Source organism: Mobiluncus porci (genome assembly GCF_009695935.1).
GTDB lineage: Bacteria > Actinomycetota > Actinomycetes > Actinomycetales > Actinomycetaceae > Mobiluncus > Mobiluncus porci.
Genome location: NZ_VUMY01000001.1, coordinates 57,672 through 115,342, shown reverse-complemented (window position 1 = coordinate 115,342; position 57,671 = coordinate 57,672). Strand labels below are relative to the sequence as shown.

The window sequence follows — 57,671 nt, the reverse complement described above, 5'->3', positions numbered from 1 at the left end:
CAACTCCTTCCGGAGCCCCCAGTGACCTGCCTAGCGATTTTCCCACCGAGTTACCTACCGACTTTCCCACGAGCCCGTCTGACCAACTCTAGATGACGCTGATTCAGGGACCCTCTAATAACACTCACGGATTGTTAGCGGTAGAGCATCTTCTCGAGGATTTCTCGGGTCTCTTTGGAGGTGCGAGCCTCTCCCCCCGGAACCACCGGCCAAGTCTCAGGCGGCTGGTCAGACCAGAGTTTCAAATCCCAGCCCGTTTCTGGGGATCCTTCCGCCACGGTCATAGAACCATTTTGACAGGGGAATTGCGCAATCAAATCCAGGGTCAAACCGCGCAGTCGCTGCGCGCCCCAGACTCTCATAATCGCCCCGTGAATAACGGCCACCGCCACGTCGTTCTCCCCCAAGCCCTTGGTGAGACGCTCGATACCGCGGTCAAAACGTTCGAGAGTCTCCCGGCCGTTCTCCCCGCCCGGCATCCGCAAATCAAAGTCGGAGCCGGTCGCCCAGGCAATCGCGGTGTTGAGATAAACCTGGGTGTCTTCTCGCGAGGTTTTCATCTCCAAGTCCCCCGCCAGAATCTCGCGCAAGTCCTCATCGGTTTGGACCTCGAGTCCGAAAGTTGCGGCTAAGGGAGCCGCCGTTTGCTGGGCTCGCAAAATGAAAGAAGCGTGGATTCTCGTCGGTTCCGCTCCGACCAGGCGAGAGAATTTTTTCGGCAATGCCTCGGCCTGGGCTTGGCCCGTTTCGTTCAAAGGACGACCGGGAAAGGCCGTGTCCAAGGCTCCGCTCAAGTTGGAATCGGTTTGTCCATGTCGAATCAAAACTAGCTTCACGTGCTCATTGTTTCACACTCTGTCCGAAAGTGAGTTTTTGCTCGCAGACAAAGACTCGCCTTACTCGTAGAAAACTCGTTCCACTACGGCGCGAGCCAAACGGGCAGTGCGCATCCAATCCTCCAATAGATCTTGGTGCGAGCCTTCGGAATAACCCAGCAACGCCGCAGTCGAAATCAGGAGGCGATCGGTCGCCACCATGTCAAGCCTTTTCCCTTTGGTTCGCCCCGAACCCAAAACATTTGCTGCGCGAATCCGCGTGGCCAACATCCACGCCTCGTCTAAGGCTCGGGCTGCAGCCGGATCGAGCAACCCCGCCGACCAGGCCGCCTGCAGGCCCTGGCGGGTGGAGGTCGTCCGAAGGGAGGGAGTCGACTCCGCAAAACGCAACTGCAACAGTTGCACACACCACTCCACATCGGAAAGCCCCCCGGGTCCCAGTTTCACGTGCCGGTTGGTTTGAGAACCGGAACCCCTACCGGCCCCCAAACCCCCGAGAGTTGAGGCACCGAGCCGCTCCGTCTCCATCCGCGCCTTGAGCCGACGTATCTCTTTGATTTCTTTATCTGTGGGCGGTCTGCTGTAGCGGATGGGATCGACAATCTCAAGGAATCGTTTGCGGATCTCCGGGGTTCCTACAATCGGATTGGCTCGAAGCAGCGCTTGACGTTCCCACGCGGCAGCCCAGCGGTCAAAGTATTCCGCGAGCGTGCCAAGGTCTTTCGCGGCCGGTCCGGACTTTCCTTCCGGACGCAAGTCGGTGTCAACCTCCCAAGCCCCCGCATCGGTTCCCCCAAGAATCTTGCGAACTTTAGCGACGAGATTACGGGCTTCACTTGCTGCTTGACGAGAACCCTCCTCGGAAGGGTCTAGCGGCACATAGTAAAACACCACGTCTGCATCGGTGGCATATCCGCTTTCGTCTCCCCCGAACCGTCCCATGGCAACGATGAGGTGGTCGGCGTGGGGGCCGGTGGTCAGTAAACGGTCTGCGTTTCCGGTAGCGTTAGAACCGCCTCTTACGGGAGTGCCGGAGTCTGAGGCCAGTGCGCGAATTGCGAGGTCGAGTGCTCCGGCCAAAACGGCCTGCCCTACAGCCCCTAGCGTTGTCGCTCCGCGCATCGGGTCGATTCCTTGGAGAACATCCACCATCGCGCAACGCAGCAGCTCGCGACCCCGCACGGCCCGAAGCCTTTGGGCGCGCCGATTCAGATCTGGTTGGCGTTCAAAGGACGCTAGAATCTCCGTCTCCAGCTCTTCGCGACTCCGCGGAGCCAAGTCGGCATCGTCATCAAGCCACGCCACGGCGTCGGGGTTTCCCGGCAGCAACTGGGCAATCAGCGGCGAGGAGGACAGCAAAGTCGTGAGCCTTTGCGCAGCGGTGCCCGAATCCCGCAGGAGGCGCAAATACCAGTGGGTATCTCCTAAAGCCTCGGAGACCTGCCGGAAAGCCAGCAGACCTTCGTCCGGGTTCACCCCGCCCGCAAACCATCCCAGCAACACCGGCAGGAGTTGCCGTTGAATCGCGGCCCGCCTAGACACGCCGGAAGTCAAGGCTTCGATGTGGTCCAAAGCTCGTTTCGGGTCGCGGTAGCCAATGACTTGGAGCCGAGAGGCCGCGTCCTCGCGATTCAGGCTGGCTTCTCCGGCGGTGAGTTTCGCCATTGCCGGCAGCAAAGGCCGGTAATAGATTTCTTCGTGAAGTGCGCGAACTCGCGAGCGAATCGTCTCCCAGGCTTCCTCGAGATCACTGCCACTTTGATAAACCAGCGGGTCTATCGATTTCGCGACCCGCCTCAGTTCGGCGCCTTGCGGAAAGAGGTGCGTCCGGCGCATCCGTCCGAGTTGACTGCGGTGCTCAATCACCCGCAGGAAACGGTAATGATCTGCCAGTTCTTCGCCCTGATCGCGGCCGATATAGCCACCGGCCACCAGCGCATTCAAGCCGTCGAGGGTGGATCTGACGCGAAGGCTTTCATCAACCCGCCCGTGGACAAGTTGCAGCAGTTGCACCGTGAACTCGACATCCCGCAAGCCCCCGATGCCGAGCTTGATTTCGCGACCCGCTTTTTTCGGATCCAACAGTTGTTCCACCCGCCGACGCATGGCGCGAGTTTCATCCACGAAACCCTCATGTTCCACAGCCTTCCACACAAAAGGCTGGATTTTTTGGAGATAGTTCTCTCCCAGTTCGCGGTCTCCCGCAGCCGGCCTCGCCTTCAACAGCGCTTGAAACTCCCAGGCTTTCGCCCAGCGTTCGTAATACTCCAGATGGGACTCGAGTTGGCGCACCAGCGCCCCATCCTTCCCCTCCGGTCTAAGTGCCGTGTCCAAGACCCACAGCGCTGGTTCTTCGCGGCTTGCCGAACAGTAAGCTCCCAGGGCAATAGCCATTTCAGTGGCTCGTTCGAGCGCCTCTTGGGCATCCAGGGTTGGCGGTAACTGGGAGGAAGTTCGCGGCCCCGCCACATAGATGACATCCACATCGGAGATGTAGTTGAGTTCTTGGGCGCCGGTTTTCCCCATGGCGATGACGGTGAAAGCCACCTCACCTTGCGGGTCAAGGTCGCGGCGCACCAAAGCCAAAGCCGCCTCCAAGGCGGCATCCACCAGCCACGAGATGGCGCTGGAAGTGGATTCGAACTGCGCCTTTGCTGACTCCACCCCAACATGGGACAAATCTGTGGCGGCAATCTGGGCTAGCTGGGTGTAATAGGCGCGGCGCAAAGCAAGCACGTCGGCATTCTCTCCCGCGACCCAACAGGGGTTGGCTTCATCCGCAAGGTTGGAGGCGTCCACCGATTCCAAGAGGCGCTTCGCGAACGCTGACGGTTCCGGGTCGTCTTCTAGCACTTCCAGAATCTCGGGGTGAGTGGCGAGGTAGTTGCCGAAAAACTCGGAATACCCCAGTAAACGTAGTGTGCGCCCTCCAACTTGGCGGGACTGCAGCAGTTCGCGAGCGCCGCGGGGAGTCCGCGATTCCTGGTTCAAGATTCGTTCCAAGGACAGCAAGGCCAAATCGGGATCCGCCACCTCTCCGAGGCCGTCGACGAGAGCCTCAGAGTCAATAGCGGGGGCAAGTTGAATAATGGCGGTGAGGAGTTTTTTGGCGTGCTCCACTTCTTCGATGCCGGCAGTCAACAAGGCTGTCGTCAGCGAATATTCACGAGCCATGATTCCTCCTAACTAGAGCTTAGGCGCCTAAGTGGCGACTTGATGACTGAGTTAGACAACAGCCCTCTTGAAGATGAGTCGAGAAAACATGACTTTATTGGAGCCGAAGCAGTTGTCGTTTTTCCTGAGCCGTGACTTGGCGCCGGTAATCGGTCCATTCCGCCAAGCGCGTGCGGAGAACGAAGTCGAAGGCTTCTTCCCCGAGAACCGCCGGCACCAGGGAAGACTCCTCGAGATAGCGAATCGCGTCTTCCAAGGAGCGCGGCAGCGCGGAAATCCCGACGGCCTTGCGCTCCGCGTCGCTCATCTCCCACACATTGTCTTCGGCTTCTTCGGTTAGTTCCATCCGCTGTTCAATCCCTTGCAGTCCCGCCTCGATAATCAGAGCGAAAGCCAGATAGGGGTTCAATGCCGGATCCGGGGCGCGGTATTCCACCCGTGTCGAAGTGTGGATTCCCGGCTTATGGTCCGCCACCCGAATCAGCGCGCTGCGGTTGTGGTGACCCCAGCAGACAAAAGCGGGGGCCTCATCTCCGCCCCACAGTCGCTTGTATGAATTCACATGCTGATTGACAATCGCGGAAATATCTTTCGCGTAATGGAGCAAACCGGCGGTGAACTGTCGCCCGACGATGGAAAGGTGATAGTCCGCTCCCGGGTCGTAGAAAGCATTTTGATCCCCCTCGTGTAAAGAGAAATGTAGGTGCAGCCCGTTTCCGGGGAAATCTATCACCGGCTTCGGCATGAAAGTGGCCATGAGCCCTTGCGACAAAGCGATTTCTTCTACAACACCGCGAGTGGTAACGAAATTATCGGCACACGACAGGGCATCTACCGAACGCAAATCGATTTCGTTTTGTCCCGGTCCGCCTTCGTGGTGGGAGTATTCCACCGAAATCCCAAGTTCTTCCAAGGCGCGCACCGCGTCCCGACGGAATTCATTTCCGAGCCCACCGGAAACGTGGTCAAAGTAGCCGCCGCGGTCAATCGGGATGAGTTCGTCCTCAAGAGACGCCGGCATTTTGAATAGATAGAACTCAATCTCGGGGTGAACGTAGGGAACGAAGCCCAACTTGTTGGCTCGCTCCATGGTGCGCTCCAGCACGTAGCGCGGGTCGGAGTGGGAACGGGTGCCGTCCGGATTGAAAACATCACAGAACATGCGCCCCACCGGATCGGTCGTCGCGCTTCCGAGAGAGGGCACAATCTGGAAGGTGGAGGCGTCGGGAACCAGCAACATGTCTGATTCACTAATGCGGGTGAAGCCCTCCACCGAAGATCCGTCGAAAGCGACTCCCTCGGTGAAGGCGCGCTCTAACTCCATCGGGGAGATAGTGATGGACTTCAACAAGCCCAAGACGTCGACAAACATGAGCCGCACGTATTTCACGTCGCGCTCCCCGACCTGTCGGATTACGTGTTCCTGCTGAGTATCCATCTTGTTCCTTTCACGAAACCATGCGAGCGCTAAATCGTCCTTCCAAGTGAGACACGTGGAGCGGCAACCCATACATTTCGCTCAAAATTTCACTGGTGAGAACCATCTCCACCGGTCCGGCGGCGAACACTTTCCCCTCTTTCATTGCCAAAGCGTGAGTGAATCCCGGCGGAATCTCCTCCAGGTGGTGCGTCACCATCACCATCACCGGAGATTTCGGGTCTCGAGCCAGTTCGGAAAGGCCCCCGAGGAGAAGCTCCCTTCCTCCGAGGTCAAGAGCCGCCGCCGGTTCGTCCAACACGAGCATTTCCGGGTCAATCATCAAGGCGCGCGCCACCAAAACGCGTTGTTTTTCCCCTTGGGACAGGGTATAGAACTCGCGTTCTTTCAGGTGCGAGACCTCAAACATTTCCATCAAGGAGTTCGCCCGCGCGAGGTCGATGTCCTCGTATTGCTCCCGCCACGAAGCGGTCATCCCCCAGACTGCCGAAAGCACGGCGCGCTCCACACGTTCCTCGCCTGGAATCTGGGCGGAAAGAACCGGCGAAGAATAGCCCACGCGCTGGCGGATTTCCGCTATCTCCACGCGCCCTAGGGTTTCATCCAAAACCCGCACGCTGCCTTGGGAAGGATAAATCCGTCCCGCCAGCATGTCCACGAGAGAGGTCTTCCCCGCCCCATTAGGCCCCAAAACCACCCAATGCTGACCGAGAGAAACCGTCCAGTTGATGTTGTCGAGGATTCGGGTTTGTCCGCGCCACAGGTTGACGTGTTCGCATCTGGCAATTTGTGGCATCAGCGGCGCCCTGCCAAGATTTCTTCATACATAGCCACGGTCTTGTCACCAATGGCCTCCCAGGTAAAGTGTTCCTCGGCTCGTTTCTTGCCGGCGACTCCGAAAGCGGCCGCTTTCGCGGGGTCGGCCAAGAGCGCGTTAATCCGCTCGGCCATGTCGTGTTCAAACTGTTCGGGGTGGAGGGGTTTTCCGGTGCCGTCATTGACCTGCTCGAGAGGAACCAGGTAGCCGGTTTCTCCATCCACCACGACATCGGGAATCCCGCCTGTGTCGGAAGCGACCACCGGCAGGCCCACCGCCATGGCCTCGAGATTCACAATCCCCAAGGGCTCATAAATCGAGGGGGTCACAAAAAGCGTGGCCCCGCTCAAAAGTGCAATCATGGTCGGGCGATCCAGCATGTCGGAAATCCAGACCACCCCGGGGCGTTCTACCTGGAGTTCCTTTACAAGCGACTCCACCTCGGCCATAATCTCGGGAGTATCCGGGGCTCCAGCGCACAGGATGACCTGGGCGTCTTTGGGGATTTCTCGAAGGGCTCGCAGGAGGTAGGGCACGCCTTTTTGGCACGTAATCCGGCCCACAAAAGCCACGGTGGGCTGACCTTCCTTCAGACCGTAGGATTTCCAGACTTCGCTTCTAAATTCGGGGGTGATATTCGAAACCGCCCAGGAATCCAGGTCAATCCCGTTGTGGATGACGTGAACCCTCTCGGGGGAAATCGCGGGATAGCAGCGGAGAATATCGTCCTTCATGGCCCGAGATACTGCCACAATCCCGTCGGCAGCCTCATAGGCGGTTTTTTCACACCAAGATGACAGCCGGTATCCGCCCCCGAGCTGTTCGGCCTTCCACGGCCTCAGCGGCTCCAAAGAATGAGCCGTGATCACCAGCGGGATGTCATACATGAGCTGGCTCCACCGTCCCGCCATATTCGTGTACCAGGTGTGGGAATGAACCATGTCAGCGCCTTCAGCCCCTTGCACAAAAGTGAGGTCTACCCCCAGGGTTCGAATCGTGGCGTTGGCGTCTTCCAACTCGCTCAAGTAGTCATAGCCGGTAACCCCAGATTCTCCGCCTTCTTCTCCGGACACGCGTGGGCCTTCGAAGCAGTGAACCCGTACTTCAACCCGTTCGCGAAGCACTTTGGCAAGTTCAGTAACGTGAACCCCTGCCCCGCCGTAAACCTTCGGGGGATATTCCCGAGTCATCAAATCAACACGCATCTTCGCCTCACTCTTGCTTAATCGCCAGTGGCAACTTGCCACCACAGCTCTCACTAACCTATCTTAAATTGCCTGAAAATAGGCCTCGAAAAAGCCCCGAAACTGGGAAATTTCTTTTAGGCTGGAAGCGTGTCTAATCCAAAAGTTCTCGCAATTATTCTAGCCGGTGGCGAAGGCAAGCGCCTGATGCCCCTTACTGAGGATCGCGCTAAACCCGCCGTTCCCTTCGGCGGCCACTACCGCCTGATAGATTTTGCTCTCTCGAACGTGGTGAATTCGGGATATAACCGAGTAATTGTTCTGACCCAATATAAGTCCCACTCCCTGGACCGACACATTGCTACCGCCTGGCACATGTCCAATATCCTCGGAAACTATGTTGCTCCGGTGCCGGCCCAGCAGCGCACCGGAAAGCACTGGTACATGGGTTCCGCAGATGCCATCTATCAGTCTTTGAACATCATCAATGATGAAGACCCCGATTATGTCTTGATTATCGGCGCGGACAATATCTACCGCATGGATTTCTCCCAGATGATTGATACCCATATCGCCTCAGGGTTTCCGGCGACAGTGGCGGGAATCCGCCAACCCTTGTCCCTATCCTCTTCTTTCGGCGTTATTGAAGCCGACGAGAGCGGGAAGATTACCGCTTTCCGCGAGAAGCCGACCGATGCAGTGGGACTGCCCGATGCCCCCGACCAGATTCTTGCCTCCATGGGGAACTATGTTTTCACCACGGATGCCCTGCTCGACGCAATGGCGCAGGACGCCAAGAATGAGGAGTCCAACCACGACATGGGCGGGGATATTGTGCCGTTCTTTGTTGAACGCGGCGAGGCCGGATGCTACGACTTTATTAAGAACGAGATTCCCGGTTCTACCCCACGAGACCGCGACTACTGGCGTGACGTGGGTACGATTGACGCCTATTTCGAAGCCTCCATGGATTTGATTGCGGTCCACCCGATTTTCAATTTGTATAACCCGGGATGGCCGATTATGACGACAACCGATGGACGGATGCCACCGGCAAAATTCGTTTATGGCGATGATTCCCGCATGGGCCACGCCATCGACTCTTTCGTCTCCAACGGGGTCATCATTTCCGGAGCGCGCTGTGTGCATTCGATTCTTTCCCCGGGCGTGAGGTTGAATTCCTGGTCGCATGTGTCGGATTCCGTGTTGATGAACGGGGTGGTTTTGGCTCGTCGCGCGCGGGTAGACCGCGCGATTCTCGACAAGAATGTCTACGTCGGAGAAGGCGTTTCTATCGGGGTTGACCTCGAAGAGGACCGGCGTCGCGGCTTCACCGTCAGCCCCGGCGGAATCACCGTAGTCCCCAAAGGCTGGCGAGTCGAAAACTAGCAAAGCCGGCTGGTCAGACCTCTCAGTGTGTAATTTGCTTCGCAAATTACACACCGCTTCCTTGGCATCGGAAATGCTCGCGCAAGCGCGGCACTTCACTCGACCTTCGTCGCGGTGGCGTAATGAACGAAGTGAATGGAGCCAGAAGGGTCTGACCCCAAACGGCACAGCCGCTAAACTATTCCCATGACCAATTCCTCCCCCCTCCGTTTCACCTGTGTCTGGGAAGACCACCTTGCTGGGCCCACCCCCCAAGACTGGATGAGCACGGTTGCGCACGCCAACGGTTTGGGCGCCGACCAGCTCCAGCTCAACTCTTCCGCGGGCTTTGCGGGGCTTCGCCACCATTCTTTGCTGATTCCTTCCGCGCGTTCCACGACCCGGGACGAACGCGCCGACTGGGTTCGCGCTATCGAGGCAGATCTCGGGCTGGACTATCTAGCCGTTGTCGCAACCACCGGAGAGATGGCTTTACAAGGGCCGGCCCTGGTTGTGATGGATGCGGATTCAACCTTGTTTACTGGCGAAGGCATCGACATGATTGCCGAGAAGGCTGGAACCCAGGACGAGGTAGCCGCGATTACCGCGTCCGCGATGCGCGGGGAACTCGACTTCGCCGAATCCCTGCGAGCCCGGATGGGGACTCTGGCAGGGCTCTCCGTTTCGGTTTTAGACGAGGTTCGCGAAGTCTATGATTTCTCCCCCGGAGCGGCTGACATGGTAGAGGCCTTCCACCGTTACGGCATCAAAATCGGGGTTGTGAGCGGGGGCTTCATGGAGATAGTCGAGCCGAAAGCGAAGTCAATCGGGATTGATTACGTGTTGGCGAACCGCTTCGAGATTGAAGACGGGCGCTTGACGGGTCGCCCGCTTGGTGAGATTGTGACCGGCGAGTCCAAGGAAGCTGCGCTGGTACGCTGGGCCGACGAGCTCGGGGTTTCCACGGATCTTTGCGTAGCGATGGGCGACGGAGCAAATGACATCAAGATGATTCGCCGCGCTGGCATCGGGATCGCCTATATGGCCAAACCCGCCTTGCGGGAGGCCGCCGATGCGCGAATTCCCTTCCCAAACTTGGCCGCGGGAGCCGACCTCACCGGCCCCACCTCGACCCTCATCAACCGTTAATCAGGAATCGGCGTAGTCAGCGGGTCGATATGTGACTTAACTTAGGAAAATTCGGCCTCAAACCTACACCTATTGGGTGGGTTAGGGCTCAGCGTTCATGGATTCCTCGGTGGCGGCGATGACTTTCCCGAAACCTGTCAGCGCCGCATACGGGGAGAATTGCCCCGCCCTATCGTGGGTCGACATTTGCGGACGGGTGGCAGACTGGTGGTGGGGCAGGTCAATAATGTCGCCGTATTTCGTGCTCGCGCCGTCGGCGGAGCCTACGGGTCGGACCTCTCCGGAGTAGTGCCCGCAGGGAACGGAGCCGGAAGGGTCTGACCCCGTCGGCGTAGCGCCACGAACAAATTCCTCACTCATAACCGGTGCCCTCCCGAGGTCCGATTCCGGTCCAAAGCCGTCGCTCCTTCCGTGAGGTTCATTCCGCGGAAAATCGCGTTCTTCCCGAATTTTTCTTTAATCTCCAAAATGGCCTCCTGCCCGCGGCGCTCCAGCTCCAAATCCGCTTCTTCTTCCTCTGCCTGCGCCTCCAAGGTCTCGTAGTCCGTAAACAAATCCAGCTGTTTTCCCCCGTGCTCACCGACAGGATCACCGCTCGAATCTAACAACTTTTCCGACTGAATATGATTGGCATAAACATACATGCGCCGCACGCTAAGCGCTGGATCCACAATCCGCTCAAAAAGCCGCGTCACCGCTTCAAGCAGGAGCCGCGTGGAAGACGTGGCCCGATCCAAGTTTTCTGTCCCGTGGGCATCTTTCGGAATCCTCCGCCCATAGTTATCCAGTTTTGTTTCGCCCCGATACCCCGCCGCTCGCTGCGCAGTGGCCAAGTTTTCCACGTCGTATCCCACGGTGAGAACAATCTGATCAGTAGTGAAGCCTTTTTTGACAAGATCCAGGGACAGCCCGTCAGTCATCTCCCGCACCACAAGCCGCGCCTCATCAAAGTGATATGGTCGCGGCAGAACCTGACCCGAACTCACGGATTTGGTCTGCGGTTTATAAGCCTTGATGTCCGCAATCGTGGTCGGCTCCCAGCCCCAAGCATGGTCAATCAAAAGCTCGGCATTCACCCCGAAAGTCTCATAAAGACTCTCCTCATTTAGCCGGTCATAGCGCTCCCCCAGCGAAGCCCTCGCCACGTCCCCCATCGTAAGCAGTCCCATGGCCTCCAGCTTCCGCGCAGTAGCCGGCCCGACGCGCCAAAAATCCGTCAGGGGCCGATGCGTCCACAACTGCTCCCGGTAAGTTTTCTCACTAAGTTCAGCCAACCTCACCCCGTGCGAATCCCCTGGAGCGTGTTTTGCCAAAATATCCATGGCAACCTTCGCCAAGTAAAGGTTCTCTCCAATCCCCGCGGTGGCGGTAATCCCGGTGCGCTCATAAACATCGTGGAGCATTGCGGTAGCCAACTCCCGGGCGGTGAGCCGGTAGTACTCAAGGTAGCGGGTCGCGTCAATAAAGACTTCATCAATGGAATAAACATGCACATCCTCGGCGGAAACCCAGTAGAGATAGCGGCGCAAGATATCCCCGCTGACCTGCATATAGAGCTTCATCCGCGGCGGAGCAATCAAATAGTCCACCGCCAAGCCAGGATTCGCTTCGAGCTCGGGCGTAAAAATCGATTTGCCGTTGAGCCTCCCGCCGGGAGCGCGGCGGGCCCGCTGGCGATTGACCTCTCTCACCCGCTGGTTCACTTCAAACAAACGCGGTCGCCCCGGGACCCCAAAGGTTTTCAAAGCCGGCGTCACTGCGAGGCAAATCGTCTTCTCGGTCCGGGACTCGTCGGCCACGACGAGATTTGCGGTCAAAGGCTCGAGTCCGCGTTCCTGGGCTTCCACGGAGGCATAAAAGGATTTCAAATCAATCGCAATATAGGTCCGCTGCTCTTGATCCGTTGCTTCCATGTAGAAAATTTTACATGCTTGGTGGTACCAATCCACCGAGTTTCCAGGTATGTAGCTCTTTCCATGGCACATCTAGCGTTCCCCAAGCAAAGGTAGCGGTGGATAAACCGCGGGTCAGGATTTGCGCACCATCTTCGGGTTCACAAAGGCGTAACGCGAGTTCAGAAACGGCCGGTTCATGCATAACCACAAGCAAAGTGTCGGCTTCTTCGTCGACCTCGCGGATAAGATCCAGGGTGGCACTGGCGTTATTGTTAGCGTAGAGACTGCGTTCGTATTGGAATGCCTCTATCTCCAGGCCGCCATAATGGAGGTATTCGGTGGTTTGTCGCGTTCTGGTAGCGGCTGAGACCAAAGCCAGATCGATTTTTCCCACGGTGCGCGCCATAACTGAGCCTTGCAAACGCGCGGTTTCTCGTCCGTGTTCGGTGAGGGGTCTTTCGAAGTCTGTGGCCGCGTGGCCGGCTTTACTGTGTCGGAGCAGGACAAGGGTGTGGGTATTATTCATAGTCTGATTGTAGTCGAAGGCATCAGCGCTTTAATCGTTGTTTTGTCTATTTTACTATAAGCCTGCTCTTTCAATATTCCCGATTCTAACAACGGTGTGAATTAGAGCCATGTTTTTATCACTAAACCCGGAAAGGGAATAAGTTTGTTTTGGATTATATGGACGCTCTCTATATTATGAATCTATTACGAGACAGTACGGTTGAATATGATGCTGTCTGGCCAGCTTCTACCAGGTGGCTTTCGATGGGAGATGAAAACCACATTCTCAAACACACCGAAGCAACTTCGAACGCCCCAGTTATCTTCGGTATCAAACAATCACTGGCGGAAAACTTGGATGCGTAAGCCGAGATGACGTCATCATGAATTGAATCGGGGCTGCTATCGATTCAGGAGAACTCAAGTTCGCTATGACTTCTGCTATCCAGTCAAACTCGGGAACCTCTCCCTATCTCGCATTTCTTACGGGTTTTGCTAATACCCCCAACGGCCTCACAAACACGATCTCACTAAGCCAGAGTTAAAATCGAAAATCACTTCTGTACTTTCGGGTGTGAATCTTTCTTCCGGTTCCTCGGATTGGCTGGTTGATTTGGTCCTCTCCGGAGACTCCAGCCAAAATCAACTCAAAATACCGGTAAATGTAATGCCTTCAATGCTATAAGCAAGCATAATATAAAGGTAGTCCGTGAAGACTGGGCAATCCAACCGAATAAGATTCTCTCCCCCATCAGATTCATCTTCGCGGATGTCATTAATGAGGCTCTAACCCTATACGAGACTTACTTCAAAAAAACCATCCCGGACGGTTTACCTACCTGACTATTCCGGTTCCATGGAGGGTAGCGGCAATGAGAAAATGCTCCAAGCCCTGGAACGAATCTGGAATCAGGAACGCGCCAAGATATATTTCCTCTAAAACACAGAACAAGACATTTCTGTGTTTCTGCCTTTTGCCGCGGAGTTGGGTAACTCTAGGAAGATTACCGGCACCAAGACCTCCGCGCTTTTGAATAAGGCGAAGGGGTATCCGGTTGGTTGAGGAACCGCCATGTACGAGGCGATATCCGCTTCCCTAGGGCAGTATAGCGAAGTAAACAACCTTCAGGAGTGGACTCCCGCCATCGTGGTTTTACCGATGGAGCGGCTAACGGAGCCATGACTTTTGACCGCTTCCAGAGGCAATATCGCTGGGTTAACTTAGATATTGCCAATTTTCCATCACGTTCGGCGATGCTTCTCCCGAACAGCTAGACCAATCCGCTAAGCTAACTAAATGAAGAGTCTTTGACAGAACCAAAGACCTGAACAACGCTTTCAAGACAGTGAGGTGTTACAATTAATGGCTATCCTATTTGCTCTACTCTCCGTCGGCGTTTTTCTCGGCCTCACCTTGGGGGCGCACGTAAACTTTTTTGCTTCTGCGGGAATCGCGGTGGCTCTGTTCACTGTGTTAGTGCTCTTGAACCATCGCCACAAGAAGTTTGGGAACCTGGTGATTGATGATGAGGCGTTATCTCAACGACTCGAAACAATTGATCTCTCCGCCAGAAAATCGCTTTTAGAAATCCAAAAAACAGCTTCTAGAATGCGCAACTACCGCAAAGAGACAAATCACCTAGTGAAACTCGGCAAGCAGATTCTTAGCTACGTGGAAAGCGACCCCACCGCGATGTCCAAGTCTGAGCACTTCTTGGAATACTATTTCCCCATGCTGCAAAAAATTTTGCAAAACTACGTCTCGCTTTCCGGAGTCATGTTGGAACCTACTAAGCGGGAACAAATTGAAGCTATCACGCAAGAATCTTTGGAATACCTTGACACAATTTTTCAAAAACAACTTGATGGTTACCACAACAATAAGATTCTCGAAATCGAAGCCCAATCAGACCTCCTGGAAAAGACCGCGAAACTGGGAGGTGATTTGTGAAAGGACAAGTTTTACGCATTATCGGCCTCATCATTGTTATCGCAGTTATCAACGCTACCACTTTGTTCATTTTCTTCCGACCTCAACCGACCACTGCTATTAACGGCCTCTTCGGAGGAGGAAAGATCTCTCTTTTCGAAGACCCATCTTTCCCAAAACAGATCCAGAAATCCGACGCCTTGGTGAGGACTACCGATCCGAGCGCCTCGAACTCCGGCGATATGTTACTTCGGCTACCAGCCAATTCCCTCAACGGAGGGAAGGTCATTACCGCAGCGAATCTTCCCACCCTCACTCCACAGATTAAGGCCATCTATCAACAGATCGACAATATGCCGACGTCTTCGGAGGACATGTTCAGCCAATACTTGCGCCAAAGTATCGGGTTCTATCCCCTGGTGGCAGGTTACGAGAGCCAGATGTCGGAACTTTCCAAGATGGAGCCCGAGACTTATGCGAAAATCCAGGATTCCATCCAGATTCTCTGCTCTTCTCCGATAGCGTGGTTCTCGCACGTTTATGTTCCGTTGAGGGATAACGAGGTGAAGGGTCTCGAGGATTTGAAAGGCCCAGGATCCCAGAAACTGGCTTGGGAATCTCACGGATTTAGAATCGTCGTGGCCGCAACTGCCGACCCCAAACAGTTCGCGGTCCTCGGAGTTCCCCAAGAAGTGACGAAAGTGATGCCGATTCTGATAGTTGATATCATGCTGCAATTGATGGATATATTCAAGAGCTATCCCTTGTTGCACCCCCTTTGTTGACCCTTTATCAAACCCAAATAGCCCCTAAAGAAAACGAAAAGGAGAAAGAATGAGCAACGTAAGCCTCGAAGACCTGATGACGAAGACACCCTCGGGTGCCCCCACGGAGGTGCCCTCGGAAGCGACCGCGATGGAGCTCGTCAAGAAAGACGTAGCCGAGTTGAGCCCGGAAGACGAGAACAAGATTGCCGGAATCCGCAAGGAGATTGATGTCCGCGACTCCGTGACCCTGTCGCTCTACGGATCCGGGGCGCAAAAGAACATCGCCCAGTTCTCCGATTCTATTCTCTCCCAGGTGCGTGCCCGAGACGGCGGTGAGGTTGGGGAACTTTTAACCAACATGCTCGTCCAGGTCAAAAACAGCAAACCGACTAGCGGGGGGTTCCTCTCAAAACTGTTCAGCAAGGGCAAAACCGAGATTGAGCGCTACATCGCGAGCTACGATTCCTTGTCCCAGCAGCTTGATGCCATCGCCGCGAGGCTCCAGGGGCAGCAGAAGGAGATGATGACCCAGATTGCGGTGTTCGACAAGATGTATGCCCAAAACCTTGACTATTATCACAATCTGACGCTCTATATCGAGGCCGGGGAACGCGAGATTAAGGATCTGCGCGAGAACACCTTGCCGAAGCTCCACGAGGAGGCCAAGAACTCCGGCGACATGATGGCGGCGCAGGCCGTGGCGGATTTCGAGGCGAATGTCGAGCGTTTCGAGAAGAAGGTCCACGACCTCAAAATCAGCCAGACTTTGTCACTCCAGACTGCCCCGCAGATTAAGCTCATCCAGCAAAACGACCAGCTCCTGGTGGAGAAAATCAACGATGTCGTGAACTCGACGCTTCCTTTGTGGCGGAGCCAGACCGTAATTGCCCTCGGCCTGCAAAAGCAGCGCGATGCGCTCGCGATGGAGAAGGCGGTTTCGGATGCGACCAACGAGATGATTCGGGAAAATGCCCGCCAGTTGAAACAGACCACTCTCGAGGTTCGCGAGGAGGCAGAGCGTTCCACGGTTGACATCGAGACCCTGGAGGCGGCGAATAAGGATCTGATTGAGACCATCAATTCTTCGGTGGAAATCACCAAGCGGGCGATTGCTTCCCGCGCCGAGGCCAGCGAAAAGATGATCACGATGAAGGATGATTTGAAGAAGGCACTGGTGGAGGCGACTACGAGTCGGATGGAAATAAGCGCCCCCGCCGAAGACGTGAACTCCGGGAGCTAGGTAGGGAGCTAAGTAACCAATTAGCCAGCGGTTTTTTTCCTATGGGGACGGGCCAAATTGGTAATTTTTTACCAATTTGGCCCGTCCCCACTGGTAAATCAAACATTAAATCCGAGGGCGCGGAGTTGTTCGCGACCGTCATCGGTAATTTTGTCGGGTCCCCACGGCGGAAGCCACACCCAGTTGATACTCGTGGTTCCCACCAGGTCGCTCAGGACGAAACGGCACTGTTGCTCGATCAAATCGGTCAGCGGGCAGCCCGCCGAGGTAAGCGTCATGTCGATAACGAGGTCGTCTTCGTCCAGGTGAAGTCCGTAAAGTAACCCGAGGTCAACAATGTTGATGCCGAGTTCGGGGTCAATAACATCTTTCAGGGCCTCCACGATTTGATCCACTCGGGCCTGCTGTTCCGGGTCAAGTGGAGTTTCCGTCACTTCGCCCGCGCCACTGGCAGATTCCTGGCTTGCCGCGGACATCTCCCTCGGTTCCATCACGGTCGTACCGCGAGGATTGTCCAAAGAATCCAGCAAGTATTCGCTCAAAGTTTCTTCGCTCATATTATTCCGCTCCTTACCTATCGGTCTTTACTGGGTCGCTCTGGGGCGCTGTCTGGTTCATGATCTCGGGAGCACAGTGGGGAGCCTTCCCGCCAGCGCTGCCTTCCAGCCCCGCCTCGGCCTTCGCAAGGGCTTCCTTCAAAGCCATCCACCCGAGCAACGCACATTTGACGCGGTTGACATATTTTGACACGCCTTCGAGGCTGGAAGCGTCACCTAGACGGTCGAGAAGCTCCTCGTCAACGCCCTTACCGCGCGAGTGCATCATGGTGGAAAAGTCTTCTTCGAGACCCATCACCTTGTCGAGGTCTTGGCCGTTGACCAGTTGATACATCATCGACAAACTCGCTTGGGAGATTGAGCAACCTGACCCATCCCACACTAGGTTCTTTAGCTTCCCGTCCTCGACCTCCACTTGCAAGGTCACTTCATCCCCGCAGGTTGGGTTGACTTGACGGGAGCTGGCCTCCCAACCAGGCAAAGTCCCCGCACCGTGCCGAGCTTTGGACTGCTCCAAAATGAGCTGTTGGTAAAGACTTTCTAGTTCATTCATGCTTCCTCCATCGTGAGTTTAACCCGCGCCATAACTCAATTTTGGGTCCCGAAAAAATCTGCGGCTCTCGGCAATCCCTCAAGCCAGCGGTCAATTTCCGCAAAAGTCGTAGTTGGAGAGAAAGTGGCACGGGTCGAGGCCGTAACCCCAAAGAACTTATGTAAGGGAATGGCACAGTGATGTCCGACCCGCACCGCAACCCCCAAAGAATCAAGGAATTGACCGAGGTCATGAGGGTGAATCCCCTTCATCTCGAAAGACAGCACTCCGGCGCGATTCTCTAGGTCAGTAGGACCGAGAAGTTTGACTCCCGAGATTTCCAAAAGCCGCGGCAAGGCATAGGCCGTGAGGGCGCGTTCGTGAACGGCGATTCTGTCCATCCCGAGCCCTTGCAGATACCGTAAAGCTGCCGCCCAACCAACGATTTGGGCTACCGGCTGGGTACCTGCCTCGAAACGGTACGGCACCGGCAAGAAGGTGGAGGACTCCACCGAAACGTCTTCGATCATGGATCCACCGGATTGAATAATCGGTAGTTGTTCCAGCAATTCGCGCCGCCCCCACAGAGCGCCAACTCCGGTGGGACCGAGCATCTTGTGTCCCGAAAAACACGCGAAGTCCACACCGAGCGAGTCAAGGTCCAAAGGCAAATGCGCCCCGGACTGGCAGGTGTCCAACACGACTACAGCCCCAACCGCACGTGCCGCCTCGATAATCGGCTCGATATCGGTTATCGCGCCGGTGACATTGGACAAGTGGGTGAAAGCTACCACGCGAGTGCGCTCCGTAATCACTTCCTCCAGGTGGCTCAGATCCAGACGCCCGTCCGGCAAAAGGTCTATCACCTTGGTGACCGCTCCGGTTCGCCGCGCCACAAGTTGCCACGGCACCAAGTTGGCGTGGTGTTCCGCGCGGGTGAAAACAATCTCATCTCCGGACTTCAAGTCAAAGGGCCCGCCCGTGTGTTCCCAAGAACCGGCAAAAAAACCGTAAGCAACCATGTTGAGCGCCGCGGTCGCTCCTTGGGTCCACACGATTTCCTCTTCGTCTTTAACCCCGAGAAAATCGGCGACCACCCCGCGGGCATCCTCAAACAGGCTCGTGGCTTCATCCCCGAGCTGGTGGGTGCCACGATGAACGGCCCCGTTGTGGAACCGATAGAACTCATCCAGAGTATCTAAGACAACCTGGGGTTTTTGGGAGGTGGCGGCAGAATCGAGGTAGGCAATCGGTTGTCCGTTACGGCCTTCTACGGAAAGTATCGGGAAATCGGCGCGAATTCGGGCGAGATCCGCCTCCGTAAAGTCCAAAGCCTTTTCGATTTCCGCCATTTTCGCGCTTCCTCTCTCTTACTTGTTACCTAACTCGGGAGATTTCGGGCCTCACTGCCATATATGGCACCAACAACCAAATTCTCCTGAGTTACGTCACTGACTCCACCTATATCCGACTCAATCAAGCAGCCAAATACTTGTCGTAGCCGTTCTCCTCGAGTTCATCGGCTAACTCCGGCCCGCCTTCCTTAACGATGTGGCCATCAGCGAAAACATGGACGAAATCGGGATGGACATAGCGCAAAATCCGCGAATAGTGGGTGATCAGCATGATGCCCGTATTATTCGCTTCGTGAACCCGATTGATGCCTTCGGAGACAATCTTCAAAGCATCAATATCTAGGCCAGAGTCGGTTTCGTCCAGAATCGCGAAACTCGGGGCGAGTAACTGCATCTGCAAAATCTCGAGACGCTTCTTTTCCCCACCGGAGAATCCGGCATTCAAGTCACGCGAGGCAAATTCTTTCTCCATCTTGAAATCATCAAAAGCCCCGTCAACGACTTTCAGCCATTGGCGCAAAGCAGGTGCTTCTCCCGCTACGGCAGTTTTCGCGGTCCTAAGGAAGTTAGAGACGGAAACGCCGGGAACCTCCACGGGATACTGCATGGCTAGGAACAAACCCAAACGCGCCCGTTCGTCCACGGTCATCTCGAGAATATTTTTCCCGTCCAACAGAGCCTCTCCGCCGGTCACTTCATATTTCGGGTGACCCGCGAGAACATAGCTCAACGTGGATTTACCCGAACCGTTTGGCCCCATAATGGCGTGAATTTCTCCCGACTCAATCTTGAGGTTCACACCTTTCAGGATCGGCTTGGACCCTTCCGGGGTTTCGACCTGCGCTTGCAGATCTTTTACTTCTAAAACAGACAACTTGTTCTCCTTAGGTTTCTACTCGTCTTTTAGGCGTGAAGATCGACTTTCACGACGTCTCCGTCGACTTCCACCGGATACATCGCGAGGGGCTCGTGAGCCGGAGAATCCGGTTCACCGGTTACGAGGTCAAAGCGCGCTCCGTGAGCAAAACACTCCACGCAACCGTCATCGATCTCGCCCTCGGACATGGTGTAGCCGGCGTGGGGACAGGCATCATCCATTGCATAGAAGTTTCCGGCGTCGTCGCGTAACACCGCAACAGCTTGCCCCTCCAATTCGATAGTCTTACCGGTACCGGGCTCGATTTCGTCTACAGTGACAGCATTGATAAAGCTCATTTTAAGCTCCCTTCAGATAGGTGACTGTCCACTAGCTCGAGCACGTGATCAGTCAATTGTGGAATTTCCATTTCATTTAATAGTTCAGCATAGAATGCCTTGACAACCAGCCGTTTCGCCTCCACCGGATCAATGCCGCGGCTCATGAGGTAGAACAACTGTTCATCGTCAAATCTTCCCGTTGCCGAAGCGTGTCCGGCGCCTTCGATTTGCCCGTTGTGAATCTCGAGGTTCGGAACGGAATCGACCCGAGGTCCTTTCCCGAGAACGAGATTTCGGTTTAGCTCATAGGAATCTGTGCCGTAGGCTTGCGGCCCGATTCCTACATCCCCGACCCACACCGCGTGGGCAGCTTGGCCTTGCAAGGCGCCCTTGTAGGTCACGCGCGACTTCGAGGACGAAGCCACATGTTCGATGAAGAGTCGGTGTTCCTGATGTTGGCCGGCATCGGTGAAGTACAGCCCGAGCAGATTCAGGTCGGCGTGTTCCTCGGGAAGCTGGGCGCCCATCCCGATTCGAACCACGTCTCCCCCGAGAGTAATCACCCCGTGCTTGACCTCCGCCTCGCGTCCCAAAGTGATCTCGTGGGTGGCAACGTGTTTTGCCCCGGTGTCCCAGTCCTGCAGGGAGACCACGTCGAGTTTTGCCCCGTCTTCCGCTTTGATTTCTACGGTTTCGTTCAAGGTACCGCCACCGGTGTGGCGGAGCACTACAATCGCGTGGGAGTTCGGCAAGGCGCGAACCCGCACGTGTCCCACCATGGCCTTTGCTTCGGCGGAAATGTCAACAAAGAGAATCTCCGGATTGTCGCCTTCCACCGTCAAGTTCAAGGTTTGCTCGATATTGTTCCAGCCCGCCGCTCCGGCGCGGTCGAAGGGTGCATCACTCAACGGCGCCAGGCCCAGGGGTTCTTTCAACTCCGCAAGGATGCCGCCGTGATCCGCGCTTGAGCCCAGTTCCAGGTCCTTTCCAGCAAAGGAATACTTTGGCGAGCCACCGGTTAGCTCCTCAGTCAGCAATTCTTCGAGTCGCTCAATCGGGGTGAAACGCCAGGCCTCCTCTCGAGCCTGTGGCATCGGAAAATCGGCGATATTGGTGGATTTGAGGCGGGTCGGGGCGGGAGCCGCGACATTGTTCAAAGTGACTTCGTTGCTCATTAGCCCACCGATCCTTCCATCTGTAGCTCAATTAATCGGTTCAGCTCCAAGGCGTATTCCATCGGGAGTTCCTTCGCTATTGGCTCAACGAAGCCGCGCACAATGGTCGACATCGCCTCGGTTTCGGTCAGCCCGCGGCTCATCAGGTAGAACAACTGGTCTTCGGAAACTTTCGAGACCGTGGCTTCGTGACCCATCTCGACCTCGTCGTTGCGCACGTCCACGTAAGGATAGGTGTCCGAGCGCGAAATCGTGTCTACAAGCAGCGCGTCACACAAGACGTTTGACTTAGAGCCGGTGGCTTTCTCATCAATGTCAACAAGCCCGCGGTAAGAGGCTCGCCCGCCTTGCCGAGAAATCGACTTGCTGACAATGTGAGAAGATGTGTGGGGCGCCAGATGGAACATTTTCGCGCCGGTGTCCTGTTGCTGACCCTTCCCCGCAAAAGCGATGGACAGGGTCTCACCGCGGGCGTGTTCCCCGGTCAAATAAACGGAAGGGTACTTCATATTGATGCGCGAACCGATGTTGCCATCAATCCACTCCATCGTCGCGCCCTCCTCGGCAATCGCTCGCTGGGTCACGAGGTTCAAGACGTTGTTTGACCAGTTCTGGATAGTCGTGTAGCGCACGCGGGCATTCCTTTTGACAAAAATCTCCACAATCGCGGCGTGCAGGGAATCAGATTTGTAAATCGGCGCGGTACAACCCTCCACATAATGCACATACGAACCTTCATCGGCGATAATCAAGGTTCTTTCGAACTGACCCATGTTTTCCGTATTGATGCGGAAATATGCCTGGAGTGGAATCGTACACTGTACGCCCTTGGGAACGTAAATAAACGAGCCTCCGGACCACACGGCTGTGTTTAATGCGGCGAACTTGTTGTCTCCCGCGGGAACGGCGCGACCAAAATATTCCTTGAAAAGTTCGGGATATTCTTTCAGACCCGTGTCGGTATCTAGGAAAATCACACCCTGTTTTTCGAGGTCTTCGCGGATTTGATGGTAGACGACCTCGGACTCGTATTGAGCCGCGACCCCGTCAACAAGGCGCTGACGTTCCGCCTCGGGAATTCCCAGGCGGTCATAGGTGAGTTTAATGTCCTCGGGCAAATCGTCCCAAGACTGTGCGACCTTGTCGGAAGCGCGCACGAAATACTTGAACTGGTCGAAATCCAGGAACTGCAAGTCTGGACCCCAGGTCGGGATGGGTTTGCGCTCGAAAATTTTCAGGGCTTTCAACCGCAGTTTCAGCATCCATTCCGGCTCGTCCTTCATCGACGAAATATATCTCACGACATCTTCGTTCAACCCGCGACGTGCCGCCTGACCAGCGGTGTCGGAATCATGCCAACCGAATTCGTATTTGTCCGAGATAGATTCGATAATCTCGTCATCCGTGCGGCGCTTGAGCTCAGATTCGCTCAAAGTTTCGCTCATTGTTTTCCTTTCATTTCATTTTTCCAGCTCTGAGAGTGACCTTGGTGCCACCGTTTACTCCGTTGGTGCGAAGCATCAAGGGGACACTCGTCGTGCAAGCATGGTCACCATCGGCTATGGTCGCAAGCCTTTGAATATGGGTGTCCAGAAGACGCGAAAACGCCTGGGTTTCCGCTTCACACAGTTTCGGGAAGTTCTTGGCCACATCTTGAACCGGACAGGAACCCTGACACAGTTGCAAGGCTAGACCCTGTTTCGTGTGCCGAACCGTGGCCGCGTAGCCGTCTTGCGCCAGTGCATCGGCCAACGCCACCACTCGAGCCTCCGGATCCTCGCCGGCAGCGTGAACCACCGGCGCATAGCGGCGTTCCACTTCCCGAGAATGCCGGTTGGCGAAGTCCTCAATGGCTTCCGATCCCGCGACTTGCTTTAGGTACTCCAGGGCTTTCGTGGCCATCCGAGAATACCCATCAGGCCTGGTGGCACGTCCAGCATCGGTGGCCACGTAGTTCCGCGCGGGGCGCCCTCTGCCCCTCGCAACCAGAGAGGTGGGGTCTAGATTCTCGATCTGGCCCGAATTCTCTAGGTAGATGAGGTGGCGACGCACTGCGGCCGGTGTCAGTTTTAAGATGTTCGCCAGAGTGGATGCGGTGATAGGGCCTTTTTCAATAATTAAATCCAGCACGACCTGGCGGGTTCCCTGATCATCAACAGGAAGCTGCACGGACTCGCCCCTTTCTCATGCCTTCATTAGTATAATCTCAGACCGATTTTTGTTTAATCAGCCTTTCCTAAATCTAGCATAAATCGAAAGGGTTGTCTTTCTTAAACCTTATTTGATCAAGATGCTTTCAGACTCACGTCGGCGCGATGCCGCTGCTAAAAGGAGCATTCCCAGCCCACCGAAGGTGAGTGCCAGCCATCCGAACCGAGTCGCATTGAAGCCTGTCTTCGCTAAGCCTAAATTCATCAGACCAGCGTTTGCCAAGTTGTAATACTGACCGCGCATGACTTCAAACCACTCGGTTCTCCCGAGGTTATCTGCCTTGGAATCGTACCCGTACTTGGTGAAGTTGAAGCCAGGGGGAGCCTTGAAAAGCACATAGTATTTACCGGGATTAACAGCATTAAAGATGTATTCACCGTTATTCCCGGTGATGGTTTCAGACACCACACGGTTGTTTTCATCAATAAGTTGGACAATAACTCCGGGAAGCAACGGTTCTCCGGGATCACGGTTGCCGTCTCCGTTCATATCATGCCACGCCAACTCACCAACAGCCCCATGATCCCCATCAATCGGCCTTTTAGGGGTTGATCCGGGTACCGAAGGTACGGATGGATCAACCGAATCTCCGGGTGCGGGTTCTCCATTCGGAGTCGGACTCGGAGTCGGAGTCGGAGTCGGAGTCGGACTCACGTTGGGATTTGGTGTGGGAACAGTCCACGATGGAATGTTTGGTGTCCCACTTCCACCTCCGGGACTCGGAGGCCCGGGCGGCGGCGCCACTGGGTTCACTGTCGGCTGATAGGTCGACGTGAACGGGTTCCCGTTGGAGTCGCTTACTCCCACAGTCACCGGCGTGGTTGAACCGATGTAGTCGTCTTCCGGGATGAAAGTGACCACCCCGGTGGAGGGGTCAACCTCGAAAGTGCCAACATTTGGAACTGTCTTTTCGGTGGTGCCGGGATTGTCAATCCAGTACGTTACAGCATCCGGATCCGAGTCGAGGTCAGCACCGGGGAACATTTCTTCTGGTGTCTTACCGTTATCCCCACTCCCCTTGTCGTTTGAATGCTGGGTTTCACCCTGGTTGCCGACAGTGGTTGCGGGAACCGTAGCTGGGGTGGTCGGGTTCACCGTCGGGATATAGGTTGCCTTCCACTCGGTGTGTTTTCTAGTGGTAACGCCAACCGTAACCCCTCTTGCCGAACCGGTGAAGTCCGGTTCGGGTTCAAAAGTGACCACACCAGTCGCAGGATCTACAGTGTAGGTTCCTTCACCGGGAACTGTCTTAGTCCTCGTTCCGTCCGTTTCGAGCCAAAAAATGGCATTGCTCAAATCCGTTCCTACGAACATTTCAGACGGGGTTTTACCGTTGTCCCCACTGTTCTTATCGTTTGAATGCTGCGCATCGCCTTGAACCCCTATGGTGGTTGCGTTCACGGTGGTCACAGGGGTCACCGTAGGGGTATAGGTCGTGTTATAGGAATTACCTGCAGTGGTGGTAAGCCCCACAGTAACGGGAACAGCCGGGGTGGCGGGGGTCGTCACATAACCACGCTCCGGGGTGAAGGACACTTCTCCGGTGGTGGGATTGATGGAATAGTCACCCACACCGGGAACAGTAACGCTCAGGACTCGCTTACTGTTGTCATTCGGGTCGTCTCCTGGTTTCACCAACCAGTAGCTCGGGGTGGCGCCAAGGTCTGCTCCTGGGAAAGCCTCTGCGGCGGTCAACCCGTGATCCCCGGTTTCCTTATCAGTGGAATGCTGGGTGGCACCCTGCTCATCAGTGGTGGTGATGGCTTTGGGGGTAACTGATGGCGGTCCCGGTGGCGTTGGAGGCGGGGTCGTGGATGTCACCGTCGGGGTATAGGTGGTTTTAACTTCCACTCCCCCAGTGGTTGTCACCCCGAAGGTCACGCCCCCTGTGTGGGTGCCTACAAAGTCGCTCTCCGGCACGAAAGTAACTACGCCGGTATCCGCCACTGAATAGGTGCCAACACCAGGAACAGTGACGGTGGTAGTGTGCGCGTGTGTGTCTGGATCTTCCAGCCAGAAGGTCGCGCCGCTCAACGGCACGTCGGGGAAAGCTCCGGCCGCGGATTTGCCGTTATCCCCAGATCCATTGTCGGTGGAGTGCTGAGTGATGCCTTGTTCATCGACAGTGGTGATCGTCTGCGGCACGTAAGGTTTTACCTGCGGACGATAGAATGCCTCGTAGGTTCCCTTTCCGGGAATGGCGGCTGAAACTATGGCTGGGATGGGGGTTCCAACAAAGCCTGGAACTGGGTTGAAAGTTACGACTCCGTCACCCGCAATCGTATAGGTGCCCTGAGGATTACCGAAGCTGTCCTTAGGTGTAAGACTATCCAAGAGGTTTCCATCGGTGTCCTTCAATTTGAAAGTTGCCGCGGAAAGATCCAACGGGATGGGGGTCTTGGATTGGAACATCTGCGCGGGGGTCACCCCGTTATTAGTTCCACCGGGGTTAGTTCCCGTGTCATTGGAATTCTGTACCTCACCTTGCATCCCCACAGTGACGGCATCTTTGGTTTCCACTTCGGTGGAGGGACTAACTTTCGGGGTGTAGGTGGCGGTCCAATCCACGCCCTTCTGGTTCGTAACTCCTACTGTAACCGGGGTGGCGGTGCCGCTTGTGAAATTGGGATTGGGCGTGAAGGTGACAATCCCGTCGGCTCCAATTGTATAGGTGCCTTCATCGACGCTCACGCTGGTTTTGTGTACACTATCAGAAGGATCGACAAGCCAGAAGTTCGCGCTGGTCAAATCGGTGCCGCTAAACATCTGTGCTGGGGTTTTCCCTCCCGCGCCGGAGTCATTAGAATGCTGGGTAACTCCGGGAGCATTCTCGCTTGTCGCCGGACTGGTAGTCACCGGGGTCACCGTCGGGGTGTAGGTAGTAGTGAAATCTACTGATGCCGTGGTGGTGACGCCGAGAGTTATCGCCTCAGAGGTGCCCGTGAAGGTGTCCACTGGTGTAAAGGTCACCACACCGGAGCTATCCACACTGTAGGTGCCTTTACCGGAGATGGTGACATTTTGCTTATGTGTGCTGTCCGCTGGATCAACTAGCCAGTAGGAAGCTCCGCTGAGTTCAACCCCAGGGAAGGCTTCTGCGGCGGTCATCCCATGATCCCCGGTTTCCTTGTCAGTGGAGCGCTGGGTGACTTTTTGCTCATCTGTAGTGGTTATTCCCACAGTGTTATAGGGTTTCACGATGGGCTGGTACCTGGCGGTGTATTGTTGCCCGTCAATAGTGGCAACGATGGTGGCGGGTGTGGGGTTGCCGACAAAGCCGGGATTCGGGGTAAAAGTGACGACTCCGGTAGAGGTGTTTATGGAATACCTCCCGGCCTCTGCCACCGGGGTGTTGTCCGTAGCCACCCCACCAACAATAAGTTCTCCGGTGATGGTTGAGGTGGGGTCGGAGGTGTCAGTGGGGTCGTGGAGCCCAAAGGTAGCTCCCGTAAAATTCAAGGGCAGGTTACCGCCGCTCGCGCTAAACATCTCCGTGGCACTCAATCCCTGGTCGTTTCCGGCGCTGTCGTTTACTTTATCGGTAGAGAGCTGCACCTGGCCTTGCATCGCATAGGTGGTGGCGTCGTGGGTAACAACTGCCGGAGCCCACAAAGCATAAAGATGGTTCTTGGCGGTTTCATCAGCGGTATCAAGCATGATTGTGGATTGAGTTCCGTCCTTGTTGAACCCAGAGTCACAGCTCGTTGCTGAGCGATCCTGTACCCAGCATTTGAAGAGGAGTTCTTGACCGTCGGACTGACAACTGAAGGTGGTTTTGTCTCCGGAGGTATCGTCTTTGTCGTTTTGCATCACATCAATGTCGACACGAATCCCCAGGTTGGTTTTTTCATAGCTTGTATTGTCAGCGATGTTGCAGTTTCGGTGATAGGTCAGGCTCGTGGTTTGTATTTCCGGAGCCTTCCACACGGCAAAGAGCGTCATGGTGTCCGTTGATCCGTTATTCGGGACGAGGTTTTCCAAGGTTCCTGGCTCTATCGGGGTGCATCCCGTGGTGGTGGCACAGTTCTGGTTGGGACTCCACCCGAGGAACAAGTCATCCACTCCGCTAGTGGTTTGTTTCGCGGCGGAAGTACTTGCCAACGGGACAATCAGGGTTTTAGCGTTAGCGAGGTAATCATAAGGGGATGCCTTGTCAACAGGAGGATTCTCCCCTCCATTCATGTCATAAACCACTTTGAGCTGCTTGTATTTCCAACGCGGGTAGAGCACCACGTCGAGTGTGTCGTGTATGTTGCCATCAAGAACATTAGAATCGAAGATCTTGAAGCCGCTCGACCCGAAGACGTATTCAGCCATCTCTTCGGTAGTCTCGCCCTGTTCGTCTTTTTTGGTGGCGATCCAATACCACCCCAAGAACTGGGAGGCATTTGCTGGGGGGTGTGCCGTAACGGTTTTGTCACCGACCCTCACGGTCAATTCGCTGGCAGAGCCTTCAACGAAGGACCCGTCAGAGATTGATTCAATGTTGGTATATTTCGCGGTGGTTTCATCGCCTCGGTTACGCACTTCATCTTGATAGACACGGATGCTGTTGGCTGGCTTTTCCCACTTGGCGTAAAGGTTCGTGTTTGACGCCGGCATGGTGACGTCAGTGTCGGTGACATATTGGGGTTGCTGGTTGTGATTGGGGTCACGCCACCAACCTTTAAATATTTCTTCAACCCCGCTAAATTCACAGATGTCTCCGTCTTGAAGCACGAAGTTTCCGGTGAGTTCGCTCGTGCCTCGCGTGCACTTCGTGGCCTTGAGAGTCGCGGCACTTACGGAGGGCTCACCGATTTTCTGGGGGCTGGCGGGGTAGCTAGTTCCGGTGGCTCCATCGGTGATGGCCTTGTTAACGGTGTTAACCGTGCCGCCGCTTTTAAGGTTTTCCTGGTAAAGGTAGTGCTGTGTGGCTACGGTTTCTCGTTTGGAAACATATCTCACATCATAGGCATTGCGGTTATAGAACATAAACCCGATATAGGCGTGGGTGGAATCCGACACGCCACCAGATCCAGGGTCACAGATCCAATTATAGGAGCCGATTGGTTCACGGCACTGGGCTGTGCTTTGGAAGTTCGGGTTACTTTGTCCTCCCAACATGTAGTCTCTCCAACGAGGGTTCGTGGAATCTGTATTCACATCCACCGCTTGCGCGCCACTAGTGTAAGTGTCGTAAGTGATTTTATCGTGTTGAACCTGAGTGAAGCCTTCGATGTCAACATGGTCGGTGGAGTCAACCCATTGATTCCCGGTCTGGCAACTACCTGCACCAGTTTTATCCGCCATATATGTGCATTGTCCAGAAGTGAAGGACGCACTAGTGCGAATGGAAGGATTCGCGGGATCCGGGTTGACTTTTGGAAGCATAGTGTTGATAGCACTCGGGTTATCGGCATCCCACTTGGAGGCGTCCCATTCATAGAATCTCAGTTGGAAGGTGGCATTGTTTCCCCAGACGCGATACATTCTGACATCGTTGTTGGGCATCACGAAAGGCGAAGTGTAGTAGGAGTTCAAGGAGGTGTCACGGTAATAGCGATATCCCGGATAGGTGGTGTTCAAATAGGCGAAATATGCGTCAGAGGGCTGCCCATAGCGGAGAAGTTTATATTCATTCCCGCTGTTTAGGGGACTCCAAGGGGAGTTGGAATATTGACGATTGTAAACCTGGGCTTTGTAAACCTTGCGATCCAGGTATATGTCAAAAACGCTTTTCCCGTCGGCGTTGATTTTTCCCGTGGAAGCGATGTTACGGTTGACGGTTGATGACTTGCACTTCGTGTTTTCAGGAAGGTCTTGGTCATCAGCGGCGGCATCCGCGGGTGTGTTACAAAATTTGAAACCCTCATAGGTTACTTTCGCGTCAAATTGCCCGATAGCGTTCTCGTCCGGTGCTGTGACAGAAACATCAATGTTTTTTGCAAATTTAACATCGTCGGCGGCATTGAAAATGGTTCCGGCTTGACCGAGCATCTTCCAGGTGTCGCGGAATTCATAGTCGTCAATGGGTGTGGTACCCACGGTGTCATTAGCACTTCCGGGTTTTTGCGTGAAAACGCGAATGTAGTAGGTAACTTCCTGGGGCTGCCACGTGGCTTTCAAAATGATCTTTTTGTCACCATTTTGGTCGATACTAGCTGCGGTTTGAGTGGAGGCGGTGACTTGAGTGCTTCCATTATTCGGGTCAACCCAATGGAGAAAAGTATAGCCCGGACAAGTTGGGGGGTTGTTTGTCTTGTTGCGGATTCCCTCTTGGTCAAGGGTGCGATCCCCGCGAATATACATGGGTTTAATAGTGGGACACCGATCGGAGGAATTCGGTGGAGTCGTGTCGAAAATGAGGGTGTAGCGATCTTCGGGAATAGCGAAAAGCCTGAGATGTCCATTCGTTCCCCCACTGCCCAAAGTCGAGAAATCGAATCGAGCTGGGTTAGGAGTGGTGTCGGGATTGTCCACAGACCAGTACATGAATTGTCGATCAGGAATGATTTTGAGAACCGGATTGAAAGGCGGCTGATAGCTTGAAAAATCCGTCACTTTCGCGGTCTCATAAACCGAGCCTTCGGAAATATAAGTGATGACAAGGGTTTCGGTAAACACTGGGCAGGCTTTCTTGACACCAGAACCACTCGCGGTGTTGCTGCCGGGAACAATCTCGGTGGAGGATCCACATTCAACCCACTTGTCGAAATACTTTCCCGTCGGGTAAGTCTTGGGAAGCCCCGGATCGGGGAGCTTATCGCCACTCGGAACATGAAAGGTGGCTAAAGGGTTTTGTGAAGTATCGTCGGAGTTATAGAATATATAGACCCAAGTTTCACCCCCGCTCGGCAAAATATTGGCAACCGCTGTTGAGGTCAGAAGAAGCGAGAATACGGTAAATACCGCGCCTATAGTCAGTGAGAGATATCGCTTGGGACGAGACATCTTAGAGAATGCCATTTGAGGCACCCCCCCCCCGACGAATGTCCACTAAAAGGCTGACCAATCATGTCGGCGTTCCTTATCTGTCAGATCGTGTCCTCGTGAGACAAGACTATTATTAGTGACGTTAAATATACTAAGAGTAAATCACTCAAATAGTAAAGACATTGTGGCTGAAAAATCGCTGAAATTTCAGGGAAAAATGTCTGTACGAATGCTGATTATAGCTGGGGTTTCACCTCGCGCCGCATCTCCAATTATTTCACACTACCGGCGGTGAGCCCACCGATCAGACGCTTTTCGATTAAGGCAAACATGATGATGACCGGAACAATGGCGATAATCGAGGTCGTGAACATGTACTGCCAATCTTTGACATAAAGCCCCAAGAACCGCGGCATGGCCACAGTCAGCGGCTGGAGGCCAGGATCTTGCACCAAAACAAAAGCGGCCGCGTATTCGTTCCAGGAGTTCACAAACACGAAGATGATGGCGGTCACGATTCCGGGCCACACCAGTGGCAAGGAGATCTTGAACATGGTCTGGAGCCGTCCTAAACCATCCATCAAGGCGGCTTCATCAATTTCTCGCGGCACAGAGGCGAAGAAAGACCACATAATCCAAATTGCGAAAGACAGGTTGAAGGTGCCGTTGATGAGGATCAGCGCCGCCCACACTGCGTAGCCTTTCCACCCGGAAAACTCCTGGTAGAGACCGACTGCGAGCACGGTAGGCTGCAACATCTGGGTGCAAAGCACTAGGAACATGAACGCCATGCGTCCCGGGAACTTGAACCTCGCTACATAGTAGGCGGCCGGTGTCGCTACCAGTAGCACCAGCAGGGTCGCTCCGATGGCGATGACTGCGGTTGCGGTCAGGGCTCCGCCCACGTTTACCGCCGGGAAATTCCACACCGTCAAGAAGTTGGACCACTCCACTCTAGATGGCAGGTACTCGGGCGGGATCTTCATGACATCGGGACGAGTCTTCAGAGCAGTAGTGAGCATCAAGGCGTAGGGGAAAGCGAAAAACGCGATGACGATAATGACTCCGATAACGATTCCAATCGGATTCGGTCGGGAATCGAATCCGCGCATTCTCTTCTGGCGCTTGTTGGTGGCGCGATCTGAACTGTGAGGGGCTAGTGCGGTACTCATGTCAGTCAATCTCCTTCGTCGGTTTCACGGCCGCCAGATAGATAGCGATAATCACCAAGCAGAACAGGAAGTTAATCACCGAAAGCGCCGAGGACACCCCGGGCCCGAGCTGTGCCTTGTACTGGAAAATCAGGGTCGTAGTGGTGTGAGCAGCGTGGTAGCCCGGAATGTCGACCAGGATTTTCAAAATCGGCAGGGAGTTAAACACGTTGATGACATTGATCAATGAAGCCGTCGCAACCGCCCCGCGCAACAGCGGAAACACGATTAGCCAGTAGCGTTGGAAAGAGGTCGCGCCATCAATAGCGGAAGCCTCCAGAATGTCGCGAGGTACGGACTGCAGGCCTGCCAAAATTGTGTAGGTCGTGAACGGTAGCGACACATAGACCGCCACAAAAACCGCCACCCAGAAAGCGGAAACCGGATGTTTCGTGAAAGCATAGGTCTGTTCCAGAATCCCGCTGTCCACCAAGAACCGGTTGAAAACCCCAAATTCGTTGTCCAAACCGTAGCGGAAAACCGTGGAAGTCATCACGACCGAACACGCCCACGGCAAAATCACGAAAAGACGAACCAGCTTTCGCCCGCGGAAGTTCTTGTTGAGGAACTGGGCCAAGATGAGGGATAACACCACGGTAACGATAACGACGACAATGACCCAAACGACTGTGTTGACCAAAACTCGCGGAATATCCGCACCCGGATAGGTCAGTGCCCCACCCTTTCCGATGTAGTTATCCCAACCGGTAAAGCCCTTGTCAACCCCGTAACGATTGAATTTGATGAAAGAGTAGTAAACGAGCAGCACGGTCGGGTAGACGACCACTCCCAAAATGAGAATCAGCGTCGGCGCTAACCAGGGTAGCGCGGCCAGGCTCTCCAGGTGCTGTCGCTGTGGCTTTATATTTTTGCGTTTTCGTTCACCCTCAAGGCCGGACTTGGCGGCAGGTAGGGTGGGAGTTTTGGTACTCGTCATAGGAACCCTATTGTTAAAGGATACGGTTTTTGAAAAACTTTGGTGCGGAGGCGGGATACTCCGCCCCCGCACCAAAGCGTTGAAGTATGAAGCGTCAACCTTTCGGTTTAGAGGCCGGCCTCAAACTCTGCCTGGACACCTTCCAACACTGTGTCCACATCTCCAGAGGCAATCTTGCCCGCGCTGGACTGCAACGCACCTTGCAAGACATCCCACTGGGGATTACCCACTGGCAGGAACTTCACCTTCGGAAGGTCGGCGTAGTACTTCGCCAATAGCGGGTCGGCTCCCGCGCTCTCTTCTTTGATGATGTTTTGGGTCACCGGCAGCAGGCCGGAGGGCTTGAACCAGTTCTTGTACATGGCATCGGAATAGAACAGATCCAAGAAGTCCTTGGTCGCCGCCTTGCGAGCCTCATCGCCATTGTCGAAAGCTAAGATGAAGTCGGTTACACCCACAACCACCGGATCGCCGTTCTTGGAGAACACCGGAGCGGTGTCATATTTGATGGTGTCAGGGGTCTTCGAGAACAGACCGGAGTGTCCGTTGTACATGGCGACCTTGCCGTTATCGAATAAATCCACCACGTCTTGGCGGTTGGTAGAACCCGCGTTCGGCTGGGTGCAACCCTGGTCGATGAGCTTCTTCATTTCGGCAAAGCCTTCCTTCACCCCGTCGGAAGTAGCGGTGAGGTTGTCGCCGTCTACCCAGTTGGCTCCGGCTCCCCACACGAACAGGGAGGATTCCACCTGGGCTTCTTCCTTACCGAGCGGCATTCCGTAAGGGTAGATGTCGGGGAATTTCGCCTTAATCTTGGCGCAGGCGTCTTCGAGTTCTGCCCAAGTCGTTGGCGGTGACGCCACGCCCGAGTCTGCCAAAATCTGGGTGTTGTAAGTCAACTCACGCACGGAGGCGACGTCGGGTGCAGCCCACTTGGTGCCGTCAGCTCCCTCGCCGTTCTTCAACAGTGCCGGTTCGATTGTGTTCAAAACATCGGCGCTGATGACTTCATCAATTGGGTACAGCAAGCCGCCGTCAGCGGAGGCTGCGAAAGCATTGTCGTTCAAGATATCGGGCATATCTTTGGCCTGAATCCGCGCCTGCACCTTGGAGGTGAAGTCATCCCAGCCTTCGATCTGGAGCTCCACCTTAACATCCGGATGGGTCTTGTTGAACTCGGTAATAATGGCTTCCCAGTCGGTCTTGGTAGAATCCGCGTATGACGGGGCCAGAATTTTAATGGTGGTTGACCCAGCAGCGTCACCGCCAGTTGAACCGCCACCGCCACAGGCGGTTAAACTCAGCGCGGCCACGCAGGCGAGTGCCCCAATTTTCAAAAAGGTCTTCACTGATTTTCCTTTCACTCGGTCACGGCACCGGGCCGTGTTTTGTGCAATCTCGGAAAGATACTGATCGATATCAGTAATCCTCTTTGACTCTTGGCTCAGCCTATCGCTAATTGACCATTAATTTCGGAAAAACAGCAGTAGAGATTCAAATCACAGTTGCCGCGAACCCCTACGGAACTGGTTCGCGGCAACTGCTTGGTATTACTGGAAGGCGGTCTCACCGCGGGCAGCCCTCTCGAGGCGAATTACTTTGCTTCCCGTCCGTTCCATCATTTTTAGGGCGTCAGACCCGATGACACCAGCACCGCCGACAAAATAGACCGTCTTGGTGCCGCTACTGCTGAAAGAGTCGATAATATGGGGTTCGAGTTTCGCGGCAGTGCCGGAGTCTCCCAGCATATCGGCAGATAAAGGCTCTTAGCTCTTGTGGAGCGTACATAACCCTACCGGCATTTGTCAAACAAGTGAAAGCCGAATAACGCTCATTTAGTTTAGTACTTTGAATGTAATCCAGGGTTCATTCTGTTATCTCAGCCAAGGCGCCGCCGGAGTTCGCAAAGAATTACCGCGCTCTTGCAAGGCAACCTGGGTCGCGAGGAGACCTACAACTGCCGAGGGGTTGTGGATGCGACCGTCAAAAATTGCCGTAATCGCCTCTGGCAAAGGAACCCAGCGTTTCGTCATAAAGGCCTCCTCGGCTTCCTTCACAAAGTTGCGTTCTTCTGTCGGGATAGGCTGCAGCTCGCGAGCTAAGAATACCCTTAGTGACTCCGAAGAACCTCCGGGCGTCGTGAAATAATCCACCAACACATCCCAGTGTCCGGCCCGAGCTTCCACTTCCTCAGCAAGTTCTCGTTTCGCTGCTGTGAGGGTGTCCTCCCCGTCAACGTCCAACAGTCCCGCGGGAATCTCCCACAATGAGGCCCGCACCGGATGACGATATTGATTGATTAAAAGTACTTCTGGTTCTCCGGCTGGATTCTCGACGGCCTCTCCTTCCCGCAAAGGCACAATCGCAACCGCTCCGGGGTGTTTCACGAAGTCACGTGTCGCCACCTCAGAGCCATATTTGACGTGTTCAGTCATCATGGAAAAAACCTGGCCGCGCCAGACTGTTTTGGAGTCCACTACGGGAAATTCTGTCTTTTTATCTGCAATGGTTTGAGTCATCTCTACCTCTTTTTCGCTTCTCCGCCGAGCCACCGAGAGCCGGTAGGCTGGGACACGACGGTGGGCGGTCAGAATCCAGCCAGCTCCGTCCCCTCAGCGTAGCCAGTCTACTCATCCTCCGGATGTGTCGTGGCGAACTGGGAGGCCTGGCGGTCTAAAGCCGCTTTCACCAGCCCCGCAAACAGGGGATGCGGACGAGTGGGGCGGCTCTTGAACTCGGGATGGCCTTGCGTGGCTACAAAATACGGATGCAGAGAAGAATCCAATTCCACGAATTCCACCAGTTTCCCATCCGGCGATGTTCCGGAAATATGAAGCCCGGCGGCTTCCAAACGCTCAATATAGGCGGGATTTACCTCAAAACGGTGGCGGTGACGTTCACTCACCTCGCGGGTGCCATAGACTCCGGCCACAATTGAACCTTCCTTTAACGTGGCCGGATAGGCTCCCAATCGCATGGTTCCGCCTAAATCTCCCTCGCCGGAAACGATGTTTCGCTGCTCATCCATAGTGGCGATAACCGGATCGGAGGTGTTGGGATCAAACTCAGTTGAGGTGGCTCCAGAAATCCCGAGCAAATCACGCGCCACCTCGATAACCATGGTTTGCAGCCCGAGGCAAATCCCTAAAGTGGGGATGCGGTTTTCCCTTGACCATTGCACAGCCTGTACTTTGCCGCTGATACCGCGTCCACCGAAGCCTCCGGGAATGAGCACCCCGTCCACTCCCCCGAGCGAACGCGAGGCGTCTGCAGGAGTTTCGCAATCGTCTGCGGAAACCCAACGAATCGATACTTTCGTGTCATTGGCAAACCCACCCGCGCTCAAGGCCTCGGACACCGACAGGTAGGCGTCGTGGAGGCCAATATACTTACCCACCAAGGCGATTTCCACGGAATACTGCGGATGGTGCACTGCGGTGAGGACTTTCTCCCATTCACTCCAATCTACGTCGTGGAAGGGCAAATCGAGACGACGCACCACGTAGGCATCGAGGCCCTCGCGGTGTAGTACCTTGGGAATCTCATAGATAGAAGGAGCATCAGGGCAGGTCACAACCGCTTCTTTATCCACATCGCACATAAGTGCAATCTTCGATTTCACCTCTTCGGGAAGTTCCCGATCCGAACGGCACACGATGGCATCGGGCTGAATCCCACTGGAACGCAACGCCGCCACCGAGTGTTGGGTGGGTTTGGTCTTCAACTCTCCTGAAGCCGCCAAAAACGGCACCAGCGAGACATGGATAAAGAAGCAGTTGCCGCGACCCAATTCGCTGCGGATTTGCCTGGCGGATTCAATAAAAGGCTGGGATTCAATATCGCCTACGGTGCCACCGATTTCGGTAATGATGACGTCTGGGATGTCTTCGGGATTGTCATAGCCCTGCGGATCCGCTTGGGAGCGCATCCGGCGTTTAATCTCATCGGTGATGTGGGGAATCACCTGGACACAGTCCCCCAAATATTCTCCGCGTCTTTCTTTAGCCAACACCCGCTGGTAGACCTGTCCGGTTGTCGTATTGGCTTTGGCGCTCAAGGACACGTCGAGGAATCTCTCGTAGTGCCCAATGTCAAGGTCAGTCTCAGCCCCGTCTTCCGTCACGAAGACCTCGCCGTGTTGGAAGGGGTTCATCGTCCCGGGGTCAACATTGATATAGGGATCAAGTTTTTGCATCACGACTTTCAATCCCCGAGAACGCAGCAGGCGTCCCAAAGAAGAAGCGGTGAGGCCCTTCCCGAGGGAAGAAGCGACACCGCCGGTCACGAAAATTTGTTTAGTAGTGGTAGTTTCATGGTTTCCATAATTATTATTCACGGAGTTCCATCATATCAGCTTGGGTTCTTTGCTGCCTCATAGAAATTCAGCCATTTCTGAGCCACATCCGACATGGTTGGCCAGGTCAGGGCACGTTTCCGAGCGGCTTCTTGTTTCTCGTACCAGATTCCCGGATTCGACAGTAGCTTCGTGATGGCTGCGGCAGTTTGCTCGGGATTTGCGGCGTTCACCAAGAGGGCTCCCACTCCGACGTCGCCAGTAAATTCATCGGCGTGTCGCGAAGCAGGACGCGCGGCGGCTTCGGGACTCATGAGAATATCGCGCAGTCTCCCTACCGGTTGCGCCACCACCGGAAGACCTAAAGTCATCGCCTCCTGGGTCACGAAACCGCGGGATTCCCACTCAGAGGTCACTACGAGGACACTCGCCGCCTCATACCAAGTTTCCAGGTCCTTGCGCCACCCCAGGAAAGAGACTTGAGCATCGGCCCCGAGAGAACGCAACTGGGCGAGAAGCTGGGGATCCCCGTCCCCAATGACCACGGCCGTGGCCGGATAGGTCACGTGTTCCATGGCTTTCACGAACAGATCCAGGCGTTTCTCTGGTTCAATGGTTCCGATCGCCAACACGAGCTGCCCGCGGTTTTTCAGCCGTTCTTTTTTCGCGAGTTTTTCCCATTTTTCCACGCGTTCTTTCCGGTTGGCGAGCGGTTTTTCCCGCAACCGCTCCACTCGCGGGGAAATCAGGAACGAGACCGCAGCATCGGAGGAAATCTGGGCGTTGATGCGAGCGGTCAAGTTGAGGGTCGAACCGGAAATCAGGCTCGCCCGCATCCCTAACCAGCGGAAAAACAGTTTATTGAAAACCGTGTCGTGAAAATCGGCAGCCCCCTCATACAGCGACACCAGAATCGGGGGGCGCGGACGCATCAATATGGTCAGGAACATTCCGAACATGGCCGCACGCCGACCGTGAACATGCACCACATCCGCCTCAGCCAACGTCTGGCGAGCTCTCCGCAACCTCCGAAAATTGCTCGCTATCAGGTGGAATTTACCAGTGGGGACGGGCCAAAGTGGCAAAACATTTTTCAAACGAAACCGTTTTGCGGTGGTGGGCTCGGCGATAACCGAAACATCCTCCCCCAACGTCGCCAAGGCATCAGAAAGCGAGACGACCGAAGTCCCCATCGAGTGGCTAGCTTTTCCCACTATCATCAAGATTTTCACGTACGCCTCCTTGCTCTTTATTATCGTTCCCCCGCCGCGCCTCGCGAACCACTTCCCGAAAATTTGTGGAACTGAAATAGATTGCCGGCAGGCACACCGCCACCACCACGACTCCCGCAAGTAGCGTCCCCCACAGCGGAGCGCCGCTAACCCCCGTGGTCACGACGGCCCCGTAGGCCAGACGGCCGGCGGCCCCGCCCAGGGCGGCGAGGGGAATCGTCACTACGAGCGGTAAAAGCACCGTTTTCAGGCCCCCACCTTGCTGGATCCGCCACCTCACCAAAAGATACAGTCCCGCGAGGCTCATCCCGATTGCCTGACCGAAGCCCAAAGCAGCCAAGGTCACCGACCCGTTGCCCCGCTCCGGTGCCAAAACCAGGATGAGGATCCAGGCGGACAGAGCCGAAATCCCCCACCCGATAAGCGCTGCGACAAACGTATGAACCGCGCGGTCCAGAGCAATAAAAACTCGCGACAAATGGTAGAGCAGGGCATAGCCGAACAGAGCGGGGCTCATCGCCACGATGGCGAGTTCCAATCCGGGAATGGGACGGTTCCAGGAAAAAATCGCCGCCATCCCCGAGGCCACTGCGAACAGGCCGGCGATTCCGAGAACCGCCAAGGCCGCTACCAAGGCCGTCGACGCGCTCGACAGGGACGAAAAATGACCGCGCTCCCCAGTGGCTTTTTCCCTTGTCAACAAGGGGAAAACCACTGTCGCTATCGGAAAGGTAAACAGCGCGTAGGGCAGCATATAGATGGCTTGGGCATACTGAAACACGTTGATGGTTCCGACTTCCCCGCCCCACCGCGCGAGCCCCAACGCCACCAGCATGTAGCCTTGGGCGGCAACGAGAGCCCCGATACCGAATCCCCCGAGTTCCAGGGCTTTGAGGAACTTTTCGCGCGGCATTTTCCAGGTGAGCCTGAGCCGTACCCCGACCCGCGTCAACGGCACCAGCAGTGGCAGGCTCAAGGCCACCACCCCGAGCGTGGTTCCCCATCCCAGGGCGCTAATTGCCCGTTCATCAAAGGGGTTAGAAACTGACCACGCATCGTAGAGCCAATAGGCACCGATAGTCACTAGAGAAGAGAAGGCAGGTATCAAAGCGGGCCAGGCAAAACGGTGCTGCGCTTGGAGAACACCTCCCGCCACCACCGCGATTCCGTAGAGGGGAATCTGGGCGGCAAAGATCCGAAGGAATTGTGCCATCAACGCGTTTTGGGCGACTCCGTTAGACCCGCGAGACTCCGGCAGGACAGCCGCAATCGGGTCGGCCAACAAGAACAGCAATAACCCCAAAGGCAGGAGAATCGTGAGAGTCCAAGTAAACAGGGCGGAAGCGATCCGGTTGATTTCCTCCGCCCGCTCCGCGGCGACTGCTTTCGCCAACAGCGGCACCGTAACCGAGGCCAGCGCTCCCCCGACAACGACTTCAAAAATCACATTGGGAATCTGGTTGGCCGAGGCGTAGGCATTGCCGACTTCTCCGGCTCCCACCCAACTCGCCTGCGCCAACCAACGTAAGAACCCGAAGACTCTCGAGATGAGGGTGAGAATCGCTACGAGCCCAGCGGCGCCCAACAGAGCGGCAGCCGGATTCTGGCTCGCTCTCATGCCGGTAGCCTCCCCAAGTCGTCAAAGGCTTTCAGCGCCGGCGTGGTTTCGATGATTTTCGAGAAACTCACCTTTTCGCTCGCCAAGGTGAGACCGGCGATGACTGCTAACGCCAACAGTTTGACTCCCCGCGAGCGCCCCTGCACCCAGGTGGCAGCCACCGCCGCCCCCAGCGCGTTGGCGCCGGTATCTCCCAGCATGGTGATTTCGCGAAGATCTGTCGGGAGGGAGGCGGCAATTCCTCCGAGATTCACCAGCACTCGCCGCGTACGCGGCAGGTAAGCTTCGTGCTTTGACGGAACGAGTCCGGCTATCCCCGCAAGAGCCGCGACCTTCAGGGCGCGCCCGGGTCGCAGATCCAACAGGTTCAACAAATTGGCTCCCCCCGCAATTACGCCGGCCTCCGCGCCCCAATCCAGGAGATCGCGTCGAGGTTTAGTCGCCAAGAAAGCCGTCGCGATAAGCGCCAGCATTTTGATTAAACCGGGGCTTACCCGTCCTTCTTTCAAAGCGCTGAAATGACCGCGCAACCCCTTGGTGGTTTTGTTTTTTGTGTCTTGGTCGGAAGCATCATCGAAAAAACCGGCTGCGGCAGAGCCTAGAGCTGCAACCGCCACGCGAGCTCCCGCCGCTTCACTTTGATCAAAGGCAAGTTTGGCTTGGCAAACGGGCAAAACTGCGCCGAGTGCCAACCCGCCGAGAAGGCTGACCTTGCGCCCGTGAAAGTTTTTGCGTTGCAAGGATAATCCCATTTTTCACCGTGCTTTCATCTGGTAACCTAACACTTGCCACGGCAGTCGCGTTAAGCCGCCGGCGGCGCTTGTCCGGCAGGCGGCTGACTCGCGCCCGGAGCTGCCGGGGCGGGCGGAGCGGGTTGTGCCGGCTGAGAAGGCTGAGAAGGCTGAGCCGGAGGTTCTGCCGGATTCACCGTGAGATTGAGCGGGGGCACCAAAGCGGAGGCACCCTGTCCACTACCCCAGGCCCCGACCGTCCCGTTGATGGTTGCCACCAGCGCAAACGGCAACGTGAGGAGAGCAGATTCAGAGCCGATACCATCCACCGTTGAAACTGGATTGGGATCCACCCGAATCACCGAAACCAGGTCGGTGATTGTCGCGGCCGCCCCGAAAACTACGGCTCCGCCCGCGAAAGAATTCAGGGTACGAGCAAATTCGAGATAGGCGGATTCGGGGGTAGCCGCCGGTTTAGTTTTGTCCGTAGGTTCCGACTGGGATGGAGTGGCCTTCGAAGTGCGAGGTCCCACAATGACCGCAATCCGGGCTGGAGCCTCGGCGGGGGCGGTGACCTGGAGAAGGGGCGTGTCCGCTACGGTCAGGATGCCGGTGAGGGCCTCGTTTTGACCCACGAAAACGAGTTGGCCCACAGCGGCAGCCAAGGTCGTTTCCGGAGTGGTGGCGCGAGTGGGGTCATCAAGATATTGGGTGATTTGGCCTGATAGCGCCTCACGGTAGGCTTTTTTATCCGCGGAGAAAAATTCTGGCCGCAAGTTCACCTGCGCCGAAACCGCCCCGCCGGCTTGGCCAAGTTTCGCGGAAACATTCTTGACGTCCTCCCCGTCTGCCCCGGGAAGAACCACCAGAGCCACCTGCACCCCGGACAGCACATTGTTGAAGATTCGTCCCGCAAACTGTTCGCCGACCTTGTCACTCGTGGCGAGCTTGGCCTTGGTTTCCGTAAGTTGGTTACTCAAAGCGTTGCGGTCTTCACGGAGCTTATCGACCTGTCCGGTTAAAGTGTCGCCAATGGGCTGGGCCAGCGGGCCTGCCCCCAGCACAATGCCTACCGCCAGGGCGAGAAACACCGCCACCAGTGATACGAGATGATAACGAAAATCAATCATGAATGAGCCTTTCAATTAAACTCAGCCTAGCCGACTATTGTCCTTAAACTTTGCCACCAAGCGTCAAGATTCGCCGCCACGATTCCGAGGAAAGTCTGTCCCGCCGCAGTCGCCCCGAGCGCCGCTACTAAAGCCGCGAGACCCGCTATCATCATGACACCGACCTGGGAGTTTGTGATGCGGGGGCGGTAGAGTTTCGAAACTCCCTTGGCGTCAACAAGTTTCCCTCCAACTTTCAAGCGAGTCAGGAAAGTGGAAGACATTCCGGCACGCCCTTTGTCGAGGAACTCCACCAGGGTGGCGTGGGTTCCGAGAGCCACAATCAGATCCGCGCCTTTTTCATCGGCGAGGAGCATCGTGATATCTTCGGAAGTGCCGGTAGTCGGGAAAACCACATAGTCCACGCCGAGTTCCTGGACACGGGCGAGCCCCGGGGCTTTCCCGTTCGTATAGGCATGAACCACTATTTCTGCCCCGCTCTTCAAAGCGGCATCGGAAACTGAGTCCATGTCCCCCACAATCATGTCGGGCTTGTATCCGTTTTCCAACAGAGCATCCGCTCCACCATCGACACCGATAAGAATCGGTCGGTATTCGCGAATATAGGGGCGCAAGGTCTGCAAGTCCTCTTTGTAGTTGTATCCGCGCACCACCATCAAAACTTGGCGTCCCGCCAGTTTCGTTTTCAAATCGGGAACCCCGACCGAATCCAGCAACAGGTCGCGTTCGCGACGCAAATATTCCATCGTGTTGGCAGTAAACGCCTCAATTTGCACCCCGAGAGAGGCCTTAGCGGCTTCCATATTCGCGGCGTTAGTCTCCTGGGTTTGCCGTACGCCCTCCGCCACAAGTTTGTCACCGCGGAAAACCTGGTTTCCGCGGATTTCTACGATTTGTCCCTCTTTGAGACTCATCACATCGGTTCCGAGATCGTCAATTAGCGGGATCCCCGCATCTAACAGGAGTTTCGGCCCCTGGTTCGGGTAACGTCCCGAAGTCGATTGTTGGGCGTTCAAAACCGCTGCCGGTCGCTTCTCCACGAGGGATTCTGCGGCCACCCAATCCAAATCCAGATGCGAAATCACCGCGATTTCCCCGGGGTGAAGTCTTTTCACGAGATTTTTAGTGCGACTATCAACCCGCACCACTCCGGTGGAGGCGGAAGATTCTTGACGTTTACGAGAAAACAATGGACTCACATCTCCGATTGTCCCACGCCCGCGAGTTCCAGGAGCTCATCGGCGTGCTGTAAAGCCGTTTCTGTCAGTATATTTCCAGAAATCATGCGGGCGAGTTCTTCGCGGCGGGCCTCCGGTTCGAGGGGAGCAATGATGCTTTCACCTTTGGATTTACTGACTTGAATCTGGAGGTCAGCAAAGGCCGCGACCTGAGCTAGGTGGGTGACCACAATGACCTGAAAGTCCTTGGCGAGCCTCGCGAGACGTTTTCCGACTTCGATACCGGCTTGTCCCCCGATTCCGGCGTCTACCTCATCGAAGATAAAAGTCCGTCGCTCGGTCTCACCACCGCTACCCGCACCGCCAGTGTCCGTGGAGGCAACACGACTCGAGCCCGCGCGGGCGGATTTTTTGGCTGAAGCCGAGGGCGAAACCGGCGGCGTAGCCAAACTCACTTCCAAAGCCAACATGATCCTAGAGAGCTCCCCGCCCGAAGCCGCCTCGGCTAAGGGCAAGACCGGAGCCTTCGGATGCGGCTTTAATAAGAACTTCACACTATCCGCTCCCGAGGGCACAGGCTCTCCGGCTTCGACCGAGATTTCGACCCTGGTGTCTGGCATATCGAGGCCTTTGAGCTCGGCATTGATCGCTTCCGAAAGTGTTTCCGCGGTTTCTAGGCGCTCTTGGTGTAAGGTTTTCCCCGCCGAACTAAGCATCTGGGCGTCTGCTTCCAGTTTTGCTTTCAACTCTTCGAGGCGATCTTCTCCGCCTTGTAGCCCCGCCAGTTCCCGGTCAACGTCTTGCCACACGGTTCCGAGCTGGTCCGGTTCTTCTGCTACTTTCAGGCTCAAATCAGTAAAAGCCGCGCGACGGGTAAGCGCCGCTTGCAGCGCCTCGGGATCTGCATTCAGATCCTGCAAGTACACCCCGAGTTCACGGGCCGCATCAGCCAAAGCGTAACCGGCTCCAGAAACGGTCGTGGCGATATCTTCCAAGGAGGCATCCTCCCGCGAGGCCTTTTCCAAAGCCCGCGAAGCCGCTGCCACCAGTTCGTTCGCCCCCGGTTGGCCCTCGGTTTCACTGTCCAAAGCCCCCAAGGCGAAAGCGGCGTTTTCCCGCAGGCTCTCCACATTGGAAAGACGCGCAACTTTCGCCGTGAGTTCACTAAACTCGCCGTCCTCGGGTTGGAGCGTCTCAAAAATCTGGGAGAGGTTGGCGAGCTCTTCGCGGCGTTGTTCGCGTTTATCCCGGCTGGCTTCCCACTCCTCGTAACTGCGTTTCGTCTCCGTCCACTCCTGCCAACACTCGCGGTAAGTCCCGAGAGCTGACTGATGGGACTTCCCTCCGAAAGCATCCAAAGCCTCACGCTGTGCCTTCTCGCTGCGGAGTCTTCCTTGCGAGGCTTGACCGTGAACCGACACTAGATCGGCTCCGAACTCGCTCAAAGTGGCGGCCGGAACAGTGCGTCCTCCGAGATGTGCCCGCGAACGCGACTTTGCTGGTACGACCCGCGCGGCCTCAACAGCGCCGTCTTCCACGACCCCACCGGCTTCTTCCACCACCGCACCCGCGGTCACGTCAACGAGGAAAGTTCCTTCCACCACCGCCTGGGTAGTTCCGGCGGACACCAAGGAGGCACGCGGTTTCTCCCCCAAAAGCCAGTTCAAAGAATTCAAGAGCATGGTTTTTCCCGCTCCGGTCTCGCCGGTGATAACTGTAAAACCGGGAGAAAACACTAGCTCGGCGTGGCTTATAGTGCCGAGATTCTCGATTCTTAGAGATTCAATCATTTCCGCCTGCGCCATCCTTCGACAGGTAGATCGAACTTCTTCACCAAACGCGCCGAGAAAGGCTGGGAAATCAGCCGCGCCAACTGCATATCGGATTCCGACTTGGTGACCCTGATGGAAGATCCGGGCGGGGCTTTCAAAACCCGGCGGCCATCGGCCCACACTTCACAGTCCTGGACCTGATTGGGCAGAACTTGAATCTCTAAAACCGAAGACGGCCCCAACACCAGCGACCGCGTGAACAACCCGTGCGCCGCCAGCGGGGACAAAACCAAGGCTTTCACGTCGGGCCACACCACTGGTCCACCTACGGAAAAGTTATAGGCAGTGGATCCTGTCGGGGTAGAAACAATGAGCCCGTCCGCGCCGTATTCGCTCACTGCCTCGCCGTCCACGCCGAAAGCCAGCAACGCCGGATGCCCTCGGTCAGTGGAGAGAACCGCGATATCGTTGGCGGCCCACTCCGATTCGACAGTCCCGGAAGGCCTCCGTACTTCTACGTCAATGCACATTCTCCGGTCAACTTCATAGTCGCCGTTGATAACCCGTTTACAAAGGTCCTCCAGGTTTTCCTGTTCGGCTTCGGCAAGAAAACCGACGTGTCCGAGATTCACTCCCACAACCGGCACTTGTTGACGTTGCGCGATGTTGGCAGCCTCCAGGATGGTGCCGTCCCCACCAAGAACGATGACTAATTCGATGGGTTCGTCACTGTCGCGATCCACCACCCGAATGCCTGCTCCGCCGAGAATAGCCTTGACCTTGTTGGCGGTCTCGATGGCTTCTTGACGGTGACGGTGGTTGAACACCATGATGGTGCGTTCGCTCACGCTTGCTCCTCTCGCTGGTGGCGATATTGGTCCACTTCTGCTGCGGTAGGTGGGCGATATTGGCAGGTGGGTTCGGCTTCGCTCGCCCCACAGCAATCCGCATATCCGCCGTAAACGTCCATGGGATCAGTCACGGAGGCTTCGTCAATCTGGGCTGATTCCGTGTGTTGCGACTCTTCGAAGTCACTTCTCGAGTCCGCGGGCTGGGCCGTCAATTTTTCTTCCATATTTGTCCTTCGTTCTCCCCCTCAGTTTCTCACATTGGCTCGCGATTTCCTTATGGAGAAGCTCTATTTAAGATTTGGGGCCGCGCTCCACGGCGAGGCGGCAGGCTTCAGCGAGGGCGTCGCCTTCCAAGGGCTCCTTGACGAGGAATTTCTTTGAAAAATACAAGAAATATTCTACGTTCCCAGAGGGGCCGGCCAAACCGGAGGGAGCGACCTGGGCGATTCCCATCCCGAGTTGTTGAGCTTCGTGAGCCACGGACATGATGGTTTCGATGCGGTCAGCCTCGTTGCGAACTACTCCCCCGTGTCCGAGCCGTTCACGACCGATTTCGAACTGGGGTTTGACCATCAGAAGGAACTGGGCTTCTGGTGTTGCGGCCTTCACTAGGGCCGGTAAAACTAGCCCGAGAGAAATGAAAGACAAGTCCCCGACGACAAGTTCAGCGGGGGGATCAATCAGTGCCGAATCGAGGGTGCGAACATTGGTTCGCTCCAGGTTCACAACCCGTTCATCGGTTCGTAAACGCCAAGCCAACTGGCCGTAGCCCACATCTATTGCGAAAACTTTCGCCGCGCCGCGTCTGAGCAAGACATCCGTAAATCCGCCGGTGGAGGCGCCCGCGTCCAGACAAACCGCCCCCTCGATTCGGGGAGGCTCGGGACCGTAAAAATCGAGATAGTCAAGCGCTCCCAGGAGTTTATGGGCTCCGCGAGAGGCATAGGTCACGGTGTCGGGGTCCCGCAAGACGATGGCCGCGGACAGCTCTACTTGGCGCGCTGGTTTCAAGGCCTCTTGGCCATCAACCAGGACACGACCGGCCCCAATCATCGCCTGGGCTTGGGTGCGGGAATCCGCCAAGTGGCGGCGCACAAGCTCGGTGTCTAGCCGGCAGCGTTTCATTTTCGCGTCAGTCCTTTTGCAAGACGGTTTGGAGTTCCGCGGTGACGTGTTTCAACAAGTCGAGTTGCTCCTCCAAAGGGGCGTCTTCACTAGCCGCTATCTCCTCGCGAAAATCGGTGAGATCCTCAGCATTCAGGCTCGCCGGGCTCGGCGGTTTTTCGCTCATTCGTCAGATTCCTCAGTCTCTTCTACCTGGACATCTACGGGTTCAGGGACGTTTTCTTCCGCGGAGTCTAGTTCTTCCGGATTCTCATCATCTTCCGCTTCGTAAATCCGCTCGACTTCCCGCACCACCTTGAAATCGGGACATTGCACATGAACGCCCTGTTCGCGTGCATACCACACGGCTGCGAGAATCGCGCGGAACTCAGACAAGGAAACCTCGGTGCCGTCTTCTTCCAAGACGCCCAGGCCGCGAACCTCAATCATCCGGTCGTTTACTCTTGCGCGAGTATCTCCGCAGTACCACCAGCCGCGGTGGTGGAGTTCTGGCCGGTCAAAGGGCAAGCCCAAATCCGTCAAATCCAAAGCCACGAAATCTGGACGCTGGTTTTGCGGGGCCATCACCAAATCCCGCGGGCTGGTGAGACCGGTCATAACCACGCAGGACGGGATGCCTGCGGCTTTGGCTCCGAGAATGTCGGTCGCTAACTGGTCTCCGATAGCTACCGTGTGGTGCTTGAAAACGCGACGCTCGCGCTTGGCAGCCATCTTGGCATCGGTCTCTTTTTCCTTCTCGAGCTCTTCGGGGGTTTTTTCTTTCAAGAGCTCATCGGGATCGAGCTTCTCCGCTTTGGATTTCAAAGCCTCTTCCCGCCGCGCTTGGGCGGACTCCTCGAAAGCTTTCACCTCCGCTGCCACCTCGGGGATGGCTCGCAAGTAATCGCTAGCGCGCGCAATCCCCAAGTTATAGATCGATTCTTCGGGCTTCCCGCAAACGACCGGTTCGGCCTTGGTGGCGGAACGTACCGCTTGTACAAAGGAGCCGTTGCCGATAGCGCGCCCGTTTTCGGTCGGGAGTGCCATATCCAGGTTCGTGGCCACCCACTTGGCACCGCTGTTGATTGCGAAGCAAGCCTCTGACAGCTCCTTCCAGCCAATCTCGAAGCCGAGCCCTTGCAGGACGGCCACGGGTTCGTCTTGCGCGGAAAACACCGGCTCGAATCCCACTTCCTTCGCCGCACTAGCGACACCAACTCCCCCGACACACAGCACCTTCGCGCCGGAAGCTTCTTCACCGAGGAGTTTCACCAAAGTTTCGGCACCGTCTTGGGCAGAAGTAACAATCTCATCTTCCTTGGCTTTAATCCCCACGGTCTTTAGTTTCTTCACAACCTCTTTCGGGGGCCGCGCCGCGTTATTCGTCAGGAAATAAACCTTCCCGCCGAGTTCGCGAGCCTTCTCAATCCCCGCGGCGGCGCCGTCAATAGCCACGTCTCCGCTCCAAGTAACTCCGTCCAGGTCGCACAGAATCACAGGGAACTGCGCCGCGAGAGGCACATTGGTTCCGAGCATCGAGGTCGGGTTGGCTTCCTCTTCGGCCTCCATTTCGGCTTGGAGATCCACGATTTCCGCGTCCTCAGCCTCGCGAGGAATCAGCGCCTCGGTTTCCTCGGCTTCAATCCCGCGTCCCAGCTCACGCAAGCGGTCTGCTTTCACGCTCAACAAGCGGCCATACTCGAAGCTTTGCTTCTCCGGATCGACGCCTTTCAGTGCCGCTTCCACCACTGCGAGTCCGGTTTCGTGTTCGCCGAGGTCGGCTCGAGCCGCAGATTCCACAATGGCCAGCTCAAGTCTTTCGGAAGGATCAATGACAGATTTGTCGGTTTCAGCAATGATTTCCAGCGCCTTTTCGGGCTTACCGAGTCCCCGTTCACAGTCGGCTTCTACCGCCCGCAGTACGTCCAAGCCACTCATGCGGCGTACGGTACGAACCTCGCGCAAGGCCTCCGCGTATTTCCCGCTGCCGTAGGCCGTGAGCGCTACTGCTTCGCGAACCACATCGATTCGCCAAGCCATTTTGAGAGCCGCTTTGGCGTGTTCATATGCCAATTCGGGGTTGTCATCCACCAGTTCACCGGACATCACCAGGTGACGAGCCACAATCTCCGCGGTTTCTTTTGGCAGCGGAGAGAGCTGGCGCCACGCTTCTTTATCGAGCATGTCCCACGTCACGGAGGCGGGAATGTCGAGGTTGCGGGTACGTCCGGTGGAACCTTGTCCGCGCTTGGATTCAAAAGTACGGGAACGTCCGTAGTCACCGCGGTCGCGGCGATTTCCGCCGTCGCGTCGCTGGAAACCTCCCTCGCGACCGCGACCGTTAAATCCGCCGTCGCGCCCACCGTGCTCAAACCGGTTGCCTCGGGAATACCGGTCGTTTCGCTGGCCACGTTTCTCGAAGCGGTCACCTCGAGCGCGGTCATCAAACCGTCCCTCGCGGCGATCGCGTCCTCTCTCACTCTGACCTTCGCGAGAACCCCAGTTTTGCCTTTCTCGAAAGTCTTTACCGTCGCGACCGCGACCGTCACGCCGGTCGTCACGATTCTGGCGGTAGCCTGAGCCCCTGCGTTGATCTCGCTCTCCGCGGAAGCCGCCGCGACCGCCTTTACCTTTGAAGCCGCCTTTGAAACCACCGCGATCTCCGTCGCGCTTGCCGTCTCTCCCCTCACTTCTCGGGTCGCGGCCGCCGCGGTTACCCCCGCGGAAATCGTCGCTGTCTTCGCCCCCATCTGATTCAGAATGGCCTTTTCTTTCGCGCCATTTTTCTTCCGGGGCATCCCCCACGTTTTCCCACGGCTTGCGGTTTTCCTCGTCCACAGTTGCCCTTTCCATCGGCCCACAATTCAGTTAACAGAATCCATCCTACCAACTCAGAGGCGCTAGGCTAGATTCGATGGAATCCTTTGCTGAACCAAATGAAGTCGAGAAACCGGAAAACTCCGCACCTTCCGGAGCCTTAGCGGGATCATCTCAGCCGGTCGAAACCCCGCCGGTTGAGGCACGACCGAAAGAGGTACGTTCCGACAAAACACGGTCGGACAATACCTTGACGGATGAAACCAAGCAGTCAAAGTACCCAAAATGGCGCCCTCCGCTTAGCAAACTCGCGATTCTCCCCGCTCAACTGTGGCGTTTCGGTTGGCTACAGGCTTTGAGCTGCCTTTTTCCGGGGTTGATTTTTCTGGGGCTCGCCGCGGCGCATCTCATTTGGAAACACTTCGACCCGCCGATAGCACGCTACGATGCGTTGCTGATCTATGTGATTCTCGTCCAGATTGCCTTCATCGTTTTCAAGCTCGAAACTTGGCGGGAACTGCTGGTGATTTGTGCCTTCCACCTCATCGGACTCGCTTTGGAGATATTCAAAACCCATATCGGTTCGTGGTCCTACCCTGATCCCGGCATCGTGAAACTCGCGGGAGTCCCCATATTTTCCGGATTCATGTATGCCTCGGTGGGCTCCTATATTTGCCAGGCTTTTCGCCGTTTTGACCTGCGGATTAATCGTTTCCACTGGATTGGCGTGAGTCTCCTCGCGGTCGCGGCCTACGCTAATTTCTATACTCACCACTGGATTCCGGATTTGCGCTGGTGGATTGCGGCAGGTTTCCTCATCGCGCTCGTACCTTCCAAAATTTTCTTCACGGTCGGCAAAGAACGCTACTGGATGCCCGCGGCTCTGAGCTTTATCCTCATCGGGACGTTTTTGTGGCTTGCGGAAAATGCCGCCACTTTCCTCGGAGCGTGGGCCTACCCCAACCAGCTTCACGGCTGGGAAATGGTTCACGTCGGGAAACTCGGATCGTGGAGCCTCCTCGTAACCTTGAGTTTTGTCCTGGTAGCAGCAGTGAAAGTTTGGGAGGGTAAGTTCTATCCCGATGCCCACGGCTTCGTCACGAGTGAGGATTCCGATGGGGACTAGGGCTCTTTCTCCTCTTGTTAGGCGTTTCTATTCAGAAGGGCGCGCCGCCCCGATAGGATTCACCTATGGAGATAACAGTAGCGGCGGACGGTTCCGCGCTCGGAAACCCGGGACCCGCAGGTTGGGCATGGTTTGTAGACGAAAACAACTGGGCGGCCGGCGGCTGGGAGCGATCCACCAATAACCGCGGTGAGCTCATGGCGGTCATCGATTTCCTCGAAGCCACCGCGAACCTGCCTGCCCTCGAGATTCGATTTCTATGCGACTCTCAATATGTCATCAACTCCGTCACTAAGTGGATGGCGGGATGGAAGCGTCGCGGCTGGCGGAAAGCCGACAGGAAACCGGTCTTGAATGACGACCTAATGAAACGCCTCGATGCGCTCTTACCAGGAAGAAATGTGCGTTTTGAGTGGGTGAAAGGTCACGCAGGCCACGATCTCAATGAGCGAGCAGATGACCTCGCCCGCGCCGCCGCCACCGCCTTCCAAGCGGGACGGGAACCTAGAAAAGGGCCGGGATTGAGCGATTTCCTTTCGGAAATTCGCGGAACTTCCTTAGCAAGCCAGTCCGGGGAATCTGACACCCAGCCCACCTTGTTTTAGACTATTTACGGTTCTCGGTTAATGCCGAGAGAAAAAGATAGCTACACAAGGAGAACTTTTCATGGCTGAAAAAAAGACGGGTTTCGTTGCCGGCTTTAGAGAATTTATTATGCGGGGAAACGCGATTGACCTCGCAGTAGGCATGGTGATCGGTGCCGCCTTTACCGCCATCATCACTGCCCTGGTGGAAAAGGTGTTGAACCCGCTGGTGGGAGCCATTTTCGGGAAACCGAATTTTGATTCCCTGCTGACCTTGACGGTGGGAACCGGAGACCACCAAGCCCAGATTGTATTCGGTGCCGTCATCACGGCTTTGGTGAATTTCCTGCTCGTGGCGTTGGCCCTCTATGTTTGCGTAGTGGTGCCGATGAATAAACTGCATGAGTGGCAAGAGGCGCGAAAGCCTGCTGCCGAGGAAGAAGACTCAAAACCTACGGAGGCCGAACTGTTGACTGAGATTCGTGATCTCTTGGCTGCGAAGCACGCCTAGTTCTTGGTTGGGGCTCATGAGCCCGAAGTTCCGCGCGACTTGAGCCTTTTCCTGGGATAAAATTTACCTATGAGTTTATTTGGGAAAGGCAAACGCGACAAAACCGCCTCGAGAGACCCCGAATCTTCTTTAATTACCGGAGAACAAGGCGCAGGGGAACAAGGCGACGCTCTCGTCCCTGTCACGCACGGTACTCAGGCATCTCCCAGGCCGAAACACCCTCGTTTAGAAGAGCTGAAAAACGTCCACAGCCTTGATGAACTCTTGGATTTCATGGTGAGCCTCCCCGATTCTCATATCGATAGATCCATTGAAAAAATGCTCGCGGCGAATCCGGGAATATCCACGCAAGCCATGATGGACAAGTTCTCCAAGAGATATGTAAAGATTTCTGCGGTGGCTTCCGCAAGCGTCGGCGGGGGCGCAGCCATCCCCGGTTCCGGTCTCGCCGTGGGAGCAGCATTGACCGGCGGGGAACTCGCGGCTTTCGCTACCAACACCGCCCTCTATGTCTTGACGATGGCGCGCCTAGCCGGAATCCCGACCGAGAATCGCGCTATGCGAAAAGCGCTGGTGCTTTCCGCGATTCTGGGAGATGACGCCGGAGCCATCGTTGCTGACCAGGTCGGAATTGGCCTGTGGAACTGGGCGCGGAACCAGGTCGGCGCCGCAGCCTCCCCCACACTCGGTTCGGTCAACAAGGCGCTGGCTTCATACGCCAATAAGAAGCTAGCTGCCAAAATGTCTGGACACGTGGTGGGGCGGTTTATCCCTCTGGGAATCGGGGCCGCCATCGGCTACTTCTCTGGACGAAAACTCGCGCTCAATACGGTAGAAGGGGTTCATTTCCAACTTTCCCAACTCCGGAATTAAACTCAGCGGAAACCTCCTCATAACAGGCAGTTTTCGACAATAATAGAGGGTATAGATTCACCTTAAGGAGGGTACTAATGAGTATTACCGCAGAAGAGATTGCAAGCCAACCGGAAACTTGGGCAAAGGCAGTTGAAACCGCCCGCACCACCGACCCGAACTTTTTCCCGAAGCCAGGCCAGAAAGTCGCCATGATTGGTTGCGGCACCTCCTGGTTCATGGCCCAAGCCTATTGTCGAGCCCGCGAAGTTGCCGGTGAAGGCATCTCAGACGCATTTACCGCCACCGAATTCCCCCTCACCCGCACCTATGACCTGGTGATTTGCCTGTCTCGTTCCGGCACCACGACCGAGATTATCGAGATTTTGAAGAATCTCCAAGGTCATGTAGCCACCCGCCTGATTACTGCTGTCGGCAACGGGCCAGCGACGCCGTTTACAGATATGGAAGTCGTGTTGGACGCGGATGAAAAATCTGTGGTACAGACCCGCTTCGCCACTTCCGCTCTGGCTTTCATGCGAGCTAGTTTAGGTGAGAAACTCGACGATGCCATCGCGGATTGTCAGACCGCAGTCACCGCTGAAATCCCCGAAAACTACGTCACCGCGGAACAGTTCACTTTCCTCGGCACCGCCTGGACCTACGGGCTCGCCAACGAGGCCGCTTTGAAGATGCGCGAAGCCTCCCAGTCCTGGACCGAGTCCTACCCCGCGATGGAATACCGTCACGGACCGATTTCGATCGCGGAACCCGGTCGCGTCACCTGGATTTTCGGACCCGTCCCCGAAGGCATGGAAGCCCAGATTGCTGCCACGGGCGCGACTCTCGTTCATCACGACTGGGATCCGATGGCCTCCTTGGTGCTCTTGCAACGCGTGGCGGTGGCTCGCGCGGAGCATCGTGGTCTGAATCCGGACACTCCGCGTCACCTCACCCGCTCCGTCATCTTGAAGTAGCCGCACTACCCAAAACGCTCCCATGGTTGCTTCATTTTCACCAACGGCGGGTTTTGCTCTCGGTTTCGATGTCGGGGGGACGGATGCCAAAATCGGTTTCGTCTCCCCCGAGGGTATTTTGCTCCACAAACGGGTTGTCCCCACGCCCCGCGGCGGCGCAGCAGGGCTCGTCAACGGATTAACCGAGATTTACCTTGAACTGCAAGGAGAGCTACACCGTGAGGAAATTGTCTCGGCCCAGGATTGTCCTTCGCTTTCTTTACAGGCCGGTCAGGCTCTCCGAGAAGACCTGCTCTGTGAGGTTGTCGGGGTGGATGTGCCGGGAATCCTCGACGAGGCCAGCGGGAGAACTATCCGCTCCGCGAATCTGGGCTGGGGAGACTTCCCGATGCGCGAAGAACTTTCCGAGACCTTTGGGGTTCCGGTAGTGCTGGGTCACGATGTGCGTTCCGGCGCCTATGGTGAGGCCAGATTCGGAGCCGGCGGAAAGGATTGTTTCTTCGTTGCTGTCGGAACGGGGATTTCGGCCGGACTCATTTTGGACGGGAAGCTCGTTAGTCGCGGGGGTTGCACCGGCGAAATCGGCCAAGTGCTGTTTGCGAATCCGGACCGAGACTATCCCGCCGCATACCCCGCTTTTAGCGAGGCAGAGTACGTGAGTATGGAGCAATTGGCCTCTGCCGGCTTCACCTCGGTTCGCTACTGCGCTTTGAGCGGAACCGACAAGCTTTCTCCCGAGGCTCCCGATTCGAAGGAAGTTTTTGCTCGGGAGCGCCGCGGAGACGCCCTGGCTCACCACGTGGTAGAGACCGGAGTGCAAGCACTGACGGAGACTCTCGCCGCGGTCGTTGCTACCCTCGGGCCCGTGCCGATTGTGATTGGCGGAGGCCAGTCCAAGGAGGGCGAGTCTTATCTCAATCGCTTGCGCGAAGCGACGGCCAGCCGTTTGGTGAATGTGGCAGTACCGCCGTTCACCTTAGCGAAGCTCGGCTCCGACGCACAGCTCCTCGGAATCGCCGCGCAGGCACTTGATAAGTGGGAAGGAACTCTTGCCGCTACCACCTGTTGAACCCACTTTTTCCTACTTCACCAAAGGACAACCAACTTGCCAGAAATAATTACCTTCACCCCCAACCCCGCACTCGACGTGACCTACCAGGTTCCTACCATCAATCTCAACCGCACACACCGAGTCGAAACCGTGTTTCGTCGCGCCGGAGGAAAAGGGCTCAACACCGCCTCAGTCTTGGCGCAGATGGCTTTCCCCGCCCGCGCGGTCGGATTCTTCACCTCCCAGGATTTCCTGGCTGACCTCGAAGCGCGTCACCAAGAGTTGCCGCAGTTTACCTTCCAGCCCCTACCCTCCCCGTTTTTGAACCGCTCTTCCGTTGCCATCGTGGCCGGTGGAGATGCCACCGTTTTCAACGAGGCCGGCCCATCCGTGGGCTCGCGCACCCCCAAGGAGGTCGCTGCCGACTGGAAGATCGTGTGGGATAACGCGCTCGAGCTTTCCTGGGCTCCGGAGGGCTCCATAGTTACCATCAATGGCTCCTTCGCTCCCGGGACTCCGGAAGGAATTCTGGGGCGGCTCGTTGCCGGTTTGAAAGCCAAGGATTGTTGGGTTCTGGTCGATACTTCGGGGAAGTATTTGCTGGAGGCGGCCCGTGCCGGAGCGGACTTGTTGAAACCAAACGTGGCGGAGATTAAAGATGCCACCGGTTTGGATGACCTACCGGCCTCCGCCCGCGCGGTGCTTAGAGCCGGCGCAAAGGCCCTCCTGGTCTCCGCCGGCGCCGACGGCCTCGCCTACATAAAAATGAGTCATGGGGCCGGGCTTTTTGACTCATTTTTAGAAGCTCACTGGGCCAAGCCCGACACGATTCTTTCCGGCAACCCCACCGGCGCAGGAGACGCAGCGGTGGCCGGTTTCGTTGCCGGACTAGCCGAAGGTCTCCCGCTTGATGAAATTTTAACGCGAGCAGTCGCCTGGTCGGCTGCCGCGGTTCCGGTCGAAATTGCCGGAAAAATCGACGCCGAGATGGTTGTGGACCTCGCGGCAAACGTCAGTCACAAAACCGAGGAATGGAGCTAAAAATGCTTGCAGATATTCGTGAACTTGCTCGTGATGCCGCTTCACACGAGGTCGGCCTAGGAGCCTTCAACGTGGTCTTGTTGGAACACGGCGAGGCTCAGATAGCCGCCGCCGAAGCGGTGGAATTACCGATTATTCTCCAGCTCAGCCAGAATGCCGTGAAATATCACCGCGGTTGGTTGGAGCCGATTGGCTCGGCCGTCCTGGAGTTGGCCAAGCGAGCCAAGGTTCCGGCAGTCGCCCACCTGGATCACGCCGAGGACATCGACTTGTGTAAAGCGGCGGTTGAACTCGGGTTTAACTCTATTATGTATGACGGTTCGAAGCTTCCGGACGAGGAAAACCGCAAGACTACGGCAGAAATCACTAAGTGGTGTCACGACCGCGGCGTTTCAGTGGAGGCCGAACTCGGTGAGGTCGGGGGGAAGAACGGGGTTCACGATCCTTCGGCCCGGACTAAACCAGAAGATGCCGCGAAATTTGTCGAAGACACGGGGGTGGATTTGCTGGCCGTAGCGGTCGGATCGTCTCACGCCATGACCTCGCGGGACGCAAGCCTTGACAACGAGTTGATTGCCGCCATCAAAGCCGCCGTTCCAGTTCCGCTCGTGTTACACGGTTCATCAGGCGTTTCCGACGAGGGAATGCGAGCCGCCATCCAAGCCGGCATGACGAAAATCAACGTCTCTACGCATTTGAATGTGATCTATACCGCTAAGGTACGCGAAGATCTCGCTGCCGGTCCCGACCTCGTGGATCCCCGCAAATACTCCTCGAACGGTAATGCCGCTCTCCAAGCCGAAGTTGAGCGCCTCTTGAACTGGTACGCCGGAAAGTAGAGCGGAGCGGCGGGCTGGTTTCGGCGGGATAGTCTTGGGCGGTTACTCTGGCACAAAGTAAGTTTAACGGAGAGTCAGAGTAACTGACACGAAGAGAATTCCCCTCAAGCAGCTAATTATTTATGGCGACGATTGTATAGATATAGCATTATGAGAATTCCGGCAAGACCAAGCAACATAATACCCAGCCCTTTCCATCCGGGAATGGTGTTGCCGTAAACAACAAGCCCAATGCATAACAAATACATTACCGCCCCGATGGCGATACGTAAGACCGTAGCTGTTTTTTCGCTCATTTGATACCACCTCCTGTGGAAACCTGCAGTAGTTTCTTCTGCACGATGATATAGAAGATAATCACCGGGATAGCCACAATTACCATACCGGCATATAAACGACCGTAGTTGGTAGCTGAATGAGCAGTACTCATCAGGTTAAGCATACCGACCTGAACAGTTTCTCGATCCCCGGTGAGAAGTGTCATGGAGATAACATAGTCGTTCCAGTAGGAAAGGAAATTGAAGAGCATAGCCATGGAAATGGCGGGTTTTGCCAGCGGGAAGAAAATTTGGACCATTGTACGTCCTAGGCTTGCGCCATCGATCATGGCGGCCTCTTCGTATTCTTTTGGAATAGCGGCGAAAAAATCCTCTAGAAGGTAGATAGTGAACGGCAGTGAGGTGGCGCCGTATACGAGAGCCAGGATAAAAATGTTGTCGATAAAGAATCCTGAGGGCAAGAACTGCCGAATGACCTGATCTGCGCCAATAAGGAGCAAAAAGATTGGAACGACAATATAATTCACGTTTACGAACAGTAAGCCTTGGACGGCAAGCTGCAGGATTTTTTTCCCCGGAAAATCGTAGCGGGCGAGAGCATAGGAACATGGCAGCGCCACGCACATGGAAATCACCATTGCGGTTGCAGTCACGATTACGGAGGTAAGGAAAGACTGTCCAATGCCGGAATCTATGAAAGCATCAACGTAATTTTGGAAAAAAAGACCTTTAGGCCATGTCCAGGGGCTGCCGTAGAACTCTGACTGCTGTTTGAATGATGCTACCAGAACCCAAATCGAGGGGACAATAATGGTTAGAGACACGATGAACAGAACGATGTGGCTCAAAATCCGGCCCACTGTCCACTTGTCTTTATTGTTCCGCCTGTGAGTAGATTTGTGAATCTGTTGTGCAGATGAATCAATAGGCTGTAATTGCGTAGCTTCTTGAACTTCAGACATGTTTTTCACCTTAGCCGTACTGAATAACTTCACGTTTAGTAACGCGGCTCACAATCAGTGAGAGCGCGAAGGAGAATGTGAATGTGACAACGCCTATTGCCATACCGTAACCGAACTGGGAATTGTCAAAGGCCTGATTGTAGAGATATCCCAAAAGCACTTCCGAAGACCCGTCAGGTCCGCCACCTGTCATAGCGCGAACGATGACGAAAGAAAGATTAATGGAAGAGATAATAAAGAACGTTAGTGTAGTGCGAATATTGCTCCAGATTAGGGGAATAGTGATCACGAAAAGCTGGCGTATTCGCGACGCGCCGTCGATCCTGGC

At 55.8% G+C, this 57,671-nt stretch carries 52 protein-coding genes (2 of these 52 cut by a window edge); 14 read left to right on the top strand and 38 right to left on the bottom strand.

Annotated elements, in window-relative coordinates; all coding sequences use genetic code 11:
* A protein-coding gene (locus FYJ63_RS00520; protein ID WP_154542722.1) for a hypothetical protein crosses the window boundary here: on the top strand, positions 1 to 92 show its 3' end. Its footprint begins 577 nt before the window's first position; only the last 92 of its 669 coding nucleotides appear in the window; its start codon lies off the left edge, out of view; its stop codon occupies positions 90 to 92.
* 42 nt (positions 93 to 134) lie between these two features.
* Here FYJ63_RS00520 and FYJ63_RS00515 read toward each other — a convergent pair whose 3' ends face one another.
* From FYJ63_RS00515 to glgA, 5 genes are all read right to left on the bottom strand, one after another.
* Positions 135 to 836 carry a histidine phosphatase family protein gene (locus FYJ63_RS00515; protein ID WP_338106766.1) on the bottom strand — a complete coding sequence of 234 codons (702 nt, stop codon included), beginning with the start codon at positions 834 to 836 and terminating at the stop codon, positions 135 to 137.
* A gap of 60 nt (positions 837 to 896) precedes the next feature.
* Positions 897 to 4,010 carry a bifunctional [glutamine synthetase] adenylyltransferase/[glutamine synthetase]-adenylyl-L-tyrosine phosphorylase gene (locus FYJ63_RS00510; protein ID WP_154542720.1) on the bottom strand — a complete coding sequence of 1,038 codons (3,114 nt, stop codon included), beginning with the start codon at positions 4,008 to 4,010 and terminating at the stop codon, positions 897 to 899.
* A 94-nt stretch (positions 4,011 to 4,104) separates the two neighbouring features.
* Positions 4,105 to 5,448: a glutamine synthetase family protein gene (locus FYJ63_RS00505; protein WP_154542718.1), complete on the bottom strand. Its 1,344-nt coding sequence runs from the start codon at positions 5,446 to 5,448 to the stop codon at positions 4,105 to 4,107.
* Positions 5,449 to 5,458: 10 nt separating this feature from the next.
* Positions 5,459 to 6,244, bottom strand: coding sequence for an ABC transporter ATP-binding protein (locus FYJ63_RS00500; protein ID WP_154542716.1), 786 nt, complete (start codon positions 6,242 to 6,244; stop codon positions 5,459 to 5,461).
* Positions 6,244 to 7,470, bottom strand: coding sequence for a glycogen synthase (gene glgA, locus FYJ63_RS00495; RefSeq protein ID WP_154542714.1), 1,227 nt, complete (start codon positions 7,468 to 7,470; stop codon positions 6,244 to 6,246). The genes FYJ63_RS00500 and glgA overlap by 1 nt, the downstream gene beginning before the upstream one ends.
* A gap of 129 nt (positions 7,471 to 7,599) precedes the next feature.
* Here glgA and glgC point away from each other — a divergent pair, with 129 nt between their 5' ends.
* Entirely contained in the window at positions 7,600 to 8,838 is a 1,239-nt protein-coding gene (gene glgC / locus FYJ63_RS00490; RefSeq protein WP_338106765.1) for a glucose-1-phosphate adenylyltransferase, read from the top strand.
* A 261-nt stretch (positions 8,839 to 9,099) separates the two neighbouring features.
* Complete coding sequence (serB, locus tag FYJ63_RS00485) at positions 9,100 to 9,966, top strand: phosphoserine phosphatase SerB (RefSeq protein WP_338106764.1); 867 nt, start codon at positions 9,100 to 9,102, stop codon at positions 9,964 to 9,966.
* An 81-nt stretch (positions 9,967 to 10,047) separates the two neighbouring features.
* Here the strand turns inward: serB and FYJ63_RS00480 are convergent, their stop codons facing one another.
* The 3 genes from FYJ63_RS00480 to FYJ63_RS00470 are packed head-to-tail and all read right to left on the bottom strand — an operon-like array spanning position 10,048 to position 12,387.
* Positions 10,048 to 10,326 (bottom strand): hypothetical protein, encoded by a 279-nt coding sequence (locus tag FYJ63_RS00480; protein ID WP_154542710.1) that lies wholly within the window; start codon positions 10,324 to 10,326, stop codon positions 10,048 to 10,050.
* Complete coding sequence (locus FYJ63_RS00475) at positions 10,323 to 11,879, bottom strand: Y-family DNA polymerase (RefSeq protein WP_154542708.1); 1,557 nt, start codon at positions 11,877 to 11,879, stop codon at positions 10,323 to 10,325. Before FYJ63_RS00475 ends, FYJ63_RS00480 begins: the two co-directional genes overlap by 4 nt.
* A 10-nt stretch (positions 11,880 to 11,889) precedes the next feature.
* On the bottom strand, positions 11,890 to 12,387 hold the full coding sequence (locus tag FYJ63_RS00470) for a SixA phosphatase family protein (protein ID WP_154542706.1): 498 nt from the start codon (positions 12,385 to 12,387) through the stop codon (positions 11,890 to 11,892).
* 1,344 nt (positions 12,388 to 13,731) lie between these two features.
* Here FYJ63_RS00470 and FYJ63_RS00465 point away from each other — a divergent pair.
* From FYJ63_RS00465 to FYJ63_RS00455, 3 genes are read left to right on the top strand one after another with little or no spacing between them, the layout of a single operon-like run.
* Entirely contained in the window at positions 13,732 to 14,319 is a 588-nt protein-coding gene (locus FYJ63_RS00465) for a 5-bromo-4-chloroindolyl phosphate hydrolysis family protein (protein ID WP_154542704.1), read from the top strand.
* Positions 14,316 to 15,083: a hypothetical protein gene (locus FYJ63_RS00460; RefSeq protein ID WP_154542702.1), complete on the top strand. Its 768-nt coding sequence runs from the start codon at positions 14,316 to 14,318 to the stop codon at positions 15,081 to 15,083. Before FYJ63_RS00465 ends, FYJ63_RS00460 begins: the two co-directional genes overlap by 4 nt.
* 49 nt (positions 15,084 to 15,132) lie before the next feature.
* Entirely contained in the window at positions 15,133 to 16,305 is a 1,173-nt protein-coding gene (locus tag FYJ63_RS00455) for a toxic anion resistance protein (protein WP_154542700.1), read from the top strand.
* Positions 16,306 to 16,403: 98 nt separating this feature from the next.
* Here the strand turns inward: FYJ63_RS00455 and FYJ63_RS00450 are convergent, their stop codons facing one another.
* From FYJ63_RS00450 to FYJ63_RS00320, 27 genes are all read right to left on the bottom strand, one after another.
* Complete coding sequence (locus FYJ63_RS00450) at positions 16,404 to 16,862, bottom strand: metal-sulfur cluster assembly factor (RefSeq protein WP_154542698.1); 459 nt, start codon at positions 16,860 to 16,862, stop codon at positions 16,404 to 16,406.
* A gap of 13 nt (positions 16,863 to 16,875) precedes the next feature.
* The gene (gene sufU / locus FYJ63_RS00445) at positions 16,876 to 17,415 is read right to left on the bottom strand and encodes a Fe-S cluster assembly sulfur transfer protein SufU (protein ID WP_154542696.1); all 540 of its coding nucleotides are present in this window, start codon (positions 17,413 to 17,415) and stop codon (positions 16,876 to 16,878) included.
* A 35-nt stretch (positions 17,416 to 17,450) separates the two neighbouring features.
* Positions 17,451 to 18,746 (bottom strand): aminotransferase class V-fold PLP-dependent enzyme, encoded by a 1,296-nt coding sequence (locus FYJ63_RS00440; protein WP_154542694.1) that lies wholly within the window; start codon positions 18,744 to 18,746, stop codon positions 17,451 to 17,453.
* A 124-nt stretch (positions 18,747 to 18,870) separates the two neighbouring features.
* Positions 18,871 to 19,623 carry a Fe-S cluster assembly ATPase SufC gene (gene sufC, locus FYJ63_RS00435; RefSeq protein WP_154542692.1) on the bottom strand — a complete coding sequence of 251 codons (753 nt, stop codon included), beginning with the start codon at positions 19,621 to 19,623 and terminating at the stop codon, positions 18,871 to 18,873.
* 29 nt (positions 19,624 to 19,652) lie between these two features.
* A complete protein-coding gene (locus tag FYJ63_RS00430) occupies positions 19,653 to 19,964 on the bottom strand; it encodes a Rieske (2Fe-2S) protein (protein WP_154542690.1) in 312 nt (103 codons plus the stop codon).
* A complete protein-coding gene (gene sufD / locus FYJ63_RS00425; protein ID WP_154542688.1) occupies positions 19,961 to 21,121 on the bottom strand; it encodes a Fe-S cluster assembly protein SufD in 1,161 nt (386 codons plus the stop codon). Before sufD ends, FYJ63_RS00430 begins: the two co-directional genes overlap by 4 nt.
* Positions 21,121 to 22,566 (bottom strand): Fe-S cluster assembly protein SufB, encoded by a 1,446-nt coding sequence (sufB, locus tag FYJ63_RS00420; RefSeq protein WP_154542686.1) that lies wholly within the window; start codon positions 22,564 to 22,566, stop codon positions 21,121 to 21,123. The genes sufD and sufB overlap by 1 nt, the downstream gene beginning before the upstream one ends.
* 10 nt (positions 22,567 to 22,576) lie before the next feature.
* Positions 22,577 to 23,290: a helix-turn-helix transcriptional regulator gene (locus FYJ63_RS00415; RefSeq protein ID WP_277027479.1), complete on the bottom strand. Its 714-nt coding sequence runs from the start codon at positions 23,288 to 23,290 to the stop codon at positions 22,577 to 22,579.
* 108 nt (positions 23,291 to 23,398) lie between these two features.
* On the bottom strand, positions 23,399 to 30,280 hold the full coding sequence (locus tag FYJ63_RS00410) for an SdrD B-like domain-containing protein (protein WP_154542684.1): 6,882 nt from the start codon (positions 30,278 to 30,280) through the stop codon (positions 23,399 to 23,401).
* Between the two features lie 239 nt (positions 30,281 to 30,519).
* A complete protein-coding gene (locus FYJ63_RS00405; RefSeq protein ID WP_229769823.1) occupies positions 30,520 to 31,419 on the bottom strand; it encodes a carbohydrate ABC transporter permease in 900 nt (299 codons plus the stop codon).
* Position 31,420: 1 nt separating this feature from the next.
* Complete coding sequence (locus FYJ63_RS00400) at positions 31,421 to 32,395, bottom strand: carbohydrate ABC transporter permease (RefSeq protein ID WP_154542682.1); 975 nt, start codon at positions 32,393 to 32,395, stop codon at positions 31,421 to 31,423.
* A 107-nt stretch (positions 32,396 to 32,502) separates the two neighbouring features.
* Entirely contained in the window at positions 32,503 to 33,744 is a 1,242-nt protein-coding gene (locus FYJ63_RS00395; protein WP_195839291.1) for an ABC transporter substrate-binding protein, read from the bottom strand.
* A gap of 201 nt (positions 33,745 to 33,945) precedes the next feature.
* Positions 33,946 to 34,143, bottom strand: a complete 198-nt coding sequence (locus tag FYJ63_RS00390; protein ID WP_154542678.1) for a hypothetical protein — start codon at positions 34,141 to 34,143, stop codon at positions 33,946 to 33,948.
* 126 nt (positions 34,144 to 34,269) lie between these two features.
* A complete protein-coding gene (locus tag FYJ63_RS00385) occupies positions 34,270 to 34,914 on the bottom strand; it encodes an NUDIX domain-containing protein (protein ID WP_154542675.1) in 645 nt (214 codons plus the stop codon).
* A gap of 107 nt (positions 34,915 to 35,021) precedes the next feature.
* Positions 35,022 to 36,731: a CTP synthase gene (locus FYJ63_RS00380; RefSeq protein ID WP_277027486.1), complete on the bottom strand. Its 1,710-nt coding sequence runs from the start codon at positions 36,729 to 36,731 to the stop codon at positions 35,022 to 35,024.
* A gap of 14 nt (positions 36,732 to 36,745) precedes the next feature.
* A complete protein-coding gene (locus tag FYJ63_RS00375) occupies positions 36,746 to 37,921 on the bottom strand; it encodes a glycosyltransferase family 4 protein (RefSeq protein ID WP_338106763.1) in 1,176 nt (391 codons plus the stop codon).
* Positions 37,890 to 39,539 carry a murein biosynthesis integral membrane protein MurJ gene (gene murJ, locus FYJ63_RS00370; RefSeq protein WP_154542673.1) on the bottom strand — a complete coding sequence of 550 codons (1,650 nt, stop codon included), beginning with the start codon at positions 39,537 to 39,539 and terminating at the stop codon, positions 37,890 to 37,892. The genes FYJ63_RS00375 and murJ overlap by 32 nt, the downstream gene beginning before the upstream one ends.
* Entirely contained in the window at positions 39,536 to 40,291 is a 756-nt protein-coding gene (locus FYJ63_RS00365; RefSeq protein ID WP_154542671.1) for a beta-carotene 15,15'-monooxygenase, read from the bottom strand. The genes murJ and FYJ63_RS00365 overlap by 4 nt, the downstream gene beginning before the upstream one ends.
* Positions 40,292 to 40,341: 50 nt before the next feature.
* Positions 40,342 to 41,400: a copper transporter gene (locus FYJ63_RS00360; RefSeq protein WP_154542669.1), complete on the bottom strand. Its 1,059-nt coding sequence runs from the start codon at positions 41,398 to 41,400 to the stop codon at positions 40,342 to 40,344.
* Between the two features lie 26 nt (positions 41,401 to 41,426).
* Positions 41,427 to 42,599 carry a putative cytokinetic ring protein SteA gene (gene steA, locus FYJ63_RS00355; RefSeq protein WP_277027493.1) on the bottom strand — a complete coding sequence of 391 codons (1,173 nt, stop codon included), beginning with the start codon at positions 42,597 to 42,599 and terminating at the stop codon, positions 41,427 to 41,429.
* Positions 42,596 to 44,368, bottom strand: coding sequence for a DNA repair protein RecN (locus FYJ63_RS00350; protein WP_154542667.1), 1,773 nt, complete (start codon positions 44,366 to 44,368; stop codon positions 42,596 to 42,598). The genes steA and FYJ63_RS00350 overlap by 4 nt, the downstream gene beginning before the upstream one ends.
* On the bottom strand, positions 44,365 to 45,198 hold the full coding sequence (locus FYJ63_RS00345; protein ID WP_277027495.1) for an NAD kinase: 834 nt from the start codon (positions 45,196 to 45,198) through the stop codon (positions 44,365 to 44,367). The genes FYJ63_RS00350 and FYJ63_RS00345 overlap by 4 nt, the downstream gene beginning before the upstream one ends.
* Positions 45,195 to 45,425, bottom strand: a complete 231-nt coding sequence (locus FYJ63_RS00340) for a hypothetical protein (protein WP_154542665.1) — start codon at positions 45,423 to 45,425, stop codon at positions 45,195 to 45,197. The genes FYJ63_RS00345 and FYJ63_RS00340 overlap by 4 nt, the downstream gene beginning before the upstream one ends.
* 67 nt (positions 45,426 to 45,492) lie before the next feature.
* A complete protein-coding gene (locus tag FYJ63_RS00335) occupies positions 45,493 to 46,326 on the bottom strand; it encodes a TlyA family RNA methyltransferase (protein ID WP_154542662.1) in 834 nt (277 codons plus the stop codon).
* 7 nt (positions 46,327 to 46,333) lie between these two features.
* Positions 46,334 to 46,492 (bottom strand): thioredoxin, encoded by a 159-nt coding sequence (locus FYJ63_RS00330; RefSeq protein WP_154542660.1) that lies wholly within the window; start codon positions 46,490 to 46,492, stop codon positions 46,334 to 46,336.
* Positions 46,489 to 48,489 carry an HAD-IIA family hydrolase gene (locus FYJ63_RS00325; protein WP_154542658.1) on the bottom strand — a complete coding sequence of 667 codons (2,001 nt, stop codon included), beginning with the start codon at positions 48,487 to 48,489 and terminating at the stop codon, positions 46,489 to 46,491. Before FYJ63_RS00325 ends, FYJ63_RS00330 begins: the two co-directional genes overlap by 4 nt.
* 8 nt (positions 48,490 to 48,497) lie before the next feature.
* Positions 48,498 to 49,103 (bottom strand): hypothetical protein, encoded by a 606-nt coding sequence (locus FYJ63_RS00320; RefSeq protein ID WP_154542656.1) that lies wholly within the window; start codon positions 49,101 to 49,103, stop codon positions 48,498 to 48,500.
* Between the two features lie 116 nt (positions 49,104 to 49,219).
* On the opposite strand from FYJ63_RS00320, the gene FYJ63_RS00315 reads away from it, so the two are divergent.
* The 8 genes from FYJ63_RS00315 (at position 49,220) to FYJ63_RS00280 (ending at position 56,103) form a co-directional block, all read left to right on the top strand.
* The gene (locus tag FYJ63_RS00315; protein ID WP_154542654.1) at positions 49,220 to 50,248 is read left to right on the top strand and encodes a DUF817 domain-containing protein; all 1,029 of its coding nucleotides are present in this window, start codon (positions 49,220 to 49,222) and stop codon (positions 50,246 to 50,248) included.
* A 65-nt stretch (positions 50,249 to 50,313) separates the two neighbouring features.
* Positions 50,314 to 50,853, top strand: a complete 540-nt coding sequence (locus FYJ63_RS00310; RefSeq protein WP_154542652.1) for a ribonuclease H family protein — start codon at positions 50,314 to 50,316, stop codon at positions 50,851 to 50,853.
* A gap of 61 nt (positions 50,854 to 50,914) precedes the next feature.
* Entirely contained in the window at positions 50,915 to 51,343 is a 429-nt protein-coding gene (gene mscL / locus FYJ63_RS00305) for a large conductance mechanosensitive channel protein MscL (protein ID WP_154542650.1), read from the top strand.
* Between the two features lie 69 nt (positions 51,344 to 51,412).
* Positions 51,413 to 52,216, top strand: a complete 804-nt coding sequence (locus tag FYJ63_RS00300; RefSeq protein ID WP_154542648.1) for a hypothetical protein — start codon at positions 51,413 to 51,415, stop codon at positions 52,214 to 52,216.
* Positions 52,217 to 52,293: 77 nt separating this feature from the next.
* Entirely contained in the window at positions 52,294 to 53,172 is an 879-nt protein-coding gene (locus FYJ63_RS00295) for an SIS domain-containing protein (protein ID WP_154542646.1), read from the top strand.
* A 22-nt stretch (positions 53,173 to 53,194) separates the two neighbouring features.
* Positions 53,195 to 54,241, top strand: coding sequence for an ROK family protein (locus tag FYJ63_RS00290; RefSeq protein WP_154542644.1), 1,047 nt, complete (start codon positions 53,195 to 53,197; stop codon positions 54,239 to 54,241).
* 36 nt (positions 54,242 to 54,277) lie between these two features.
* On the top strand, positions 54,278 to 55,264 hold the full coding sequence (locus FYJ63_RS00285) for a 1-phosphofructokinase family hexose kinase (protein WP_154542642.1): 987 nt from the start codon (positions 54,278 to 54,280) through the stop codon (positions 55,262 to 55,264).
* 2 nt (positions 55,265 to 55,266) lie between these two features.
* The gene (locus tag FYJ63_RS00280) at positions 55,267 to 56,103 is read left to right on the top strand and encodes a class II fructose-bisphosphate aldolase (protein WP_154542640.1); all 837 of its coding nucleotides are present in this window, start codon (positions 55,267 to 55,269) and stop codon (positions 56,101 to 56,103) included.
* Between the two features lie 116 nt (positions 56,104 to 56,219).
* On the opposite strand, the gene FYJ63_RS00275 is transcribed toward FYJ63_RS00280, so the two are convergent.
* The 3 genes in view from FYJ63_RS00275 to FYJ63_RS00265 are tightly spaced (at most 10 nt apart) and all read right to left on the bottom strand, a layout consistent with a single transcriptional unit that may run on beyond the window.
* Positions 56,220 to 56,399, bottom strand: coding sequence for a DUF6903 family protein (locus FYJ63_RS00275; RefSeq protein ID WP_154542638.1), 180 nt, complete (start codon positions 56,397 to 56,399; stop codon positions 56,220 to 56,222).
* Positions 56,396 to 57,343, bottom strand: coding sequence for a carbohydrate ABC transporter permease (locus tag FYJ63_RS00270; RefSeq protein WP_154542636.1), 948 nt, complete (start codon positions 57,341 to 57,343; stop codon positions 56,396 to 56,398). The genes FYJ63_RS00275 and FYJ63_RS00270 overlap by 4 nt, the downstream gene beginning before the upstream one ends.
* A gap of 10 nt (positions 57,344 to 57,353) precedes the next feature.
* On the bottom strand, positions 57,354 to 57,671 hold the 3' end of the coding sequence (locus FYJ63_RS00265) for a carbohydrate ABC transporter permease (protein ID WP_154542634.1). The gene runs 675 nt beyond the window's last position; 318 of the gene's 993 nt are visible here — the last part of the coding sequence; the start codon falls outside the window, past its right edge — the gene reads right to left on this strand; it ends in the stop codon at positions 57,354 to 57,356.

Excerpts from the sequence above, each read along its gene's own strand:
- FYJ63_RS00360 (WP_154542669.1), bottom strand. The coding sequence starts at position 41,400 with ATGATTGATTTTCGTTATCATCTCGTATCACTGGTGGCGGTGTTTCTC.
- FYJ63_RS00350 (WP_154542667.1), bottom strand. The coding sequence starts at position 44,368 with ATGATTGAATCTCTAAGAATCGAGAATCTCGGCACTATAAGCCACGCC.
- FYJ63_RS00465 (WP_154542704.1), top strand. The coding sequence starts at position 13,732 with ATGGCTATCCTATTTGCTCTACTCTCCGTCGGCGTTTTTCTCGGCCTC.
- FYJ63_RS00280 (WP_154542640.1), top strand. The coding sequence starts at position 55,267 with ATGCTTGCAGATATTCGTGAACTTGCTCGTGATGCCGCTTCACACGAG.
- FYJ63_RS00450 (WP_154542698.1), bottom strand. The coding sequence starts at position 16,862 with ATGAGCGAAGAAACTTTGAGCGAATACTTGCTGGATTCTTTGGACAAT.
- sufD (WP_154542688.1), bottom strand. The coding sequence starts at position 21,121 with ATGAGCAACGAAGTCACTTTGAACAATGTCGCGGCTCCCGCCCCGACC.
- FYJ63_RS00315 (WP_154542654.1), top strand. The coding sequence starts at position 49,220 with ATGGAATCCTTTGCTGAACCAAATGAAGTCGAGAAACCGGAAAACTCC.
- FYJ63_RS00300 (WP_154542648.1), top strand. The coding sequence starts at position 51,413 with ATGAGTTTATTTGGGAAAGGCAAACGCGACAAAACCGCCTCGAGAGAC.
- FYJ63_RS00275 (WP_154542638.1), bottom strand. The coding sequence starts at position 56,399 with ATGAGCGAAAAAACAGCTACGGTCTTACGTATCGCCATCGGGGCGGTA.
- FYJ63_RS00470 (WP_154542706.1), bottom strand. The coding sequence starts at position 12,387 with ATGAATAATACCCACACCCTTGTCCTGCTCCGACACAGTAAAGCCGGC.
- FYJ63_RS00320 (WP_154542656.1), bottom strand. The coding sequence starts at position 49,103 with ATGCCCCGGAAGAAAAATGGCGCGAAAGAAAAGGCCATTCTGAATCAG.
- murJ (WP_154542673.1), bottom strand. The coding sequence starts at position 39,539 with ATGAGAGCGAGCCAGAATCCGGCTGCCGCTCTGTTGGGCGCCGCTGGG.
- sufB (WP_154542686.1), bottom strand. The coding sequence starts at position 22,566 with ATGAGCGAAACTTTGAGCGAATCTGAGCTCAAGCGCCGCACGGATGAC.
- FYJ63_RS00480 (WP_154542710.1), bottom strand. The coding sequence starts at position 10,326 with ATGAGTGAGGAATTTGTTCGTGGCGCTACGCCGACGGGGTCAGACCCT.
- FYJ63_RS00270 (WP_154542636.1), bottom strand. The coding sequence starts at position 57,343 with ATGTCTGAAGTTCAAGAAGCTACGCAATTACAGCCTATTGATTCATCT.
- FYJ63_RS00330 (WP_154542660.1), bottom strand. The coding sequence starts at position 46,492 with ATGAGCGAAAAACCGCCGAGCCCGGCGAGCCTGAATGCTGAGGATCTC.
- FYJ63_RS00340 (WP_154542665.1), bottom strand. The coding sequence starts at position 45,425 with ATGGAAGAAAAATTGACGGCCCAGCCCGCGGACTCGAGAAGTGACTTC.
- sufU (WP_154542696.1), bottom strand. The coding sequence starts at position 17,415 with ATGAATGAACTAGAAAGTCTTTACCAACAGCTCATTTTGGAGCAGTCC.
- FYJ63_RS00400 (WP_154542682.1), bottom strand. The coding sequence starts at position 32,395 with ATGACGAGTACCAAAACTCCCACCCTACCTGCCGCCAAGTCCGGCCTT.
- FYJ63_RS00290 (WP_154542644.1), top strand. The coding sequence starts at position 53,195 with ATGGTTGCTTCATTTTCACCAACGGCGGGTTTTGCTCTCGGTTTCGAT.
- FYJ63_RS00510 (WP_154542720.1), bottom strand. The coding sequence starts at position 4,010 with ATGGCTCGTGAATATTCGCTGACGACAGCCTTGTTGACTGCCGGCATC.
- FYJ63_RS00385 (WP_154542675.1), bottom strand. The coding sequence starts at position 34,914 with ATGACTCAAACCATTGCAGATAAAAAGACAGAATTTCCCGTAGTGGAC.
- FYJ63_RS00505 (WP_154542718.1), bottom strand. The coding sequence starts at position 5,448 with ATGGATACTCAGCAGGAACACGTAATCCGACAGGTCGGGGAGCGCGAC.
- glgA (WP_154542714.1), bottom strand. The coding sequence starts at position 7,470 with ATGCGTGTTGATTTGATGACTCGGGAATATCCCCCGAAGGTTTACGGC.
- serB (WP_338106764.1), top strand. The coding sequence starts at position 9,100 with ATGAGCACGGTTGCGCACGCCAACGGTTTGGGCGCCGACCAGCTCCAG.
- FYJ63_RS00475 (WP_154542708.1), bottom strand. The coding sequence starts at position 11,879 with ATGGAAGCAACGGATCAAGAGCAGCGGACCTATATTGCGATTGATTTG.
- FYJ63_RS00455 (WP_154542700.1), top strand. The coding sequence starts at position 15,133 with ATGAGCAACGTAAGCCTCGAAGACCTGATGACGAAGACACCCTCGGGT.
- FYJ63_RS00410 (WP_154542684.1), bottom strand. The coding sequence starts at position 30,280 with ATGGCATTCTCTAAGATGTCTCGTCCCAAGCGATATCTCTCACTGACT.
- FYJ63_RS00325 (WP_154542658.1), bottom strand. The coding sequence starts at position 48,489 with ATGCTCGATAAAGAAGCGTGGCGCCAGCTCTCTCCGCTGCCAAAAGAA.
- FYJ63_RS00295 (WP_154542646.1), top strand. The coding sequence starts at position 52,294 with ATGAGTATTACCGCAGAAGAGATTGCAAGCCAACCGGAAACTTGGGCA.
- FYJ63_RS00440 (WP_154542694.1), bottom strand. The coding sequence starts at position 18,746 with ATGGCGGAAATCGAAAAGGCTTTGGACTTTACGGAGGCGGATCTCGCC.
- FYJ63_RS00405 (WP_229769823.1), bottom strand. The coding sequence starts at position 31,419 with ATGAGTACCGCACTAGCCCCTCACAGTTCAGATCGCGCCACCAACAAG.
- FYJ63_RS00430 (WP_154542690.1), bottom strand. The coding sequence starts at position 19,964 with ATGAGCTTTATCAATGCTGTCACTGTAGACGAAATCGAGCCCGGTACC.
- mscL (WP_154542650.1), top strand. The coding sequence starts at position 50,915 with ATGGCTGAAAAAAAGACGGGTTTCGTTGCCGGCTTTAGAGAATTTATT.
- FYJ63_RS00390 (WP_154542678.1), bottom strand. The coding sequence starts at position 34,143 with ATGCTGGGAGACTCCGGCACTGCCGCGAAACTCGAACCCCATATTATC.
- FYJ63_RS00500 (WP_154542716.1), bottom strand. The coding sequence starts at position 6,244 with ATGCCACAAATTGCCAGATGCGAACACGTCAACCTGTGGCGCGGACAA.
- FYJ63_RS00310 (WP_154542652.1), top strand. The coding sequence starts at position 50,314 with ATGGAGATAACAGTAGCGGCGGACGGTTCCGCGCTCGGAAACCCGGGA.
- FYJ63_RS00365 (WP_154542671.1), bottom strand. The coding sequence starts at position 40,291 with ATGGGATTATCCTTGCAACGCAAAAACTTTCACGGGCGCAAGGTCAGC.
- FYJ63_RS00335 (WP_154542662.1), bottom strand. The coding sequence starts at position 46,326 with ATGAAACGCTGCCGGCTAGACACCGAGCTTGTGCGCCGCCACTTGGCG.